This window comes from Streptomyces sp. NPDC026206, assembly GCF_040638465.1.
Lineage (GTDB): Bacteria > Actinomycetota > Actinomycetes > Streptomycetales > Streptomycetaceae > Streptomyces.
On sequence record NZ_JBEZYL010000012.1, the window covers coordinates 112105 to 169614 of the forward strand.

48 protein-coding genes, 1 tRNA gene and 1 pseudogene (2 of these 50 cut by a window edge) are annotated in these 57510 nt (G+C 69.9%); 21 read left to right on the forward strand and 29 right to left on the reverse strand.

Annotated features, from left to right (window positions below; genetic code table 11):
- From gap to AB0F13_RS18720, 8 genes and pseudogenes are all read right to left on the reverse strand, one after another.
- Positions 1-22, reverse strand: partial view of a type I glyceraldehyde-3-phosphate dehydrogenase gene (gene gap / locus AB0F13_RS18685; protein ID WP_362082970.1) — the 5' portion only. Its footprint begins 983 nt before the window's first position; the window shows 22 of its 1005 coding nt (coding positions 1-22); it begins with the start codon at positions 20-22; its stop codon lies off the left edge, out of view.
- 345 nt (positions 23-367) lie between these two features.
- A pseudogene (locus tag AB0F13_RS18690) lies at positions 368-2593 on the reverse strand (M14 family metallopeptidase); the annotation flags it as partial.
- A 172-nt stretch (positions 2594-2765) separates the two neighbouring features.
- The gene (gene whiA / locus AB0F13_RS18695) at positions 2766-3773 is read right to left on the reverse strand and encodes a DNA-binding protein WhiA (protein WP_071964484.1); all 1008 of its coding nucleotides are present in this window, start codon (positions 3771-3773) and stop codon (positions 2766-2768) included.
- Complete coding sequence (gene yvcK / locus AB0F13_RS18700; RefSeq protein ID WP_362082973.1) at positions 3764-4816, reverse strand: uridine diphosphate-N-acetylglucosamine-binding protein YvcK; 1053 nt, start codon at positions 4814-4816, stop codon at positions 3764-3766. The genes whiA and yvcK overlap by 10 nt, the downstream gene beginning before the upstream one ends.
- On the reverse strand, positions 4813-5745 hold the full coding sequence (rapZ, locus tag AB0F13_RS18705) for an RNase adapter RapZ (protein ID WP_362082976.1): 933 nt from the start codon (positions 5743-5745) through the stop codon (positions 4813-4815). The genes yvcK and rapZ overlap by 4 nt, the downstream gene beginning before the upstream one ends.
- Positions 5746-5887: 142 nt before the next feature.
- On the reverse strand, positions 5888-7906 hold the full coding sequence (gene uvrC / locus AB0F13_RS18710; protein WP_362082979.1) for an excinuclease ABC subunit UvrC: 2019 nt from the start codon (positions 7904-7906) through the stop codon (positions 5888-5890).
- Between the two features lie 156 nt (positions 7907-8062).
- Positions 8063-8920, reverse strand: a complete 858-nt coding sequence (locus AB0F13_RS18715) for a hypothetical protein (RefSeq protein WP_362082982.1) — start codon at positions 8918-8920, stop codon at positions 8063-8065.
- 5 nt (positions 8921-8925) lie between these two features.
- Entirely contained in the window at positions 8926-9516 is a 591-nt protein-coding gene (locus AB0F13_RS18720) for a papain-like cysteine protease family protein (RefSeq protein ID WP_362082985.1), read from the reverse strand.
- Positions 9517-9860: 344 nt separating this feature from the next.
- Between AB0F13_RS18720 and AB0F13_RS18725 the strand changes: the two genes are divergently transcribed.
- Entirely contained in the window at positions 9861-10802 is a 942-nt protein-coding gene (locus AB0F13_RS18725; protein WP_362082988.1) for a hypothetical protein, read from the forward strand.
- Positions 10803-10819: 17 nt separating this feature from the next.
- On the opposite strand, the gene AB0F13_RS18730 is transcribed toward AB0F13_RS18725, so the two are convergent.
- Complete coding sequence (locus AB0F13_RS18730; RefSeq protein ID WP_362082991.1) at positions 10820-11254, reverse strand: Rieske (2Fe-2S) protein; 435 nt, start codon at positions 11252-11254, stop codon at positions 10820-10822.
- Positions 11255-11339: 85 nt separating this feature from the next.
- On the opposite strand from AB0F13_RS18730, the gene AB0F13_RS18735 reads away from it, so the two are divergent.
- Positions 11340-12257: a carbohydrate kinase gene (locus AB0F13_RS18735; protein WP_362082994.1), complete on the forward strand. Its 918-nt coding sequence runs from the start codon at positions 11340-11342 to the stop codon at positions 12255-12257.
- Positions 12258-12406: 149 nt separating this feature from the next.
- On the opposite strand, the gene uvrA is transcribed toward AB0F13_RS18735, so the two are convergent.
- Entirely contained in the window at positions 12407-15460 is a 3054-nt protein-coding gene (gene uvrA / locus AB0F13_RS18740; RefSeq protein WP_362082997.1) for an excinuclease ABC subunit UvrA, read from the reverse strand.
- A gap of 210 nt (positions 15461-15670) precedes the next feature.
- On the opposite strand from uvrA, the gene AB0F13_RS18745 reads away from it, so the two are divergent.
- From AB0F13_RS18745 to AB0F13_RS18755, 3 genes are all read left to right on the forward strand, one after another.
- A complete protein-coding gene (locus tag AB0F13_RS18745) occupies positions 15671-16357 on the forward strand; it encodes a maleylpyruvate isomerase family mycothiol-dependent enzyme (protein WP_362083000.1) in 687 nt (228 codons plus the stop codon).
- A gap of 9 nt (positions 16358-16366) precedes the next feature.
- Positions 16367-17023, forward strand: a complete 657-nt coding sequence (locus AB0F13_RS18750; RefSeq protein WP_362083003.1) for an MBL fold metallo-hydrolase — start codon at positions 16367-16369, stop codon at positions 17021-17023.
- 125 nt (positions 17024-17148) lie between these two features.
- Positions 17149-18456, forward strand: coding sequence for an MFS transporter (locus tag AB0F13_RS18755; protein WP_362083006.1), 1308 nt, complete (start codon positions 17149-17151; stop codon positions 18454-18456).
- Positions 18457-18502: 46 nt separating this feature from the next.
- Here the strand turns inward: AB0F13_RS18755 and AB0F13_RS18760 are convergent, their stop codons facing one another.
- The 4 genes from AB0F13_RS18760 to uvrB all read right to left on the reverse strand — a co-directional run bounded on the left by AB0F13_RS18760 (position 18503) and on the right by uvrB (position 24707).
- Positions 18503-19543: a TerC family protein gene (locus AB0F13_RS18760; protein ID WP_362083009.1), complete on the reverse strand. Its 1041-nt coding sequence runs from the start codon at positions 19541-19543 to the stop codon at positions 18503-18505.
- 111 nt (positions 19544-19654) lie between these two features.
- The gene (locus AB0F13_RS18765; protein ID WP_362083011.1) at positions 19655-21634 is read right to left on the reverse strand and encodes a TerD family protein; all 1980 of its coding nucleotides are present in this window, start codon (positions 21632-21634) and stop codon (positions 19655-19657) included.
- Positions 21635-21792: 158 nt separating this feature from the next.
- On the reverse strand, positions 21793-22371 hold the full coding sequence (locus AB0F13_RS18770; protein WP_362083014.1) for a TerD family protein: 579 nt from the start codon (positions 22369-22371) through the stop codon (positions 21793-21795).
- A gap of 197 nt (positions 22372-22568) precedes the next feature.
- Positions 22569-24707 carry an excinuclease ABC subunit UvrB gene (gene uvrB / locus AB0F13_RS18775; protein WP_362083017.1) on the reverse strand — a complete coding sequence of 713 codons (2139 nt, stop codon included), beginning with the start codon at positions 24705-24707 and terminating at the stop codon, positions 22569-22571.
- A 234-nt stretch (positions 24708-24941) separates the two neighbouring features.
- On the opposite strand from uvrB, the gene AB0F13_RS18780 reads away from it, so the two are divergent.
- The 4 genes from AB0F13_RS18780 (at position 24942) to AB0F13_RS18795 (ending at position 28417) form a co-directional block, all read left to right on the forward strand.
- Positions 24942-25928, forward strand: coding sequence for a glycerophosphodiester phosphodiesterase family protein (locus AB0F13_RS18780; RefSeq protein ID WP_362083020.1), 987 nt, complete (start codon positions 24942-24944; stop codon positions 25926-25928).
- Between the two features lie 43 nt (positions 25929-25971).
- The gene (locus AB0F13_RS18785) at positions 25972-26550 is read left to right on the forward strand and encodes a methylated-DNA--[protein]-cysteine S-methyltransferase (RefSeq protein WP_362083022.1); all 579 of its coding nucleotides are present in this window, start codon (positions 25972-25974) and stop codon (positions 26548-26550) included.
- Positions 26551-26661: 111 nt separating this feature from the next.
- Entirely contained in the window at positions 26662-28092 is a 1431-nt protein-coding gene (locus AB0F13_RS18790) for a WGR domain-containing protein (protein WP_362083025.1), read from the forward strand.
- A 52-nt stretch (positions 28093-28144) separates the two neighbouring features.
- Positions 28145-28417, forward strand: coding sequence for a DUF6343 family protein (locus tag AB0F13_RS18795; RefSeq protein WP_362083028.1), 273 nt, complete (start codon positions 28145-28147; stop codon positions 28415-28417).
- A gap of 38 nt (positions 28418-28455) precedes the next feature.
- Here AB0F13_RS18795 and AB0F13_RS18800 read toward each other — a convergent pair whose 3' ends face one another.
- The 8 genes from AB0F13_RS18800 to rpsA all read right to left on the reverse strand — a co-directional run bounded on the left by AB0F13_RS18800 (position 28456) and on the right by rpsA (position 34372).
- The gene (locus AB0F13_RS18800) at positions 28456-28764 is read right to left on the reverse strand and encodes a hypothetical protein (protein ID WP_362083031.1); all 309 of its coding nucleotides are present in this window, start codon (positions 28762-28764) and stop codon (positions 28456-28458) included.
- Between the two features lie 10 nt (positions 28765-28774).
- Positions 28775-29509 (reverse strand): WXG100 family type VII secretion target, encoded by a 735-nt coding sequence (locus AB0F13_RS18805; RefSeq protein ID WP_362083034.1) that lies wholly within the window; start codon positions 29507-29509, stop codon positions 28775-28777.
- A 6-nt stretch (positions 29510-29515) separates the two neighbouring features.
- Positions 29516-29830: a type VII secretion target gene (locus AB0F13_RS18810; RefSeq protein ID WP_362083037.1), complete on the reverse strand. Its 315-nt coding sequence runs from the start codon at positions 29828-29830 to the stop codon at positions 29516-29518.
- Between the two features lie 32 nt (positions 29831-29862).
- Entirely contained in the window at positions 29863-30453 is a 591-nt protein-coding gene (locus AB0F13_RS18815; protein ID WP_362083040.1) for a hypothetical protein, read from the reverse strand.
- 237 nt (positions 30454-30690) lie between these two features.
- Complete coding sequence (locus tag AB0F13_RS18820) at positions 30691-31062, reverse strand: tetratricopeptide repeat protein (protein ID WP_362083043.1); 372 nt, start codon at positions 31060-31062, stop codon at positions 30691-30693.
- Between the two features lie 55 nt (positions 31063-31117).
- A complete protein-coding gene (coaE, locus tag AB0F13_RS18825; RefSeq protein ID WP_362083046.1) occupies positions 31118-31711 on the reverse strand; it encodes a dephospho-CoA kinase in 594 nt (197 codons plus the stop codon).
- Positions 31712-31736: 25 nt separating this feature from the next.
- Complete coding sequence (locus AB0F13_RS18830; protein ID WP_362083049.1) at positions 31737-32681, reverse strand: PAC2 family protein; 945 nt, start codon at positions 32679-32681, stop codon at positions 31737-31739.
- Between the two features lie 185 nt (positions 32682-32866).
- Positions 32867-34372, reverse strand: a complete 1506-nt coding sequence (gene rpsA, locus AB0F13_RS18835) for a 30S ribosomal protein S1 (RefSeq protein ID WP_225660109.1) — start codon at positions 34370-34372, stop codon at positions 32867-32869.
- 474 nt (positions 34373-34846) lie between these two features.
- On the opposite strand from rpsA, the gene AB0F13_RS18840 reads away from it, so the two are divergent.
- Together AB0F13_RS18840 and hrpB are read left to right on the forward strand one after the other, a co-directional pair.
- A complete protein-coding gene (locus AB0F13_RS18840) occupies positions 34847-35650 on the forward strand; it encodes a class I SAM-dependent methyltransferase (protein ID WP_362083052.1) in 804 nt (267 codons plus the stop codon).
- Between the two features lie 45 nt (positions 35651-35695).
- Positions 35696-38380 carry an ATP-dependent helicase HrpB gene (gene hrpB, locus AB0F13_RS18845; RefSeq protein ID WP_362083055.1) on the forward strand — a complete coding sequence of 895 codons (2685 nt, stop codon included), beginning with the start codon at positions 35696-35698 and terminating at the stop codon, positions 38378-38380.
- Positions 38381-38451: 71 nt separating this feature from the next.
- On the opposite strand, the gene AB0F13_RS18850 is transcribed toward hrpB, so the two are convergent.
- The 4 genes from AB0F13_RS18850 to polA form a co-directional block, all read right to left on the reverse strand.
- Complete coding sequence (locus AB0F13_RS18850; protein WP_362083058.1) at positions 38452-38643, reverse strand: hypothetical protein; 192 nt, start codon at positions 38641-38643, stop codon at positions 38452-38454.
- A complete protein-coding gene (locus AB0F13_RS18855; RefSeq protein WP_362083061.1) occupies positions 38640-39662 on the reverse strand; it encodes a DUF3068 domain-containing protein in 1023 nt (340 codons plus the stop codon). Before AB0F13_RS18855 ends, AB0F13_RS18850 begins: the two co-directional genes overlap by 4 nt.
- A 17-nt stretch (positions 39663-39679) precedes the next feature.
- On the reverse strand, positions 39680-39814 hold the full coding sequence (locus AB0F13_RS18860) for an SPW_0924 family protein (RefSeq protein ID WP_362083064.1): 135 nt from the start codon (positions 39812-39814) through the stop codon (positions 39680-39682).
- A gap of 166 nt (positions 39815-39980) precedes the next feature.
- Positions 39981-42638: a DNA polymerase I gene (gene polA, locus AB0F13_RS18865; RefSeq protein WP_362083138.1), complete on the reverse strand. Its 2658-nt coding sequence runs from the start codon at positions 42636-42638 to the stop codon at positions 39981-39983.
- Positions 42639-42851: 213 nt separating this feature from the next.
- On the opposite strand from polA, the gene AB0F13_RS18870 reads away from it, so the two are divergent.
- The 7 genes from AB0F13_RS18870 to AB0F13_RS18900 all read left to right on the forward strand — a co-directional run bounded on the left by AB0F13_RS18870 (position 42852) and on the right by AB0F13_RS18900 (position 51688).
- Complete coding sequence (locus tag AB0F13_RS18870; RefSeq protein WP_362083067.1) at positions 42852-45140, forward strand: FdhF/YdeP family oxidoreductase; 2289 nt, start codon at positions 42852-42854, stop codon at positions 45138-45140.
- Between the two features lie 66 nt (positions 45141-45206).
- Positions 45207-45680 carry a PaaI family thioesterase gene (locus AB0F13_RS18875; protein WP_362083070.1) on the forward strand — a complete coding sequence of 158 codons (474 nt, stop codon included), beginning with the start codon at positions 45207-45209 and terminating at the stop codon, positions 45678-45680.
- A gap of 344 nt (positions 45681-46024) precedes the next feature.
- The gene (locus AB0F13_RS18880) at positions 46025-47242 is read left to right on the forward strand and encodes a branched-chain amino acid ABC transporter substrate-binding protein (protein ID WP_362083073.1); all 1218 of its coding nucleotides are present in this window, start codon (positions 46025-46027) and stop codon (positions 47240-47242) included.
- Between the two features lie 141 nt (positions 47243-47383).
- Positions 47384-48313 (forward strand): branched-chain amino acid ABC transporter permease, encoded by a 930-nt coding sequence (locus tag AB0F13_RS18885; protein ID WP_362083076.1) that lies wholly within the window; start codon positions 47384-47386, stop codon positions 48311-48313.
- A gap of 5 nt (positions 48314-48318) precedes the next feature.
- The gene (locus AB0F13_RS18890) at positions 48319-50097 is read left to right on the forward strand and encodes a branched-chain amino acid ABC transporter permease (protein ID WP_362083141.1); all 1779 of its coding nucleotides are present in this window, start codon (positions 48319-48321) and stop codon (positions 50095-50097) included.
- Between the two features lie 5 nt (positions 50098-50102).
- Complete coding sequence (locus AB0F13_RS18895) at positions 50103-50975, forward strand: ABC transporter ATP-binding protein (RefSeq protein WP_362083079.1); 873 nt, start codon at positions 50103-50105, stop codon at positions 50973-50975.
- On the forward strand, positions 50972-51688 hold the full coding sequence (locus AB0F13_RS18900) for an ABC transporter ATP-binding protein (RefSeq protein WP_362083082.1): 717 nt from the start codon (positions 50972-50974) through the stop codon (positions 51686-51688). Before AB0F13_RS18895 ends, AB0F13_RS18900 begins: the two co-directional genes overlap by 4 nt.
- A 67-nt stretch (positions 51689-51755) precedes the next feature.
- Here AB0F13_RS18900 and AB0F13_RS18905 read toward each other — a convergent pair whose 3' ends face one another.
- Positions 51756-52406 (reverse strand): response regulator, encoded by a 651-nt coding sequence (locus AB0F13_RS18905; RefSeq protein ID WP_362083085.1) that lies wholly within the window; start codon positions 52404-52406, stop codon positions 51756-51758.
- A gap of 96 nt (positions 52407-52502) precedes the next feature.
- On the opposite strand from AB0F13_RS18905, the gene AB0F13_RS18910 reads away from it, so the two are divergent.
- Together AB0F13_RS18910 and AB0F13_RS18915 are read left to right on the forward strand one after the other, a co-directional pair.
- Positions 52503-52577, forward strand: a tRNA-Leu gene (locus AB0F13_RS18910).
- Between the two features lie 119 nt (positions 52578-52696).
- The gene (locus tag AB0F13_RS18915) at positions 52697-53473 is read left to right on the forward strand and encodes a transcriptional regulator (RefSeq protein WP_362083088.1); all 777 of its coding nucleotides are present in this window, start codon (positions 52697-52699) and stop codon (positions 53471-53473) included.
- On the opposite strand, the gene pyk is transcribed toward AB0F13_RS18915, so the two are convergent.
- Together pyk and AB0F13_RS18925 are read right to left on the reverse strand one after the other, a co-directional pair.
- Entirely contained in the window at positions 53474-54913 is a 1440-nt protein-coding gene (pyk, locus tag AB0F13_RS18920; RefSeq protein ID WP_362083091.1) for a pyruvate kinase, read from the reverse strand. It abuts the gene before it with no gap.
- 133 nt (positions 54914-55046) lie between these two features.
- Positions 55047-55751 (reverse strand): SIMPL domain-containing protein, encoded by a 705-nt coding sequence (locus AB0F13_RS18925; RefSeq protein ID WP_362083094.1) that lies wholly within the window; start codon positions 55749-55751, stop codon positions 55047-55049.
- A gap of 144 nt (positions 55752-55895) precedes the next feature.
- On the opposite strand from AB0F13_RS18925, the gene AB0F13_RS18930 reads away from it, so the two are divergent.
- Positions 55896-57510, forward strand: partial view of a 5'-nucleotidase C-terminal domain-containing protein gene (locus AB0F13_RS18930; RefSeq protein ID WP_362083097.1) — the 5' portion only. 191 nt of this gene lie beyond the right edge of the window; only the first 1615 of its 1806 coding nucleotides appear in the window; it begins with the start codon at positions 55896-55898; the stop codon falls past the right edge of the window.

The window sequence follows — 57510 nt, forward strand, 5'->3', positions numbered from 1 at the left end:
TGATGCCTACGCGGATCGTCACGAACCGATCTCCTCGTTGGTGTGCCGGGCTGCCCGGCGGCTGTATGGGATGTCCCCGACCACCACCGACCCTACCTCTAACAAAGGAGGTACGTGACATTGGCGGCGCAGGCCCGCCGCCCTACGGACGACTGGGATCGAACGAGCGGTCGGGGGCCCGAACGAGCGATGACGCCGTCCGGAATGAGGCGGTTCGTCAGCCGCCGACTGCACGCAGTGCGGCACCGATCAGACCGGCGCGTTCCCGGGCGTCCGGGACGTGCTCGAGGCCGAAGCCGAGGAGGACGGTGTCACGCGTAGTGACGGCGGCCGGGCGGCGCTGCGGAGCACTTTCGTCACGCACTGTCACCGAGGCGGTGTACTCGCCGGCGGCCGCACTGCGGAACTGCGGGAAGGTCCCCGGCGGCAACTCCTCGGAGGTGGGCCGGTACGAGCCGGCCTTCTCCAGCGGGGCACCGCCGGCGGCTGCGAGGGCGGCCGTGGTGCCCGTCAGCTCGCCGGCGCCGGTGAAGCGCTGCGGCGCGGGGTGGGCGATCCGGTCGCCGGCGCCCAGGTAGTACTGGCTGAAGTCGTCGGTGTCGGCCGGGCCGACCTTGGAGGAGCCGCCCGCCTGGACCCCGGCTGTGATCAGCTTTCCGCCCTCGTTGACGAAGTCCCGGACAGCCAGCAGCGTGCCGCCGTCGGGCCGTGCGGTGCCGGAGTACCACAGGACGGTGTCGAAGGCGGCGAGGACGCCGAGGGCGTGGGGTGCGCCCTGCCGGGCGACGTCCCAGACGGCGGCCTTGCGGCCGTTGTCGGTGAGGGCCTTGACGTAGGCGTCGGCCTGCCGGGCCGGGCCGCCGCCGCCCTCGTCGGCGATGACCAGGGTGTCGGCGCGGGGGCGCTCGGCGACGGTGTAGGTGAAGGGCTCACTGGCGGTCGCCCTGCCCTCGCCCGTACGGCCGGTGAACCAGACGCTGACCGTGGAGCCGGGCTCGGCTCCCTCGACGGACGCGCGGTACTCGTCGAAGCGGATGTTGTCCTCGCCGCCGTAGCGGTCGCCGCCGTCCCAGGCCTTGAGCGGCCTGCTCTGCGTGCGGCCGCCGTCGACGCGGTAGTTGAGGCGCTTGTCGCGCACGCTCTTGCGGGCGGTGACGGCGACGCTCTGGTCCTTGCCGCGGGCGTAGGAGGTGGTGAAGGCGTGCGGGGTGAGGTCGGGGGCGGCGATGCCGACGGCCGAGGAGGGCCGGTCGGGGTGGCCCGCGGTCTCGGCGACGGAGAGGGCGAAGGGGATGTTCTTCGCGAACTCCTGCTGGATCAGCTTCTCGTCGTCGGGGAAGTTGAAGCCGGACTGGCAGTCGGCCGGATTCCAGCGGTCGTCGGGGTCCAGCCCGGAGACGGTCCGGCAGGTCGACATCTCCGGGGTGAACATCATCGTGCCGTTGGCGTTGGCCGCGTGGCCGTCGGCCTCGCCGTTGGTCGTGTACAGCTCGGAGGAGAGCTGGGGGTGGTAGCCGGGTATCGCGGACTTCTCGGGGGTGCCGGCGAGCGCCTTGTAGAGGACGTCGTCCGGGGTGGGGGTGGCGACCTGCCAGCCGACGCCGTAGAGCAACAGTTCCGCGGCGGAGTGGTAGTTGACGGCGTACGTGAAGTTGTGGCGTTTTTCGAAGGCGTCCAGGGCCTTGGTCTCCGGTTCGGAGGCGGCGCTCGGGCCGCGGTAGGTCTCGGAGCCCGGGCGTGGGGACGAACCCTCGTTGTCATAGCCCCACTTGTAGGCGTAGTTGCGGTTGAGGTCGACGCCGTCGCCGGGGGTGATCTTCCCGTCGCCGTTGTTGTCGCGCAGGTTCTTGCGCCACAGCCGGGTGTCGGGGCCCTGGAAGGTGTAGTCGTAGCCGTCGGGGTTGGCGGAGAGCACGAACCACAGCTCGGTGCTGTCCACGATCCGGGTGATCCGGTCGTCCTTGCCGTAGCGGTCGAGGTAGTGGTGCATCAGCCGCCGGGTCATCTCCGGGGTGATCCACTCGCGGGCGTGCTGGTTGGACATGTAGAGCACGGCGGGCCTGGCGCCGTCGGGGCTCTTCGCGGCGTTCCGGGAGAGCTTGAGGGCGAGGATGTCCTGCCCGCGCACGGTCTTGCCGATGCTGACGACCTTGGTGAGCCCGGGGTGCGTGCGGGCCGTGTCGGTGATCTCCTGCTGGAGACCGTTCCTGCCGCTGTACGGGCGGAAGACGCCATCACCCTGGGCCTTGAGGCCCTCACGGGTGCGCACGGAGATGCGCTTCTCGGTGAGATCCACCCCCTGCCGGCGCAGTTCCTCGGCCTGGGGTGCGGTGAGGTGGAGCTCGACCGGTGCCGTCCGGCCGTCGGTGATGCGCTCGCCCAGTTCATGTCCGTCGACGCCCGCCTTGAGCAGGAGCGGGACCTGGGCGCTGGTGACGTCCGCGGTCCATACGGACATCACGTCGGGTCCGGTGGGGGCCGCCGCGTTGCCGGCGGCCGGCTGCGCCTGGGCGAAGGGTGCCGCGGCGAGCCCGCCGAGTAACAGCGAAGCCACCGCGACGACCGATCGGGCCTTTCTCGCCTTGTGTCTCATGAGCCCCCCTTGCCGTTGTCTGTCACGTCAGTGCACGGACGCCAGGCTCGTGACCCCTTCATGATCATGTCAACGGTGCGTTTTCCGCCCGCGCCGGCACATCGCCCCCCGCCGCCCTTGCGGGCCACGGGGGGCGAACGGGTGCGAACAGACGCCAGAGGACGGCCGCGGACTAACCGACCATGCCCTCGGCCATCTCCTCGGAGAGGTCCGAGAGGTCCGAGAGGTTCGACTCGGTGCCGGGGATGCCCAGGTCCTGGGCGCGCTTGTCGGCCATGGCCAGCAGGCGGCGGATCCGGCCGGCGACGGCGTCCTTGGTCAGCGGCGGGTCGGCGAGGGCGCCGAGCTCCTCCAGGGACGCCTGCTTGTGCTCCATACGCAGCCGCCCGGCGGCGGCCAGGTGCTCGGGCACCTCCTCGCCGAGGATCTCCAGCGCCCGCTGGACGCGCGCGCCCGCGGCGACGGCGGCCCGTGCCGAGCGGCGCAGGTTGGCGTCGTCGAAGTTGGCCAGGCGGTTGGCGGTCGCCCGCACCTCGCGGCGCATCCGCCGCTCCTCCCAGGCCAGTACGGACTCGTGCGCCCCGAGCCGCGTCAACAGCGCGCCGATCGCGTCACCGTCCCGGACGACCACGCGGTCCACGCCGCGCACCTCCCGGGCCTTGGCGGCGATCTGCAGGCGGCGGGCGGCACCGACCAGGGCCAGGGCCGCCTCGGGGCCCGGGCACGTCACTTCCAGGGAGGAGGAACGGCCGGGCTCGGTGAGCGAGCCGTGCGCCAGGAAGGCACCCCGCCAGGCGGCCTCGGCATCACAGGTGGCACCGGAGACGACCTGCGGCGGCAGTCCGCGGATCGGCCGGCCGCGGCCGTCGACCAGTCCGGTCTGGCGCGCCAGCTGGTCACCGCCCGCCACTACCCGCACCACGTACCGGCTGCCGCGGCGCAGCCCGCCGGGGGCCATCACCACCAGGTCGGAGGCGTGCCCGAAGATCTCCAGGATGTCCTTGCGCAGCCGCCGGGCCGCGATGCCCGTGTCCAGCTCCGCCTCGATCACGATGCGCCCGCTGACCAGGTGCAGCCCGCCCGCGAACCGCAGGATCGCCGAGACCTCCGCTTTCCGGCAGCAGGTCCGGGTGACGGGAAGCCGGGAGATTTCGTCCTTCACCGCTGCCGTCATCGCCATGGGCCGATCCTTCCATGCATCCGAAAAATACGGTCGTACGCGGCGGCCAACAGCTCCGGGTCGTGCGTCGGGCAGCCGTCGGGCGAGGCGACCGGCGCCAGCTCGACCGTTGCCCCGAGCCGCTTGGCGGCATCGGTGAGGCTTTCCCGGTCGGGCACGGCGGCCTCGTCGGCCAGCACCACGTCCAGGGCGAGTTTAGGGGCGTGTCGGGCCAAAACCTCCAAATGACGCTGCGGGGAGAAGCCATCGGTTTCCCCGGGCTGTGGTGCGAGATTCAACGACAGCACCCGGCGGGCCTTGGTCTCCTGCAGCGCCTGCAGCAGCTCGGGCACGAGCAGGTGCGGGATGACGGAGGAGAACCAGGAGCCCGGGCCCAGCACCACCCAGTCCGCGTCCAGCACCGCCGCCACGGCCTCGGGCACCGCCGGCGGGTCCTCCGGGACGACGTGCACGGACTGCACCTCGCCCGGGGTGAGCGCCACGGTGGCCTGGCCGCACACGGTGGTGACCGCGTCGGGGGCTGCCGGGTCGTGGCCGCGTACGAGCGCCTGGAGCTCCAGGGGGACCGCCGACATGGGCAGCACCCGGCCATGGGCGCCCAGCAGCTTGCCGACCAGGTCCAGGGCCTGCACATGGTCGCCGAGCTGCTCCCAGAGGGCGACGATCAGGAGGTTGCCCACGGCGTGGCCGTGCAGCTCGCCCCCGCTCTCGAAGCGGTGCTTGATCACACGGGCCCAGGTCTGGCCCCAGTCGTCGTCGCCGCACAGCGCGGCGAGGGCCTTGCGGAGGTCGCCCGGGGGCAGCACGCCCAGCTCGTCGCGGAGCCGGCCGCTGGAGCCGCCGTCGTCGGCGACGGTGACGACCGCCGTCAGGTCCCCGGTGATCCGGCGCAGCGCGGCGAGGGAGGCGGACAGCCCGTGGCCGCCCCCGAGGGCGACGACCTTGGGCTGCGCGCCCCGGTTCACACGGCCGCCGGCGCCGCCGCGCCCGCGGCTGGGGACCAGCGTGCGGACGCGGCGCATCCGGAAGGGGCGGCCGGTCACTCGCGCCCCATGTCCCGGTGGACGACAACGGTCTCGACGCCCTCCGAGGCGAGGCGGTGGGCGAGCTTCTCCGACATGGCGACGGAGCGGTGCTTGCCGCCGGTGCAGCCGACCGCGATCGTCACATAGCGCTTGCCCTCGCGGCGGTAGCCGGCAGCGATGAGCTGGAGGAGCTCGGTGTAGCGGTCGAGGAACTCCTTGGCGCCCGGCTGGTTGAAGACGTAGCCCGACACCTCCTCGTTGAGGCCGGTGAAGGGCCGCAGCTCGGGCACCCAGTGCGGGTTGGGCAGGAAACGGCAGTCCACCACGAGGTCGGCGTCGACGGGCAGGCCGTACTTGTAGCCGAACGACATGACCGTGGCGCGCAGCTCCGGCTCCTCCTCGCCCGCGAACTGGGCGTCCATCTTGGCGCGCAGCTCGTGGACGTTGAGGCTGGAGGTGTCGATGACGAGGTCGGCGTCGCCCCGCAGCTCGCGCAGGAGGTCGCGCTCGGCGGCGATGCCGTCGACGATGCGCCCGGAGCCCTGCAGCGGGTGCGGGCGGCGCACCGACTCGAAGCGGCGCACCAGGGCGTCGTCGGACGCCTCCAGGAAGATCACCCGCCGCTTGACCTTCTTCGCCGCGAGGTCCGCGAGGGACTCGCGGAGGTTGTCGAAGAACCGCCGGCCGCGCACGTCCACGACCACGGCGATGCGGGCCACGTTGCCCTGGGAGCGGGCGCCGAGGTCCACCATGGTGGGGATCAGCGCGGGCGGCAGGTTGTCCACGACGAACCAGCCGAGGTCCTCCAGACACTTGGCGGCGGTGCTGCGCCCCGCCCCGGACATGCCGGAGATGATCACCAGCTCGGGAATGCCGGCCGCCTCGCCGGCCGCGTCCGCCGTCGTGCCCGTACTCACCTTTGCTCCGTCCCGGTCGGTCACGTTCATGCCGTCTTCCCCCGTTCTGCCGGCGCCGCCGACGGCGCCGTCTCCTCTTCCATACTGCGGCTTTCCCGGGCCCACGGCCCGGACCGCGGGCGGCGCCGGTCCCTGCGCCGCCTGCGGGTGCCGTCCTGTGCGGCCAGGTCCATCATTCCTCCGCGTCGTCCATGATCTCGCCCGTCGCCATGTTGACAGCCGGGGCGGGCGGGGCCGCACCGGCGAGCGCCGCGAAGATCGTCTCGGCCGTCTTGCGGCCGATGCCGGGCGTCTCGCAGATCTGCTCGACCGTCGCGGTCCGCAGCCGCTTGACCGAGCCGAAGTGCTTGAGGAGCGCCTGCTTGCGGGTGTCGCCGAGGCCGGGGACCGCGTCGAGCGGGCCGGCCTTCAGCGTCTTGCCGCGCTTGCTGCGCTGGTAGGAGATGGCGAAGCGGTGCGCCTCGTCGCGGACGCGCTGCAGGAGGTAGAGACCTTCGCTGGTGCGCGGCAGGACGACCGGGTCGTCCTCGTCCGGCAGCCAGACCTCTTCGAGCCGCTTGGCGAGGCCGCAGACGGCCACATCGGTGACGCCCAGCTCGTCCAGAGCCCGCTTGGCGGCCGCGACCTGCGGCTTTCCACCATCGACCACGACCAGCTGCGGGGGGTAGGCGAAGCGCTTGGGCCTGTCGTCGCCCTCGGGAGGGACCTCGCCGCCGGTAATCTCCCCGCTGAGGACCTCCCCGCCGGGCATCTCGTCGTCCGGGGCCTCCTCGGTCCACTCCCCCGTCTTCTGCTTCTCGTTCACGTAGCGGCGGAAGCGCCGGCCGACGACCTCGTGCATCGAGCGCACGTCGTCCTGGCCGGCGAAGCCCTTGATCTGGAAGCGGCGGTATTCGCTCTTGCGGGCGAGGCCGTCCTCGAAGACCACCATGGAGGCGACCACGTCCTGCCCCTGGAGGTGGGAGATGTCGAAGCACTCCACGCGCAGCGGAGCCGAGTCCATGCCGAGGGCCTCGCCGATCTCCTCCAGGGCCCTGGAGCGGGTCGTCAGGTCGGAGGCGCGCTTGGTCTTGTGCAGCACGAGCGCCTGCTGGGCGTTGCGCTGGACCGTGGCCATCAGGTCCTTCTTGTCGCCGCGCTGCGGGATGCGCAGGTCGACGCGGGCGCCGCGCCGCTCGGTCAGCCACTGCGTAACGGGCCCGGCCGGCTCCGGCAGGGCGGGGACCAGGACCTCCTTGGGGACCGTGTCGCCGCTCTCCTCGCCGTAGAGCTGCTGCAGGGCGTGCTCGACGAGGCCGGCCGTGTCGACCGCCTCGACCTTGTCGGTGACCCAGCCGCGCTGGCCGCGCACCCGGCCGCCGCGGACATGGAAGATCTGCACGGCGGCTTCGAGTTCGTCCTCGGCGACCGCGATCAGGTCGGCGTCGGTGGCGTCGGCGAGGACGACGGCGTTCTTCTCCATGGCACGTCTGAGCGCCTCTATGTCGTCCCGCAGCCGGGCCGCCTTCTCGTACTCCATCTCCTCGGCGGCATCATGCATCCGCTGTTCCAAACGACGGATGTACGCACCCGTACGCCCGGCCATGAAGTCGCAGAATTCCTCGGCCAGTTCGCGGTGCTCCTGGGGGCTGACGCGGCCGACGCAGGGGGCGGAGCACTTGCCGATGTAGCCGAGCAGGCAGGGGCGGCCGATCTGGGCCGAGCGCTTGAACACACCGGCCGAGCAGGTGCGTACGGGGAACACCCGCAGCATCAGGTCGACGGTCTCGCGGATGGCCCACGCGTGGGCGTACGGGCCGAAGTAGCGCACGCCCTTCTTCTTGGGACCGCGCATGACCTGGACGCGGGGGAACTCCTCGCCCATCGTGACCGCGAGGGAGGGGTAGCTCTTGTCGTCGCGGTACTTCACGTTGAAGCGCGGGTCGTACTCCTTGATCCAGGAGTACTCGAGCTGGAGCGCCTCGACCTCGGTGGAGACCACGGTCCACTCCACGGACGCGGCGGTGGTGACCATCGTGCGCGTGCGCGGGTGCAGACCGGCGAGGTCCTGGAAGTACGAGGAGAGCCTCTGGCGCAGGCTCTTCGCCTTCCCGACGTAGATCACGCGGCCGTGCTCGTCGCGGAATCTGTAGACCCCGGGCGAGTCGGGGATCTGTCCCGGCTTGGGTCGGTAGCTGCTGGGGTCGGCCATGTCACACACCCTACTTGCGGGCAGTGACAATCCGTCGTGCAGCGGCCCGGTGCGGGGCCCGGCGGGCAGGGCACTCCGGCCCCGGCAGCGGTGGCTGCCGGGGCCGGAGCGGGGTGGGGGGTGGGTTCGGGCCGGGCCCTCGCGGGTCCGGTTTCGTCAGCGGCGCCGGAGCCTGCGCACCGCCACGGTTCCCAGGCCGAGGGCCAGGGCAGCCGCACCTGCCGCCGTCACCGGAAGGGCCGCGGCCGGCGATCCGCCGTCGGCCTGCGCCGCCGCGGTCGCCGTCCGGTCCTCGCCGGACTGCGATGCGACGGACTTCTGAGCGCTGTTCTCCTCGAAGCCGCCGGCCGCGCCCTTCTTCGCATAGGCGGAACCGGGCAGCTTGTCACCGTAGGCCTTGTGGACGCGGGTGCGGTACGCGTCGACGGTGGCGCCCTTCTCGCCGATCGCACGGAGGGCGTCCTCGTCGAGCGGCAGGACGCGGTCGCCCCGCTGCACGTACCAGGCGTTGATCTGGGGCTCGCGGAAGACGGTGCCGCCGCTGAGCCTGCGCGCGCCCTCGGACGCGTAGCGTGTCTCGTCGTCACCGGTGGCGATGTTGACGACCTTCCAGTCGTCCCCGGCGCGGGCCGTCCACACCGAGGCCTTCTGCCCGTCGGCGGAGACCGCCGCGCTGGCGAGGAAGTCGAGCGCGGCGATGGGGGCGCCTTCGTCGCCCGCCACGAACTCCGGCGCGAGCGTGTAGACCGGCACGGTCGCGCCCTCGATCCTCGGCCGCGCGTCCGCCTTGGCGACGGCGCCGTCGCGGGCGAAGAAGCGGGAGAGGGTGGTGAGGGTCTCGGGTGCCGTCGCCGCGTCATGGGCCGCGGCGACCCCGGCGGCCGGTGGCGGCGTGGGGGTGGCGGGCGGCGGGGCGGCGTGCGCGAGCGGGGCCAGGCCCAGTACAGCGGCGGTCAGGGCACCCGCTGCGGCCGCGCGGGCCGCGTGGCGCCGGCAGTGTGCACGGTTCGTCATGGCCCTCACGCCCCGATCCGGTAGAGCGAGTGGGTCCAGGCGAACTGGTTGTTGTTGGTGTACCAGCTGTGCGACGCCCAGTTGTAGCGGTTGCTGGAGGGCCATGGGTCGCCCCAGTAGACCGTGCTGCCGGAGTCGTCGTACCCGTAGATGACGTGCATGTGGCCGCCGCCCGACTGCCATCCGATGCGGGTCTCGACGGGACGGCCCGCGTCGATCTCGGCCTTCACGGTCGCGTAGCGCAGCCATCCGCTGACGTACGAACCCTCGTTGATGCCGGCCCAGGCGAGGGCGTTCTGCACATTGCCCAAGGTGGCCTGGTTGTTGGGGCACGTGGTGCCCTGTGTCCGGTTGAACGCGGCGTTGCAGAACTGGTTCTGGCTGTACTTGCGGCCCATCCAGGTGGCGATGGTGTTGCCGGAGGCCGCCCAGCACCAGTTCGTCTGCTGCTGCGCCTGCATGGTGATGTTGAGCTTGTTCGTCGCGCGCACAGCGGTGTGTTCGCCGGTCGCCGCGCTCGCCGTTGTGGGGACGAGGAGCAGGGCGCAGGCGATGAGAGCGGCTATGGGCAGCCGTCTGCCGCGTATGCGGGACATTCCTTTATGTGCCGATGCCGAAGCACAGGTCATGTGGCGTTCCTCCCGTGGCGGGGGGTTGTGGTGGAGGAGCGCATCCGGACGCGTGTTGGGAGCATCGGGTGTTGTCGGTGACCGGTCAACCAGTTTCAATACCGCGTGAGAGCACGGTGTGAACAGATCGGATCGGATGTGAACGGCCGGTGCCCGCCCAGGAGGAAAGCAGCGCTCCTGACCGGCGGGTCCCGTTCCGTCTTTCGTGAACATTCACATGCACACAGGGCTTTACAGGGGCCCTTACGGCGGCGCCGTGCAGGCGTCTGCCGGAGGAGCTTCGCGAAGAAGCCTCACGAAGGAGCGAGCGCATGGCACCCAGCGGCACCCGCGCTGCCGAGGCCGAACTGGCACAGGCACTGCGCACGGGCCCGTTCCACCTGGCGCTGCGCATGGCGCTGTCGGCGCGGGGGCTCGCCCTGCACCGGGTGCAGCACCGGCTGGCGCAGCGCGGCGTGAAGGTCGGTGTGACGAGCCTCAGTTACTGGCAGCGGGGCGCCCGGCGCCCCTGCCGCCCGGAGTCGCTCAGGGCCGTGCGGGTGCTGGAGGACATCCTGGAGCTGCCCGCGCACGCCCTGACCCGGTTACTGCTGGAGCCGGCCGGGCGGCCGACGGCGGAGCGGCCGGCCGCACGCTCGTACCGCTCGCTGGTGGAGGAGTCCCGCGCCCTGGGCCGGCTGCTGGCCGAACTGGAGTCACCGGAGGACGGCGGGCTGCACACCGTCTGCCAGCTCGAGCGGGTGCTGATAGGCGCGCGGCGTGAGCTGCACGCCCGCGACTCGCACCATGTGGTGCGGGCGCACCGCGACGGGGTGGACCGCTACGTGGCCATTCACCACGGCGACGAGGGGTGCGACCCGGGCCGCGTGATCGTGCGGGCCACCGAGAACTGCCGGGTGGGGCGGGTGCGGTGGCACACGGCGGCCGGGGTGCTCGTCGCCGAGCTGCTCTTCGACACGCGGCTGCGCGCCGGGGAGACCCACGTCTTCGGCTACGGCTTCGACGACGGTACGGGCGGTACGAGCGCGGAGTACGTGCGCGGGTTCAGCTTCGCGGGCGGGCAGTACGTGCTGCAGGTGCGCTTCGACGATGCCGCCCTGCCGGTCCGCTGCCGCCGCTTCACCCAGATCTCGGCGGGTGCGCCGCGCTGCGGGCAGCAGGAGCTGACGCTGGCCGGACGGCACCGCGGGGTGCACCTGGTGGAACAGGGGGTGCGGCCGGGGATCCTGGGGATCACCTGGGACTGGTCCTAGCCGCCGGACCGGTGCGATCAGGCGTCCGGGCCCGCGATCAGCTTGCCGCCGTCCGCCTTGACGGGGACGGACGGCAGGGGCGCACCGGCCGGGCCCTGGAGGACCTTGCCGGTGGTGGCGTCGAACGTGCTGCCGTGGCAGGGGCAGCTGACCTTGCCGTCCTCGACCTTGTCGACGACGCAGCCGGCGTGCGTGCACACCGCACTGAACGCCTTGTACTCCCCCGCGGCGGGCTGCGAGACGACCAGCCGCTGCTCGCGGTAGAGCCGGGCGCCGCCGACGGGCACCTCGCCCGCCGCCCCGAGGTCCACCGGTGCGGTGGGGACGGCGGGGCCCTTGGCTCCGCTGCCGCCACCGGAGCACGCGGCGGCGCCGAGCCCGGCGGCACCGGCCAGGGCGGCTCCGCGCAGCACGGTACGGCGGGACGCCGACGAAGCAGAGGGCGTGGCCATGGGGACTCCAACGGGTCAAACGGCAGTGCGACACAGCGACAATACCGGCACCAGTTGCTCCGCTTACTGCCGGAAGGACCCGCCCGTGATCGTCGTCGCCGGAGAAGCCCTGATCGACCTCGTGCCCGACGGCCCCGGGGGCGACGGAGGCCTGCCGGCCCTGCTCCCGCGGTGCGGCGGCGGCCCGTACAACACCGCCCTGGCGCTGGGCCGGCTGGGCACATCCACCGCCTTCTGCTCCCGGGTGTCCTCGGACGGCTTCGGCGAGGCGCTGCTGGGCGGCCTGCGGGTGGCCGGCGTCGATCTCTCGCTGGTGCGGCGCGGCCCGGAGCCGACGACGCTGGCGGTGGCGGCGGTCGGCGCGGACGGCTCGGCGGGCTACGGCTTCTACGCGGGCGGCACCGCCGACCGGCTCTTCGAACTGCCGGCCGCCCTTCCGGACGGGGTGCGGGCGCTGTGCCTGGGCACCTGCTCCCTGGTACTGGAGCCGGGCGCGAGCGCGTACGAGGCGCTGCTGCGCCGCGAGGCCCGGCGCGGGGTGTTCACACTGCTCGACCCCAACATCCGCCCGGGCCTGATCCCCGATGCGAACGCCTACCGCACCCGGTTCCGTTCCTGGCTGCGGGACGTGTCCCTGCTCAAGGTGTCGGTGGAGGACGCCGGGTGGCTGGGCGGCGACGTCGCCGGCTGGCTGGCGGCGGGGCCCGCCGCGGTCGTGGTGACCAGGGGCGGGGAGGGCCTGTCCGTTCACACGCGGGACGGGGCCTGCTTCGCGGTTCCGGCGGTTCCGGTGGAGGTCGTCGACACGATCGGCGCCGGCGATACCGTGAACGCCGCCCTGCTGCACCGCCTGGCGGCCCGCGACGCCCTCTCGCACGAGGCGCTCGCCGCCCTGGACGAGCCCGCCTGGCTCGACGCCCTCACCTTCGCGGCGAGCGCGGCAGCCACGACATGCTCCCGCGCGGGAGCGGAGCCGCCCTTCGCGGCGGAAGTGGGGGCGTAGGACGTGGGTGCGCCCGCCGGGGGTCCGGGGTTCAGTCCCGGTTCCGGGAAGGGGCGGGACTGGGGACTCTTTCCCGCCGCAACGGCGGGGCGCCCGACGGCGGAGCCCGGCGGTGCCGAACCTTCCGCAGCGCCGGGCGCCCAGCCCGCTCAGGCCTTACGAGCCCGCGTCGCCTTCTTCGCGGGCGCCTTCTTCACTGCCGCCGCCTTCTTCGCGGCCGAGGCGGTCTTCTTCGCGACCCCGGCGGTCTTCGTCTTCGCCGAGACCACCTTCTTGGCGGCACCTACCGCCTTTGCGGCGGCAACCGTCTTCTTCGCCGGTGCCCGCTGCGCGGTCGTCCGCGCCGGAGACGAATCACTGACGCGGTCGCCGAGCATGTCGCGGAGGAATTTGCCCGTGTGGCTGGCCCCTACGGACGCGACCTCCTCCGGCGTGCCCTCGGCGACGACGAGACCGCCGCCCGCGCCGCCTTCGGGGCCCATGTCGACGACCCAGTCGGCCGTCTTGATCACATCGAGGTTGTGCTCGATGACGATCACGGTGTTGCCCTTGTCGACCAGACCGGACAGCACGGTGATCAGCTTGCTGATGTCCTCGAAGTGCAGACCCGTCGTGGGCTCGTCCAGCACGTACACCGTCCGCCCCGTCGACCGCTTCTGCAGCTCGCTCGCGAGCTTCACGCGCTGTGCCTCGCCGCCGGAGAGCGTCGGCGCGGACTGCCCGAGCCGGACGTAGCCCAGGCCGACGTCATGGAGGGTGCGCAGGTGCCGCGCGATCGTGGGCACCGCCTCGAAGAAGCCGAGCGCTTCCTCGATGGGCATGTCCAGCACCTCGGCGATGGACTTGCCCTTGTAGTGGACCTCCAGGGTCTCCCGGTTGTAGCGCGCGCCGTGGCAGACCTCGCACGGCACGTACACGTCCGGCAGGAAGTTCATCTCGATCTTGATCGTGCCGTCGCCGGAGCAGTTCTCGCAGCGGCCGCCCTTGACGTTGAAGGAGAAGCGGCCGGGCAGGTAGCCGCGGACCTTCGCCTCCATCGTCTCCGCGAAGAGCTTGCGGACGTGATCGAAGACACCGGTGTACGTGGCCGGGTTGGAGCGCGGCGTACGGCCGATGGGCGACTGGTCGACGTGGACGACCTTGTCGACCAGGTCGTCGCCGTCCACGCGCGTGTGCCGGCCGGGAACCGCCCGCGCGCCGTTCAGCTCACGTGCCAGGTGGGTGTAAAGGATGTCGTTGACCAGCGTCGACTTGCCGGAGCCGGAGACACCGGTGACGGCCGTGAGCACCCCGAGCGGGAAGGACACGTCGATGTCGCGCAGGTTGTTCTCGCGGGCGCCGCGCACCGTCAGCCGTCGTACACCGTCCACGGGGCGGCGGACGTCGGGAGTGGGGATGGACCGCTTGCCGGACAGGTACTGCCCGGTCATCGACGCCTCCGTCCGCAGCAGCTCCTTGAGGGGACCGCTGTGGACGACCTTGCCGCCGTGCTCGCCCGCGCCCGGGCCGATGTCGACGACCCAGTCGGCGACCTTGATGGTGTCCTCGTCGTGCTCGACGACGATCAGGGTGTTGCCCATGTCTCGCAGCCGGACGAGCGTCTCGATGAGGCGGTGGTTGTCGCGCTGGTGCAGGCCGATGGACGGCTCGTCCAGGACGTAGAGCACGCCGACGAGACCGGAGCCGATCTGGGTGGCGAGCCGGATGCGCTGCGCCTCGCCACCGGAGAGGGTGCCCGCGGCGCGGTTGAGCGAGAGGTAGTCCAGGCCGACGTCGACCAGGAACCTCAGGCGCTCGTTGACCTCCTTGAGGACCCGCTCGGCGATCTTCTTCTCGCGGCCGGTGAGCTGCATGTCACGCAGGAAGTCGGCGCACTCGCTGATCGACATCGCGGAGATCTCCGCGATGGAGCGGCCCTGCACGGTGACCGCGAGAACGATCGGCTTGAGCCGCGTGCCCTCACAGGTCGGGCAGGGCACCTCGCGCATGTAGCCCTCGAAGCGCTCACGGCTGGAGTCGCTCTCGGCCTCCGAGTGGCGCCGCTTGACGAACGGGACCGCGCCCTCGAAGGCCGTGGTGTACGCGCGCTCGCGCCCGTAGCGGTTGCGGTAGCGCACCTCGATCTGCGTGCGGTGGCCGTTGAGCAGCGCCTTCTTCGCGCGCTGCGGGAGCCCGGCCCAGGGGATGTCCGTGCGGAAGCCGAGCTCGCCGGCGAGGGCGCCGACCAGACGGTTGAAGTAGTCCTTCGTGTGGCCGTGCGACCAGGGGTTGATCGCACCCTCGTCGAGGGACTTGTCCTCGTCGGGGATGATCAGCTCGGGGTCGACCTCCATGCGGCTGCCGATACCGGTGCAGTCCGGGCAGGCGCCGAAGGGCGAGTTGAAGGAGAAGGAGCGCGGCTCCAGCTCCTCGAAGGACAGATCGTCGTACGGGCAGTACAGGTGCTCGGAGAACATCCGCTCGCGCTCGGGATCGTCCTCGGCGAGGTCCACGAAGTCGAGGATCACCATGCCGCCGGAGAGGCCCAGCGCGGTCTCGACCGAGTCGGTCAGCCGGCGCTTGGCGCTCTCCTTCACGGTGAGGCGGTCGACGACCACCTCGATGGTGTGCTTCTCCTGCTTCTTGAGCTTGGGCGGGTCCGAGAGCTGGATCGTCTCGCCGTCGACCCGGGCGCGGCTGTAGCCCTTGGTCTGCAGGTCGGAGAAGAGGTCGGCGAACTCTCCCTTGCGCTCGCGCGCCAGCGGGGACAGCACCTGGAAGCGGCTGCCCTCCGGCAGCTCCAGGACCCTGTCCACGATGGCCTGCGGCGACTGCCGGGAGATGGGCCGCGCGCACTCGGGGCAGTGCGGCTTGCCGATGCGGGCGAAGAGAAGGCGGAGGTAGTCGTAGACCTCGGTGATGGTGCCGACCGTCGAGCGCGGGTTGCGCGAGGTCGACTTCTGGTCGATGGAGACGGCCGGGGACAGGCCTTCGATGAAGTCCACGTCGGGCTTGTCCATCTGCCCGAGGAATTGCCGTGCGTAGGAGGAGAGCGACTCGACGTAGCGACGCTGCCCCTCGGCGAAGATCGTGTCGAACGCGAGGGAGGACTTGCCCGACCCCGAGAGCCCGGTGAAGACGATGAGGGAGTCGCGCGGGAGGTCGAGCGAGACGTTCTTGAGGTTGTGCTCGCGAGCGCCACGGACGATGAGACGGTCTGCCACGCCGGTCGGCACCTTTCTTGAGAGTCGGCTCTGGGGGAGCTGCGGGGTGCGCCATGCCCCTCGATCCAGAGTACGGGGGGCCACTGACAAGGCGGCGGTCACACGAATGTCGTAAGCGATGCCTCTCCCGACGATATAGCACGCACATTCGATTCACGCTGGGGATCCGACTCCTTCACCCGAAGGAGTGGCCGGACTATCGTCGGCGGCATGATTGATCACGTGCGTGACCTGAACGCGGTACGCGAGGCGACCGACCGGCTGCTCTCCGCGGCCGGCAAGCTGGACAACGCCGCCGTTGCCGAGCCGTCACGGCTCCCCGGCTGGACCCGCGGCCACCTCCTCGCCCACCTGGCCCGCAACGCGGACGCCCTCGTGAACGTGCTGGCGGGCCGCCCCATGTACACCAGCGCCGAGGCGCGCGAGGCCGACATCGAGCGCGACGCCTCTCGGCCGCTGGACGTCCACCTCGGCGATCTGCGCGAGAGCGCCGCCCGCTTCCTGCGCACCGCCGAGGCGCCCGCCGACTGGAACCGCACGATCACCATGCGCAACGGCGTGACCGACGTCGCCGCCCGCGTCCCCTTCCGCCGCCTCATCGAGGTGGAGCTGCACCACGTCGACCTCGGCATCGGCTACGAGCCGGCGGACCTGTCCGCCGAGTTCACCGTGCGGGAGATCGAGTTCCTCGCCGAACGCTTCGCCGGCCACCCCGATGTCCCCGCCCTCCGGCTGACCGCGACCGACGGCGGCCGCTGGAGCACCGGGCGCGCGGAGGGCGAACCCCTCTCCGTCACCGGCACCGCCGCCGGCCTGCTGTGCTGGCTCGCCGGGCGGCAGGACGGCCCGCGACTCGAAACAGGTGGCGCTCCGCTCCCCGTTCTGCCTCCGCTATAGGGTGCTCCCATGACGTACAGCGGAGCGGTAGAGGTCGGCGGACCTGCGGACGTACACGAGTTGGCCGATCTGATGATCTCGAAGGTCGCGGTCGGTCCGATGAACAACAATGCTTATCTGCTGCGTTGCCGCGCGACGGACGAGCAGCTGCTGATCGACGCCGCCGCCGAACCGCACACGCTGCTCGCCCTGATCGGCGACAGCGGCATCGCCTCGGTCGTGACCACCCATCAGCACGCCGATCACTGGGGCGCACTGGGCGAGGTCGTGGCGGCCACCGGCGCCCGTACCTACGCGGGCCGCGAGGACGCCGAGGGCATCCCGGTGGCCACGGACGTGCTCGTCGACGACGGGGACACCATTCGTGTCGGCCGGGTGGAGCTGACGGCCCGCCACCTGGTCGGCCACACGCCGGGCAGCATCGCGCTGGTCTACGACGACCCGCACGGCCACCCGCACGTCTTCACCGGCGACTGCCTCTTCCCCGGCGGCGTCGGCAACACCCACGACGACCCCAAGGCCTTCGCCAGCCTCATCGAGGACGTGGAGACCAAGATCTTCGGCACGCTCCCGGACGAGACCTGGGTCTACCCGGGCCACGGCAACGACACCACGCTGGGCACCGAGCGCCCGCACGTCGCGGAGTGGCGCAAGCGCGGCTGGTGACCTGCCGCCACGACAAGGGGTAGCGCGCCTTCCGCACAGCGGGCGGAAGGCGCGATTCCCTTGCGCCCCCGGCAGCACTTCCGAGCGCCCCGTTTCCTGGGCGCCGCCCGGAAGTTGGGCAGTACATGCATCGTGACCGATCCCCGGCCATGTTCCGTCTGGCGGCCGCATCCATGGCCGGCACCGCCATCGAGTTCTACGACTTCTTCGCCTACGGCACGGCGGCGGCCCTGGTCCTGGGCCCGCTGTTCTTCCCCACCGTCTCCCCCCTCCTCGGCACCCTCGCCGCCTTCGGCACCTTCGGCGTCGGGTTCCTCGCCCGCCCGGTGGGGTCCGTACTCTTCGGCCACATCGGCGACCGGCTCGGCCGCCGCCCGGTGCTCATCTCATCCCTGCTGCTGACGGGCGTCGCGACCGTCGCGGTCGGCCTCGTACCCACCTACCGCGACATCGGCATCGCCGCTCCCGTACTGCTTCTGGTCCTGCGCTTCCTGCAGGGCCTGGGGCTCGGCGGCGAGTGGGGCGGCGCCGTCCTGCTGACCGCCGAGCACGCGCCCGCGCACCGCCGCGTCCTGTGGTCGAGCTTCCCCCAGGCCGGCCCGTCCGTGGGCTTCCTGCTCGCCAACGGCATCACCCTGACGCTGTCGGCCACCCTCACCGAGGCCCAGTTCCTGTCCTGGGGCTGGCGCGTGCCGTTCTGGGCGGCGGGCGTCCTGGCGGCAGTGGGCCTGTTGCTGCGCACCCAGCTCGCCGAGACCCCGGACTTCCGCGAACTGACCGCGAGCGGGACCCGCGCGTCACAGCCCTTCTCCGAGGTCGTACGCGGCCACTGGCGGCTCGTCCTGCTCACGGCCGGCGGACTGTCCGTCGGCTACGCCGTCTTCTACACCGTCACCACCTGGTCCCTGGCCTACGGCACCGAACGGCTCGGAGTCGACCGTACGGTCATGCTCGGCTGCATCATGGTGTCCGTCGCCGCCTCGGGCGCGGTCACCCCGCTGATCGCGATGTTCGGCGACCGCTACGGGCGCCGTCCCCTGTGCCTGGCCGGCTGCACCGCCGTCGCCCTGTGGATGTTTCCGCTGATCGGCCTCCTGCGCACCGGCCGTCCCGCGCTGATGCTGCTGGGCTTCGTCGTCGCGATGCTGTCTTTTTCCACCGCCTTCGGTGTCGTCGGCGCGTACCTCCCCGAGCTGTACGACGCCAGGGTGCGCTGCACGGGCGCGGCCGTCGGGTACAACCTGGCCGGGGTGCTGGGCGGCGCCGTCACCCCGCTGGTCGCGACCGCGACGGCCCGGGGCGACGGGCCGCCCTGGGGCGTCGCCGTCTACCTGACCGGCGTCGCCCTGCTCAGCCTGACCTGCTTCACACTGCTTCCCGAGACCCGCCCCACGACCACCGCGACCACGGCCGCCGACCCGGCCCCCGCCTGACCCTGCGCCCGCCTGCCCTGCGCCCGGCCCCGCAGGTGCCCGGTCGTCAGGCGCGGGCGCTCTCCCGCTCGTCCTTGCCCGCCGCCACCGCACCGGCGGCCTCGGTCGCCGGGCCGGCCGCCGCCTCTGCCGCCTCGGCCCGCGCCAGTCCGGCGGAGGCACGCAGGCTGGTGACGGTGGTGACGACGAGGACCGCGCAGATGACGCCGAGCGAGACCGGGATGCTGATCTCGGGGACGCCGACGCCGTTCTCGTGCAGGGCGTGCAGGACGAGCTTGACGCCGATGAAGCCGAGAATGACCGACAGGCCGTACGAGAGGTGGACCAGCTTCTTCAGCAGGCCGCCTATCAGGAAGTACAGCTGTCGCAGGCCCATGAGTGCGAAGGCGTTGGCGGTGAAGACGATGTACGGGTCCTGGGTGAGGCCGAAGATCGCCGGTATGGAGTCGAGCGCGAACAGCACATCGGTCGTGCCGATCGCCAGCATGACGATCAGCATCGGTGTCATCAGCCGCCTGCCGTTCTCGGCGATGAACAGCTTGGTGCCGTGGTACCGGTCGGTGGAGGGGAAGCGCCGCTCCACCAGCTTCAGGAAGCGGTTCTCCTCGAACTCCTCGTCCTCCTCGTCCGCCCGCGCCTCCTGGATGAGCTTCCACGCCGTCCAGATGAGGAAGGCGCCGAAGATGTAGAAGACCCAGGAGAAGTTGGCGATGATCGCCGCGCCCGCGCCGATGAAGACGGCTCGCAGGACCAGCGCTATGAGCACGCCGACCATGAGAACCCGCTGCTGGTACACCGGCGGCACCGCGAACTTCGCCATGATCAGGACGAAGACGAAGAGGTTGTCGACGCTCAGCGACTTCTCGGTGATGTAGCCCGCGAAGAACTCACCGGCCGGCCCGCCGCCGCCGAAGGCCAGGAGCCCCAGTCCGAAGAGCCCGGCCAGGGCGACCCAGACCACGGTCCAGACGCCGGCCTCCTTGAGGGAGACCTCGTGCGGCTTGCGGCCCCCTATGAAGAAGTCGGCGGCGACGAGGGCACACAGACCGAGGATGGTCAGCGCCCACAGGGTCAGGGAAACGTCCACTGTTCCTCCGGCAGGTCGTACGGCGTACGGCACTTCCCAGAACGGTACAGGAAAACCCAAGGAATAGTAAAGAGAAATCCAAGTCGCCTGGTCAGGGGCTACGTTCCATCGTCAGATGCCGTACGCCCTCCGCGCCTGCCCGACCTGCCACAGCACCTGCCGCACCACATCGCTGCCGACGGGCACCGACGGCGGCTCGTACGTCCAGGCGTGCCCCACCCACGGATCGGCGAGGTGGTCGTCCGGCACCGGCGTGATCCGCAGCAGGGAACGCCACAGCGGGTCCAGGACCGGCCCGTACACCCGCGCATCCTCACGGTCGGCAACCATCAGCAGATGCACGCCAACGGACGGCCCCTCGTCCGCGAGATAGCGCAGCTGCGTGACGGCACGGTCGTCGAAGCCGTGCGGGAAGTCATTGACGATCAGCAACTGCTCGGCGGTGTCGAGATCCGCCGGCAGGGAGTCCAGGGCGCCGCTGCGGACCGCCATCTGCACCAGGTCCACGCGCCGCGTCAGCCGCGCCAGCACCTCGGACACCCCGTGCGCGCCGGGCGCCGGCGGCTCACGGAGCGCTCCGTACTCCAGCAGCGGGGCCAGCGCGGACCCGGCCGCGCCCGCTGGGTCGATGACGTGCACCGAGTAGTCACCGACGGGGTGGACGGCCAGGAGCCGCACCGCGTGCGCGACGGCGCAGTCCATGGCGAGCCTGCGCACCTCGGAGGAGTCCAGCAGGCCGGCCCCGGGACCGCCCTGGGAACGGCCGCTGTCGACCCACAGCCCGCGCTCCAGCGGCAGCCGCACCAGCATGGGGATGCGCAGATCCTTGCGCTCCGGCAGGTGCAGATCCCCCAGTCGCAGCGCCATCGGGGTCTCCAGCGGCACCTGGTAGCCCTGCCAGACGGGGCTGTCCCAGCGCGCGAACGCAGGTGGCAGGGCATGCTCGACGACCTCGGCCTCGGCCACGAGCTGGGCCAGGTCACGGTCGAGCACCGAACGCGCCTGCTCCACCAGCTGCGCCTGCCTGGCCCGTGCCTCCGCCCGGGCCGCGTCGGCGGCCGGGCCGACCCGGGTGCGGGGATCGGAGAGCACCCGGTCCAGTTCCTGCTCCAGACGCGACTCCGCGAAGTCCACCGCGCTGCGGTAGGCGGCGGTTGTCCGGGCCATGTCCTCGAACATGCCCCAGACCTGGTTGTAGAGCCGCTCGTCCATCGTCCAGCCGGTGGCGTCACCCGCCACCGGCCGGGGCGGCCGACCGGGCTCGGCGGCCGGGGCCGCAGGGGCGGGCTCGGGCGGCGTGGAGGTCCGGCGGCCCGGGTGCCGGTAGCTGACCGGACCCTCACCAGCCGACGGCTGCGCCGCACCCGGAGCCGGTACGGATTCGCCCGCTCCGCGCCCCTGTGCGCCGACCGCCGGGTCGTGACCGGCCATGTCGGCCACCGCACGGCCGTCGTCGCTCGCGCCACCGGCCGGGGCGACGCGGCGGGCCGCACTCTCGCCCGCAGCGCGCTGGGCGGGCGGTGCGGAAACCGCCCGGGCCATGCCCTGCGCAACCGCTTCCTCGATGCTCGTCGCCATGCCGTCCGCCCCGGGCAGCCCCTGATCGCGCAGCATCGCGGCCAGGCCGTCGGCGTACCCCTGGCCGACCGCGCGCACCTTCCAGGCGCCCTGCCTGCGGTACAGCTCCAGGGCGACCACCGCCGACTCGGCGTCCAGATCGGTGATGGTGTAGCTGGCGACCTCCGCGCCGTCGGCGCCGGTCACCGCCAGGAACGGCGCCGCCATCGCGCCGAAGCGCGCGGGGCCGTCCGCGCCGGACACCAGGGCGAGCAGCACATTGACCTGGTGGGCGGCCTCCGGCAGGGCGTCCAGATCGACTGCCAGCCGATGCTCGGCAGCGGCCTGCCGTGACACCTCCAGGCCCGGGAGCCGCGGCGAGGCGGGGTGCGCCACCCACTCGGCGCCCGGAACCCTGCCATCCGCGTCAGCGAGCGTCGCGCCCGCCACCACCGGTCGGCCCGCCGAGACCCGGATCTCCAGTCGGGTCCCGGACAGCGGGTGGTTCTGCCCCCGCACCAGCTCGGCCGTCATCGCCGCTTCCCCCTTGTCATGTTGGCTCGCTGTGCCACGGGCCCGGCGGATGCCGCTCCGCCGGGCCCGGCTTCGTACTGCTCTGGGTCCGTACCGCTGTGGAGGCGCCCGGGGTGCCCGGGCGGGCCCGTCCGTTCGACCGGGACGGGCCGCCGCGCCTAGAGGGTGGCCTGGATCTCCGACAGCAGGTCCTGGAAGGTCCGGCCGTTGGCCGGGGTCCCGATGGCCGTCATCTGCCAGCCGTCGCCCACCCGGTGCACCTTCGCCATGATCTGAGCGGTGTACGGGCCGCCGCCGTCCAGGGTGTAGCGCGCCAGCTCCTGGCCGGTGGTCTCGTCGACCAGCCGGCAGAAGGCGTTGCGGACCTCGGCGAAGGTCTGGCCTGTGAAGGAGTTCACCGTGAAGACGATCTGGTTGACGTGCACGGGAACGCGCTGCAGGTCGACGAGGATCGACTCGTCGTCGCTGCCCTGGCCCGCGCCGCCGACCAGGTTGTCGCCGGTGTGGCGCACCGAGCCGTCCTTGCTCACCAGCTGCTGGAAGAAGGCCACGTCGACCGGCTGCTTGTCGGCGAAGAGCACCGCCGAGGCGTCGAGGTCGATTTCCTTCGTCCGCGTCCCGAACAGCCCGCGGCGAGGGGCCGCCTGCCAGCCCAGCCCCATCCGCACCGCGGTCAGGGTGCCCCCGTCGGCCTTCCGGAGGCTGATGCCCTGGCCCTTGGACAAGTTGACCGTCACGCGCAGTCCCTCTCTCGTTCGTTCGTCCCCGTGGCCACGCGTTCGCGCGGCCTCCTTGAAGGACCCTATGCACTGGTGAGGAGCGGGTACTCACCCCAGGGGGGTTTGTGGCGGTCTTGCAACATGCCCCGTACGCCGTCGCGTACGCTGCTCCGTCGCCGACCCGCGCGGAAGGGCGGCCTCCCGCGAGGCCGGGGTCAGGCCAGGCCCGCCTCCCGCATCTGCCGCAGTTCCTTCTTCAGCTCCCCCACCTCGTCGCGCAGCCGTGCCGCGACCTCGAACTGCAGCTCCGCGGCAGCCGCCCGCATACGGTCGGTCATCTCCTCGATGAGCTGAGCAAGTTCGGCGGCGGGCCGGTCCGTGGCCACCACCGCTTCCTTCTTGCCCTTGGCCTTGGCCTTTCCCTTGGCGCCCGCCGCGGAGACCACCGTGGGCACCGGGGCCTTGCCCTTGTCCTTGCCGCTCTGGCGGTAGCCCGAGCCCAGGAGCTCCTGGGTGTCGATCTCCTCGCGGGCGAGCGTGGCGACGATGTCACCGATCTTCTTGCGCAGCGGCTGGGGGTCGATCCCCCGCTCCTTGTTGTAGGCGATCTGCTTCTCGCGGCGTCGGTTGGTCTCCTCGATGGCCTTCTCCATCGCCGGAGTGATCTTGTCGGCGTACATGTGCACCTGGCCGGAGACGTTGCGCGCCGCACGCCCGATGGTCTGGATCAGGGAGGTCCCGGACCGCAGGAAGCCCTCCTTGTCGGCGTCGAGGATGGCCACCAGGGACACCTCGGGAAGGTCGAGGCCCTCGCGGAGCAGGTTGATGCCGACCAGGACGTCGTACTCACCGGCCCGCAGCTCGCGCAGCAGCTCGACACGGCGCAGCGTGTCGACGTCGCTGTGCAGGTAGCGCACCTGGATGCCCAGTTCCAGGAAGTAGTCCGTGAGGTCCTCGGCCATCTTCTTGGTGAGGGTGGTGACCAGGACGCGCTCGTCGCGCTCGGTGCGCGTACGGATCTCGTGCACGAGGTCGTCGATCTGGCCCTCGGTCGGCTTGACGACGACCTCGGGGTCGACCAGGCCGGTGGGACGGATGATCTGCTCCACGAAACCGTCGCCGCGCGAGAGCTCGTACTTGCCGGGCGTCGCGGAGAGGTAGACGGTCTGGTCGATGCGCTCGGTGAACTCCTCCCACTTCAGCGGCCGGTTGTCCATGGCCGACGGCAGGCGGAAGCCGTGCTCGACGAGGGTGCGCTTGCGCGAGGCGTCGCCCTCGTACATGGCGCCGATCTGGGGGACCGTGACGTGCGACTCGTCGATGACGAGGAGGAAGTCCTCGGGGAAGTAGTCGATGAGGGTGTTGGGCGGGGAGCCCGGCTCACGGTCGTCCATGTGGAGCGAGTAGTTCTCGATACCGGAGCAGGAGCCGATCTGGCGCATCATCTCGATGTCGTAGGTGGTCCGCATGCGCAGCCGCTGGGCCTCCAGCAGCTTGCCCTGCTTCTCCATACGGGCGAGGGTCTCCTCCAGCTCGGCCTCGATGCCCGCGATGGCCTTCTCCATCCGCTCGGCACCGGCGATGTAGTGGCTGGCGGGGAAGATGTAGAGCTCCTGGTCGTCGGAGATGACCTCGCCGGTGAGCGGGTGGAGCGTGGACAGCGCCTCGATCTCGTCGCCGAACATCTCGATGCGGACGGCCAGCTCCTCGTAGACCGGGAAGATCTCGATGGTGTCGCCGCGCACGCGGAAGGTGCCCCGGGTGAAGGCCAGGTCGTTGCGCGTGTACTGGATCTCCACGAAGCGGCGCAGGAGCTGGTCCCGGTCGGTCTCCTCGCCCACCTTGAGCGGCACCATGCGGTCCACGTACTCCTGCGGCGTACCCAGGCCGTAGATGCAGGACACCGACGCCACCACCACGACGTCACGCCGGGTGAGCAGCGAGTTCGTCGCCGAGTGGCGCAGCCGCTCGACCTCTTCGTTGATCGAGGAATCCTTCTCGATGTACGTGTCCGACTGCGGGACGTACGCCTCGGGCTGGTAGTAGTCGTAGTACGAGACGAAGTACTCGACGGCGTTGTTGGGCAGGAGCTCGCGGAACTCGTTGGCGAGCTGGGCCGCGAGCGTCTTGTTGGGCGCCATGACGAGCGTCGGCCGCTGAAGCTTCTCGATCATCCACGCCGTGGTCGCCGACTTCCCGGTGCCGGTCGCACCGAGCAGGACGACGTCCTTCTCGCCTGCGCGGATGCGCCGCTCCAGATCGGCGATGGCCGTCGGCTGGTCACCGCTGGGCTGGTAGGAGCTGACGACCTCGAAAGGCGCCACCTTGCGTTCGATCTTGGATACGGGCCGCATGAAACCACCGTACGGCCCACCACTGACAACGGCCTCGTCCCCGGGGTTCCACCCCCGTTTTCCAGGCGAACGGTCGGCGAAAAGGCGGCAAAGGATCCCGTCTGCGGATGCCCCGGTGGTCGCGGTCGCGTAGGGGTATCGTGTACGACTTTCCGTGCACGCCGTACGACTTTCCGTACACGAGGCCCCGGATCGCGAAGGCCGTCCCGGGCCCGGACGCCGCGAGGAGCCCTCATGCGCATCTGCACCGTCTCCGCCGTGACCAGCGCACTTCTCGGACTGTCCCTCACGACGCTCGCCTCCGTGTCCACGGTCGGTCTCGCCGCCGCGCCCGCGCACGCCACGGACGGCCCGGCGGTCCCCGTGGCCATCGGCCACCGGGGGGTCCCGGTCCAGGCGCCGGAGAACACCCTGGCGTCGATCGACAGAGCGGCGAGGCTGGACGTGAAGTGGGTGGAGAACGACGTCCAGCGAACCAAGGACGGCGCCCTGATCGTCATGCACGACACCACCCTGGAGCGCACGACCGACGTCAAGCGGCGGTATCCGCGGCGCGCACCCTGGAAGGTCGCCGACTTCACCCTCGCCGAGATCGAGAAGCTGGACGCCGGCAGGTGGTACAGCCGGCGTTTCGCGGGTGAGCGGGTGCCGACACTGAGCCGCTATCTGCGGCGGGTCGACGACAACCGCCAGAAGCTGCTGCTGGAGGTGAAGGCTCCGGAGCTGTACCCGGGCATCGAGCGGCAGATGGTGGCCGAGCTGCGGCGGGCCGGCTGGCTGGACGGGCGCCACGTCAAGAGCAGGCTGATCGTCCAGAGCTTCAACGCGACGTCCCTGAAGACGCTGCACAAACTTCGCCCGGACATCAAGAAGGGCTTCCTCGGCGCCCCCAAGCCCGCCGAGCTCCGCTCGTACGCCGCCTTCGCCGACCAGATCAATCCGAGCCACAAGAGCGTCACCGCCGCCTGGGTCCGCGCCGTCCACGCGCTCAAGGGCCCGCACGGACGGCGCCTGGAGATCTCGGCGTGGACCGTGGACGACGGCGAGCGGGCGGTCGCCCTCGCCCACATGGGCGTGGACGGCATCATCAGCAACGCTCCGCACGTCGTCGCCGACGCACTGGCCGAGGACGCCGGTGAGTCGTTCCTGTCGGAGCCGTCGGAGCTGGCCGGCTTCCCCGGTCTGTCCGACGCCACCGCAGCACTGGAGTCCGCTCTCTGAACCGCCCGAAGGCACCGGCAGGGGACGCTCTAGGCTGGAGTGCGTGACGGACTCCGAGCGCCCTCTGCCGGCCGGCCCCCGGGTGTGGGCATGGACGACGATCAGCACGCCCGTCGGCCCACTGGGCCTGGCCGCGACCGCGGACGGCCTGCTCAGTGTCGTCTTCCATGCCGAGGACACCGGCGAACGTGCCGCCGGCTCCGTCGACCGCCTGACCCGCCGCCTGGGCTCCGCCCCGGCCGGCCCGCCCTCCGCATGCCACGACGTGCTGGCCGAGGCGACAGCGCAGCTCCAGGCCTACTTCAGTGGCCGCCTGCGGGTCTTCTCCCTCCCTCTCGACTGGTCGCTCACCTCCGGATTCAACCGCCGCACGCTCCACGAGCTCCTCGACCACGTCCCCTACGGCACCCTGGTCGCCTACCAGGACCTGGCCGACCGGGTCGGCGAACCCGGGGCCGCCCGCGCCGTGGGCGTGGCCATGGGCAGCAACCCGCTCCCCGTCGTCGTGCCCTGCCACCGCGTCGTCGAGAGCAACGGCGGCCTGGGCGGCTTCGGCCCCGGTCTGGAGGCCAAGCGCGCCCTGCTGGCGCTCGAAGGTGTCCTTCCGCAACCGCTGTTCTGACGGTGCGGCACCGGCCGCCCGGGCCTCGCCCGCGGTCGATTGTCAGTGGCACGCCCTAGCGTTCCCCTCACTGCGGACCGGTCGTCGCGACCGGCGGGAGAGGGGCTTGCCATGTCGGGGAACACCACGTATCTGGAGCTGTCCCAGGACGGCGCGGGGGCGCACAAGTTCTACGAAGTCACCGTCGACAGCACGACGGTGACGGTGCGGTACGGCCGGATCGGCGCGGCCGGGCAGGTCCAGACGTCCGCCTTCCCGACCGCGGAGAAGGCGCGGGCCGCGGCCGCCAAGAAGGTCGGCGAGAAGGTGCGCAAGGGCTACGCACCCGCCGTGCGCGGCGGCCGGGCGGCCCGCGCGGTGACCCGCCGCCAGGTCACCTCCGCCCCCTCGACCGCCCGGGCCGTGGCCCCGGTGCTGTGGCGCTTCCGCACCGGGGCCGCCGCGTTCGGCATCCACATCGGTGAGGACCGCTGCTGGGTCGGCAACCAGTCCGGCGACGTCTACACCCTCGGGCACAACGGCGAGGTGCTGGCCCGTTACCAGCTGCCGGACGGTGTGAAGTGCCTGGTGGCCGACGACTTCTGGATCTACGCCGGCTGCGACGACGGCACCGTCTACGACCTCTCCTCCAAACTGCCCTTCGCTGCCTACGAGATCGCCTCGGACGTCGACATCTTCTGGCTCGACATCCACGAAGGCGTCCTCAACGTCGCCGACCGCAACGGTGGCCTGACCGTCATCGACCACGAGGACGAATACCAGTGGTCACGCAAGAGCACCGGCACCCACGCCTGGATGGTGCGCCGGGACGAACGCGCCGTGTACCACGGCCACGGGCGCGGAGTGACGGCCTACGCCCAGGACGGCGGCGGCGAGCTGTGGCACAGCCGCACCAGCGGTTCCGTGCTCTTCGGCTGGCAGGAGGACCACTGCGTGTACGCGGGGACCAACCACAACGTCGTCCAGCGCCTGTCCAAGGCCGACGGCGCCATCGAGGCCACGTACCCGTGCGACTCGGCGGTCTACTCCTGCGCCACTGCCCCGGGTGGCCGCTACGTCTTCGCCGGGGACTCCGCCTCCTCCGTCTACTGCTTCGCCGCCGACGGCACCCGCCTGTGGAAGCTCGGCACGGGCGGTGGTTCCGCCCTGTCCATGCAGTACCTCGACGAGAAGCTGTACATGGTCACCACCGACGGCTCCCTGGTGTGCGTCGACGCCACGGAAGCCGCTGTCACCGCCGCCCAGTCCGGCACCGTCCCCGTCCCCCTGGACGTCAAGTCCGCCGCCGCCGTCCCCACCTACGCCCCCTGCGCCACCGTCCGTACGGTCACCTCCGCGCCGCCCTCGGGCATCGTGGTCGAGTGCGTGCAGGAGGCCGGCCGCCTCCGCGTCCACGTCGTTTCCGGCGGCTACGACCCCAGCTGGAACGTCCAGTTCCCCCGCCACATACGCCAGCCCGGCGCCCGCTACGTCGTCGAGGCACTGTCCCCCGCCTCGTCCGGGTTCTACCGCGTCCGCGGCGAGATCCAGCGCCTGCTCTGAGCTGCCGGGACCACCCTGGAGGGTGGATCCTGGTAGGAGGAGATGGTGCGCCATGCGTACGGGCAATGAACCGATGACGGCCCGCAGCCCCCTGCGGCTCCGGTGCGGGCTGGCCGCTTTCGGCCTGGTCTGGGCGATCGCCGGGACCGTCCTCTTCGCAGCCGCCGGGCACCCGGGGTGGGCGATCGCCTGCGGGGTGCTGGCAGCGGTGACGGCCGTCGACCTGGGCGTGGTCATACGGCACATCCGGCAGGGGCCGCACTACCAGCCGGGGCGGGACGTCCCGCCGTATGCGCCGGTCAAGGGCGAGAAACCCGAACGGTAGCCGCGAGTCGCCCCAACCGTAACCCGCCGACAAGCCTTTCAGACCCCCTCCGCGTCGAGAGACCTGCGGGCTTCGGCCAGAGAGCGCTCGCGCTGTTCCTCGGGCATGTCCTCCCACGCCCTGCGCGCCACATGGGCATGCTCACCCAGCGCGTCCGCGTAAGCACCCACCCGCACGGCCTCACGAAGGCCGACCCGGCCGGAGAGGACCTCACGAGCCATCTCCTGAAGGACGTCGCCCGCCCCACCGGCGGCCAGGTGTTGCAGGGCCTTGTGGACGACACGGGCCTGCTCCCGGTCCCGGCCCGGAGCCAGGAATTCTTCGTACCCCACCTCTTGTTCAGGCATGTGCCTCTCCTCAGACCGCCGGGTGGTCATAACTCGCCCGAGGAAGAGGAAAAGCATTGAGTTTCGCCATGACCTCACCTCCGACATGCTCCATGACCCCATAACTGGCGTTCATGGCCAGTTGGGCATAGCTGATGAGCCTGGTCATCCGTTCCCACTCCTTGAGGATGACCTCGGCTTCCATCGCCCCGATCGCGTAGCCCATCGCCGCGGCGCACCCGGTCCAGCCGAAGGCTGCGGAAGCCGCAGCCGAGATGGACATCGTCAGGAGGGCATCAACGATCGCGCTGATGCATCCGCCGATCGCCTGACCTGTCATCGAGACCGACCGCGCGACCGCGCGGTACTCGTCACTCATCGCGTCCAGCGCATCCTGCATTTCCTCGAGATTCTTCCGCAGGGCATCGAAGTAGAGGAGCGCCGCATCTGCTGCGTTGCCGTCCCACGTCACGTCAATGCGTCTGCCGCCGGACTCCATGTTCCGCGCGAGGGCACCGCATGCCTGCCCCATCCGCTGCCATGACTCGGCGCATTTGGCGTAGGTCGCCCAGTCCCCGGCCAGCTGCTCCTGTGTCCATTTGACCGGATCCTTCGGCAGCATCAGCTCGGCCAGCTTGATAAGCCACCCACCTGGGCTGAGGACTTCACAGACCGCATTGATCGGGAGCAGCGGGTCGGCGAACTCGTCCGGCTTCGCAGGCGGAATAAGGTACGTCGTGGGCTGGACCACGTCGGTGAAATCCATGGCCGGTCAGCGCCTCTCCCGCGGGTATCCGGCGTCCAGAACGGCAGCGACTGCATGATCGGTGCGGCGATAGTAGGCAGCAGCGGAACGCAGCTCTTCCGAAGACTCCGTCAGAATTCCGGAGAGACGTTGCAGGGCCTGCAAGACGCCGTTGCGTAAGCCGTCGTGCCCCTCGACCGCGATAGCAAAAAGTCCCATCTGTTCGCCGGAGATGTGCGTGAACTTTCTGGCATAGTTCAACACTTCCCTCGAGTCCTCGGCACCTCTGTAGACCTGCCGCGCGAAATCTTCCAACTGAGCTGAATCAACTCGCAGTTCCATCCGTCCTCCTGGTACGAAAGAATTCCGTTCCATCAATGCGAGACCAGCGCCAGCATCGCGCACAGCACCAGGCCCGCCAGTGCCGACCACATCAGCGACTTGACGTAGACCGCCGCCGACGTCCTCCGCACCAATGACTGGACGACGAGCATTTCCTCGGCTTTCGTCGCATGGATGCCCACCACAATGGTCATCAAGCCGTGGCAGGCCACGAGCGCACCGAAGCAGAAGAGGATCAGCCAGCCCCAGAAAGCGCGCCAGCCGACAAGGTTGTAGCTGTCACCTGCGCGATACACCCGCACACGTTCGCCCGGCACATGTGCGCCGTCGAGTTCGGCGTCATCTCGTACGACCCGCCCCGTCGCCGTTCGGAAGCTCCCGACGCACTCGGTGCCTTTACTCCCGTACCTTCCGCTACCGGGATGCTGCCAGCAACGCTCCACGGTGAGGACGCCCTTGTTCGCCACATGCCCGGCGGCCCTGCTCGCCTGCGAGGCCGAGAAGTACGCACACAGCAGGGCGGCGACCACCCAGCCGACGCCCAGGGCTCGCGCCTTGTACCGGGGCCCCGGCGGGGGCACAAAGGGACTGGGACTGACGCCGAGCAGTTCCGGCATGGCCATGGACGGTCTCCTGGGGCGACTCGATGAGCAAGATCGAGACAGCCACGCTAAGCAGGAACGAGGGGCATGCGCGCACACCACAGTCCGGCGACGACGCCCGGCCAAAAGCCTCCCAGGCCGCGAATCGCCTGCATGCAGCGTTTCTCCAGGGGCGAGTGGGACCGGTGGGCCCCACCTCGGGCACTCACTCGATATGACGAACGGATCAGTCCGTCCGGCGCCGCCGCACGGGACGGTTCAGTCCTTCCGGCCGAACCGCGCCGCCGCCAAGAAGTCCGGGCGCGGGTCCAGGGCCGCGGCCAGGCGGAAGTGGCGCAGGGCCTCGGTGGGCCGGGCGGCACGTTGGAGGGTGCGGGCCAGGGCGAAGTGGGCGAAGGCGTTGTCGGGTTCGCGTTCGAGGACGAGCTGGAATTCGAGCTCGGCCGGACGCAGTTGCGCCGTCGCGAAGAAGGAACGGGCGCGCAGCAGACGGGCCGCGGTGTTCTCGGGATGGGCCGCGATGACCGAGTCGAGCAGCTTGATGGCGCCGCGCGGGTCACCGGCGTTCAGCAACTGCTCCGCTGCCCGGAAGTCGATCACGTGGGTCTCGGGCGTCGTCGGCTCGGACACGTACGTCTCCTTTCACGGCAGGACTCGCTCGCTGCTGCGGGAGAACGCCTGCGCTCTACGGCCTATTCCGCAGCTCTTCCCACACGGCCCTGACCTTGGGTTCCAGCTCCTCCAGCGGGCCGTCGTTATCGACGACCAGGTCGGCGACGGCCAGCCGCTGCTCGCGGGTGGCCTGGGCCGCCATGCGGGCGCGGGCCTCGTCGGGGGTCATGCCGCGCAGGCGGACCAGCCGGTCGAGGCGGGTCCCGGTGGAGGCGTCGACGACGACGACCAGGTCGTACAGGGGTGCGAGCCCGTTCTCGGCGAGCAGGGGGACGTCGTGGACGACGACGGCATCCGCTCCCGCGGCGGACTCCAGTGCGGCGGAGCGGGCGCGGACGAGGGGGTGGACGATGGCATTGAGGGCGGCGAGCCGGGCGGTGTCGGCGAAGACGATCGCGCCGAGCTTCGGGCGGTCGAGTGCGCCGTCGGGGGTGAGCACCCCGGCGCCGAACTCCGCGACCACGGCCGCCAGTCCGGGGGTGCCCGGCTCCACCACTTCCCGCGCGATCCTGTCGGAGTCGATGATCACCGCTCCGTACGAGGCGAAGAGCCGCGACACCTCGCTCTTGCCCGCGCCGATTCCGCCCGTGAGGCCCACCTTCAGCATGGGCCCCACGCTATAGGGCCGGCGGTCAGCGGCTGCCGTCGCCCTCCCTGTCGGCGAGGAAACGCTCGAATTCCGCGCCCAGTTCGTCGGCCGACGGCAGGTCGACGGGCTCGGCGACGAGGCTGCCGCGGGTCTCGGCGCCGGCCATCGCGTCGTACTGGTGCTCAAGCCCCCGTACGAGCGCCACCAGCTCCTCGTCGCCCTCGGCGATCTGGCGCTCGATCTCCTCCTGCGTGCGCAGGGCGTCGGTGCGCAGGGAGTGCGCGGCGTTCGGCAGGACGAGGCCCGTCGCGGCGGTGACCGCCTCCAGTGCCGTCAGCGCCGCGTCCGGGTAGGGCGAGCGGGCGACGTAGTGCGGGACGTGCGCGGCGACGCCCAGGACGTCGTGGCCGGCCTCGGCCAGGCGGTACTCGATGAGCGCCTCGGCGCTGCCGGGCACCTGGGCCTCGTCGAAATAGCTGCGGTGCCCCGGCATGAGGTCCGTGCGGTTGCCGTGCGGGGTGATGCCGACGGGGCGGGTGTGGGGGACGCCCATGGGGATGCCGTGGAAGTTGACGGACAGGCGTACGCCGAGCCGCTCCAGCAGCTGCCGCACCGCGATCGCGAAGCGCTCCCACTCGACGTCCGGCTCGGGGCCGGTGAGCAGGAGGAAGGGCGCGCCCGTCGCGTCCTGCACCAGGTACAGCTCGATCTTCGGCACCTCGTACGCGCTCCAACGGTCGCGCTCGAAGGTCAGCAAGGGCCGACGGGCCCGGTAGTCGATGAGCCGGTCGTGGTCGAAGCGGGCCACGACCTGGTGCGGCAGGCCGTCGAGCAGCCGCTTGACGATCTGGTCGCCCGTATCACCGGCGTCGATGTAGCCGTCGAAGTGGTAGAGCATGACCAGACCGGCCGTGTCCTGGGCCAGGGCCAGGTCGGCCACGGCGAGCCCCTTGGGCTCCCATTCGTACAAACCCTGCGGATCCAACACAGTGACCGTTCCTCCTCATGTTCCGTACCGAAGAACGTCCTTGAAGGGTGCGGTCATTCCCGCTGCGGCCACCGAGAAGATCGCCGGAGCACAACTGGGGCATCAGTGGGGGCATGAGTAAGGCCCGCCCTCCAAGGAGAGCGGGCCTTACATCAGTCAGCTGTCAGCTGCTGCCGGTCAGAGCCTCAGCTCTGGCCGCCGGCGAGCTTCTCGCGGAGCGCGGCGAGCGCCTCGTCCGACGCCAGGGCGCCGGAGTTGTCGGCCGACTCCGAGGAGTACGAACCGCCGGAGACGTTACCGGCACCCGAGGCGGCGGCCGGAGCGGCAGCACCCTCGGCAGCGGCCTGCTCGTCGGCCTCGCGGGACTTGATGACCTGCGCCTGGTGCTGCTCGAAGCGCTGCTGCGCCTCGGCGTACTGGCGCTCCCACTCCTCGCGCTGCTTCTCGTAGCCCTCGAGCCAGTCGTTGGCCTCGGGGTCGAAGCCCTCGGGGTAGATGTAGTTGCCCTGGTCGTCGTAGGACGCGGCCATGCCGTACAGGGTCGGGTCGAACTCGACCACGGACGGGTCGGCACCGAAGGACTCGTTGGCCTGCTTCAGCGAGAGGCTGATGCGGCGGCGCTCGAGGTCGATGTCGATGACCTTGACGAAGATCTCGTCGTTGACCTGGACGACCTGCTCCGGGATCTCCACGTGGCGCTCGGCCAGCTCGGAGATGTGGACCAGGCCCTCGATGCCCTCGTCGACGCGCACGAACGCGCCGAAGGGAACGAGCTTGGTGACCTTACCCGGGACGACCTGACCGATCTGGTGGGTCCGGGCGAACTGCTGCCACGGGTCTTCCTGGGTCGCCTTGAGCGACAGGGAGACGCGCTCGCGGTCCATGTCGACGTCGAGAACCTCGACGGTGACTTCCTGGCCGACCTCGACAACCTCGGAGGGGTGGTCGATGTGCTTCCAGGAGAGCTCGGAGACGTGGACGAGACCGTCGACGCCGCCGAGGTCCACGAACGCACCGAAGTTGACGATCGAGGAGACGACGCCGGAGCGGACCTGGCCCTTCTGCAGGGTCGTGAGGAAGGTCTGGCGGACCTCGCTCTGGGTCTGCTCCAGCCAGGCACGGCGGGACAGGACCACGTTGTTGCGGTTCTTGTCCAGCTCGATGATCTTGGCCTCGAGCTCCTTGCCCACGTAGGGCTGGAGGTCGCGAACGCGGCGCATCTCGACCAGCGAGGCCGGGAGGAAGCCACGGAGGCCGATGTCGAGGATGAGACCACCCTTGACGACCTCGATGACGGTACCGGTGACGATCCCGTCCTCTTCCTTGATCTTCTCGATCGTGCCCCAGGCACGCTCGTACTGAGCGCGCTTCTTGGACAGGATGAGACGACCTTCCTTGTCCTCCTTCTGGAGAACCAGGGCCTCGATCTCGTCGCCGACCTTGACGACCTCGTTCGGGTCGACGTCGTGCTTGATCGAAAGCTCGCGGGAAGGGATGACGCCTTCGGTCTTGTAACCGATGTCGAGCAGGACCTCGTCCCGGTCGACCTTCACGATGACGCCGTCGACGATGTCGCCGTCGTTGAAGTACTTGATCGTCTCGTCGATCGCGGCGAGGAAGGCTTCCTCGTTACCGATGTCGTTGACCGCAACCTGCGGAGTGGTGGCGGTGGTCTCGGTGCTGCTCGTCATGTGGGAAAGGGCTCCGGTACGGACAGTGAGTCGTAGGTACTGCTACGCCGAGAGCCCGTATCGCACCGCCGAAGCCGGACAGCCTTGGAGGTGCACATTCCGGGGGCTTCGGACGAATCCGAGGACTCCGGGAACACCTCGACAACCGAGGGGACATACAACAAGTGCGAGCGCGGCCTGCTCTGTCTGAGGCGCGCAGGCCCGCAGCGCAACTTGTAGCATACGGGGGCAGCCGGACACGGTCAATGCGCGAAGGCGCACACCCGGGATGAAACACCCGAAATCCGGCACAACTCAGGTTGTGCGAGGCCACGAGGGCCCCGCGGCACCCCGTAGCGTCACGCTCGGGCCACCGAAAGCTCCCTCGCGAAGTCCTCACCGGGCACCGTGGCGCCCCGCGCCGGCGGCGACCTGAAATGATCAAGAGCTGCACACCGCAGCACCACTGCCGAGGCCAAGGGCGCGACCGTCGAGATGACCCAAGAATACGAGCCGGAAGCGACCCGCCGTGAGAGCGGCGACGCGGAGAGCAGCCGGGCCAGCCGTGGCTGGTGGGACCGCAACGCCGACGAGTACCAGAACGAGCACGGCGGCTTCCTCGGCGACGACCGCTTCGTCTGGGGTCCGGAGGGCCTGGATGAGGCGGAGGCCGCGCTGCTGGGCCCGGCGAGCGGCCTGAAGGGCCTGACCGTCCTGGAGATCGGCGCGGGCGCCGCCCAGTGCTCGCGCTGGCTGGCCGCCCAGGGCGCCCGGCCCGTGGCCCTGGACCTCTCCCACCGGCAGCTGCAGCACGCGCTGCGCATCGGCGGGGACTTCCCGCTGGTGGAGGCGGACGCCTGTGCGCTGCCCTTCGGGGACGGCTCCTTCGACCTGGTCTGCTCCGCCTACGGAGCGGTGCCCTTCGTCGCCGACCCCGTACAGCTGATGCGCGAGGTACATAGGGTGCTGCGCCCCGGTGGCCGCTGGGTCTTCAGCGTCACGCACCCCATCCGCTGGGCGTTCGCCGACGAGCCCGGGCCGGAGGGCCTTTCCGTCGCCGCCTCCTATTTCGACCGCACCCCTTATGTGGAGCAGGACGAGGCGGGCCGCGCGGTCTACGTGGAGCACCACCGGACGCTCGGCGACCGGGTGCGCGACGTCGTGGCGGCCGGCTTCCGGCTGACCGACCTGGTCGAGCCGGAGTGGCCGGACTGGAACCACCAGGAGTGGGGCGGCTGGTCCCCGCTGCGCGGCAACCTGATCCCCGGCACCGCGATCTTCGTATGCGAGCGTGACTGACCCTCTCCTCGCGGGGCCGCGCCCGGCCTCGGCGAGACTGGTCCCGTGATCCGTACCGACGCCCTCGAACAACTGCCTGTACGCACCGCGCTGCCCGCGCTGACCCGCGCGCTGGACGAGCACGGCGCGGCGGTCCTGTGCGCTCCCCCCGGCACGGGCAAGACGACTCTGGTTCCCCTGGTCCTCGCCGGGCTGGTGGCGGGCGGCGGCCAGGGCGCCACCGGGTCCGTACGCCGCGTCGTGGTCGCCGAGCCGCGCCGGATCGCAGCGCGGGCCGCGGCACGACGCATGGCGTGGCTGCTCGGCCAGGACGTGGGCGGTGCGGCCGGCACGGTGGGCTTCACCGTGCGCGGCGAGCGGCGGGCAGGGCCCGCGACCGTCGTCGAAGTGGTGACGACCGGTGTACTGCTGCAACGCCTCCAGCGCGATCCGGAGCTGGCCGGAGTCGACGCCGTCGTGCTGGACGAGTGCCACGAGCGGCATCTGGACGCCGACACGGCCGCGGCGTTCCTGCTGGACGTGCGGGCCGCCCTCCGCCCGGAGCTGCGCCTGGTCGCGGCCTCCGCCACCACGGACGCCGAGGGCTGGGCACGGCTGCTGGGAGGGGTGCCCGTCGTCGAGGCGCGAGGCGTCTCGCACCCGGTGGAGGTGGTGTGGGCGCCGCCGGAGCGAGCGGTGCGGCCGCCGCACGGAATGCGTGTGGACCCCGTGCTCCTGGACCATGTGGCGGCCGTGGTGCGGCGGGCGCTGCGCGAGCGGGACGGGGACGTGCTGTGCTTCCTTCCCGGCGTCGGCGAGATCGGCCGGGTCGCGGGCCTGCTGGGCGGCCCCCGGTCGCTGGACGGCGCGGAGGTGCTGCAGGTCCACGGGCGCGCCCCGGCCGCCGTGCAGGACGCGGTGCTGGCGGGCGGCTCCGCGGGGCGCCGGGTGGTGCTGGCGACCTCGGTGGCGGAGTCCAGTCTGACCGTGCCGGGCGTACGGATCGTGGTGGACGCCGGCCTGGCCCGGGAGCCGCGCATGGACCATGCCCGGGGGCTCAGCGCGCTCACGACCGTACGGGCGTCCCGGGCCGCCGCCCGGCAGCGCGCGGGCCGCGCGGGCCGCGAGGCGCCGGGAGCGGTGTACCGCTGCTGGGCGGAGGCCGACGAGGCGCGGCTGCCGGCGTTCCCGGCGGCGGAGATCACGGTCGCGGACCTCACCGCGTTCGCCCTGCAGACGGCCTGCTGGGGTGACCCCGACGCCTCGGGGCTCGCGCTGTTGGACCCGCCGCCGGCCGGCGCGCTGACCGCGGCCCGCGCGGTGCTCGCGGCCACCGGCGCGACCGGCCCGGACGGCCGCCCCACCGACCGGGGCCGGCGGATGGCCCGGCTGGGGGTGCACCCGCGCCTCGCACGCGCCCTTCTGGACGGCGCTGGGGAGGTCGGCGCGCGCCGGGCGGCGGAGGTGGTGGCGCTGCTCAGCGAGGAACCGCCCCGGGAGTACGGCGATGATCTGGCCGCCGCCTGGCGTACGGCGCGGCGCGGCGGCGACGCCTACGCCGCCCGCTGGCGCACGGAGGCCCGCCGACTGGAGAACGCGGCCCGCACCGCCCTGGCCGGCGGGGCGGACGAGGGGGCGGCGCCCCGGGGCGGTGAGGCTTCCGGGCCCGCGTCCTGGCAAGAGCGCGCACCCCGCGACGAGCGAAGGCGCGGGGGCGCGCACGACGATGTGAGCGGCGCGTCGGGCGAGCGGGAGGCTGCCGCGCACCCCGATGACGCCGTTGCCGGCCTGATCGCCGCGCTGGCGTTTCCCGAGCGGGTGGCGCGGGCGCGGGACGAGGGCTCGTTCCTGATGGTGTCGGGGACGGGGGCGGAGCTGGGGGAAGGTTCGCGGCTGCGCAGTGCGCGGTGGCTCGCGGTGGCCGTCGCCGACCGGCCCGTCGCGGCCGCGTCGGCGCGGGTGCGGCTTGGCGCGGTGATCGACGAGGGTACGGCCCGGGCGGCGGCCGGGGCGCTGTTGACCGAGGGCGAGGAGGTGCACTGGTCGCAGGAGCGCGGGGATGTCGTGGCGCGGCGGGTGGCGCGGCTGGGCGCGGTGGAGCTGGCCACGAGCGCGTTGACCTCGCCGGATCGCGGGCTCGTACGCGCGGCTCTGGTGGAGGGTTTGCGGCGCGAGGGAGCGGGACTGCTGCGCTGGGGCGCGGAGGCGGAGTGCCTGCGGCAGCGGCTGGCGTTCCTGCACCGGGAGCTGGGTGCGCCGTGGCCGGACGTGTCGGACGCGGCGTTGCTGGCGCGTGCGGACGAGTGGCTGGGCCTGGAGCTGGACCGGGCGCGCAGGCGCGTCGACCTGGAGCGGGTGGACGCGGGCAAGGCGCTGGAGCGGCTGCTGCCGTGGGCGAGCGGGGACGCCGCGCGGCTGGAGGAGCTGGCGCCGGAGCGCATCGAGGTGCCGAGCGGCTCGCGGATCCGGGTGGACTACGGCGGTGAGCAGCCCGTCCTGGCTGTCAAGCTGCAGGAGCTCTTCGGTCTGCGGCAGACGCCCCGCCTCGCGGGCGGCCGCGTCCCCGTGCTCGTCCATCTTCTGTCGCCGGCGGGCAGGCCGGCGGCCGTCACGGCGGATCTGGCGTCGTTCTGGCAGGAGGGCTACCGCTCCGTACGGGCCGACTTGCGCGGCCGGTATCCCCGGCACCCCTGGCCGGAGGACCCGTCCACGGCCGTGGCGACGCGCCGCACCAACGCGCGCCGCCCGTAGGACACGCCCGGCGCGCCGCCCGCCGTCCGGGGGCTCGCCGTGCCGGGGGAGGTGATCGCCGTGTCAGGGGATCAGGGCAGGTAGCGCTCGACCGCCGCGGCCCCCTTCTCCTCCATGAGGCGCTTGGCGCGCTCGATCCGTTCCGGTGTCACGTCTCGGCCGGAGGCCATGACCAGGTCTTCGGGGTCGTAGGGCCGCTCGCTGCCGGTGTACAGCCGGCGCGGCCGGGACGTGGTGGACTCGTCCTCGGGACTCTCCTTCACGGCGAGCCTCCTCTGCTCAGCGCCCCCTCGTCGGGGGTCGGCCGTTCGGGTTTCCCTCCATCGTGTGCCACTTCGGCAGCGGGCGCACGACGATCTCGCGCTTCGAGGGCGAGGGAGAGGGCCAGCAGCGCACCGCCGAGGGACAGCAAGCCCCAGGGCAGATAGGCGGTGAGCAGGAGGACCAGCTGTCGTTGCGACTTCACCATTGCGACCGTGTCGTCGACGTAGTCGGGCCGCATCTTCACATGGCCGGCGAAGGCGGGGATCGGTTTCTTCTCCGGGTGGCCCGTCCAGCGCATCTCCTCGCGGTGGACCTCTTCGCCGTTGACGGGCGCGCCGGTGGTGGGGTCGACCCAGAACATGCGCCGGGTGGAGTACCAGCGCTCCAGGCCGAGCTGCCGGACGGTGTCGGGGGTGATACCGAGCGGCAGCGTGCGGGGCAGGGGGACCTCGGTCCAGGGGATCGTCTGCTCGAAGTAGTAGACGTCCAGGCCGTGGAAGGTGCGGGTGCCCTTGTAGTGGATGGGCGCGGAGGTGCGGGTCATCAGGTCGAAGTAGCGGTAGTCGCGTTTTTCGACGAGGAAGGGCCACTTGTACTGGATGCCGTCGCGGCGCACCGGGGTGCCGTCGACGTGTTCGCCGCCGGCGTGGACGGGCTGCTGGCTGTGGGCGTCGAAGACGTAGCGCTCGGGTATGCGGGAGACCATCGCGCCGTCGGGTCCGGCGGCGTAGGAGAGGGTGTCCCAGACGACGACGTCACGGCCGGTGGCGGCCTTGACTTTCCGTGCCTCTTCCACGTTGCCCTTGAGGGTCTGCACCATCGTGAGGCGCGGGACCTGCCGGGGCTGGAGCGTGCTGTAGTCGATGAGGGTGGCGTCCTTCGCCTCCAGTACGACCGTCTGGTAGCGGCCGGCCGGGACCTTGGCCAGCCGGGGGAAGGCGTACCAGCGCAATAGGGGGGACAGGGCGGTGAAGAACACCGCGAGGCACAGCAGCACCAGGCTCGCTCTGCGGCGCATTACGGGGCCCGGCCCGCTCAGGGGTGGGCGGGGGCGGAGGAGAGCAGGGGCTCGGGCGAGGTCTCGCCTTCGGGCGGGCCGATGGCCGTGACGGCGAGGACAAGGGTGAGGGCGGCGGCCAGTCCGATGGCCGCGGCGGCCAGTGCGCGCATGCGAAGCCTCCCGGCAGGGTTCCCCTTACCTGACGAGGCGTCAGGGGTGGGCACGGTAGCAACGCACGCCGCAGATGAGAACCACACCGGCCCTTCTCCCCCCTCCGGGCAGGAAAGGGAGACAAGGGCCGGATGCGACAAGAGGTGCCTACGAGATCCGCGGGCGTCAGTGCGCGGCGGACTCCCAGTCCCTGCCCACACCCACCGACACATCCAGCGGGGCACGCAACGACACGGCCCCCGCCATCTCCCGGCGGACCAGCGCCTCGACCTTCTCGCGCTCACCCGGCGAGATCTCCAGCACGATTTCGTCGTGCACCTGCAACAGCATCCGGGACGTGAGCGTCTCGGCCGCCAGAGCCTCACCCACCCGCAGCATCGCGATCTTGACGATGTCGGCCGCGGTGCCCTGGATCGGGGCGTTCAACGCCATCCGCTCGGCCATCTCACGGCGCTGACGGTTGTCACTGTTCAGATCGGGAAGGTAACGGCGACGGCCGAGCATCGTCTCGGTGTAGCCCGTGGCACGGGCCTCCTCGACGGCACGCTGCAGATAGTCGCGCACCCCGCCGAACCGCTCGAAGAACGTGTCCATCAGGCGGCGCGCCTCGTCGGGCGCGATGTTCAGCTGCTGCGAGAGACCGAACGCCGACAGACCGTAGGCCAGACCGTAGGACATGGCCTTGATCTTGCGGCGCATCTCCGGGTCGACCTCGCTCTTGGCGACGCCGAACACCTGGGAGGCAACGGTGGTGTGCAGGTCCTCACCCGAAGCGAACGCCTCGATCAGGCCCTCGTCCTCCGACAGATGAGCCATGACGCGCAGCTCGATCTGGCTGTAGTCGGCGGTCATCAGGGACTCGAAGCCCTCACCGACGACGAAGCCGCGCCGGATCGCCCGGCCCTCGTCCGTACGCACCGGGATGTTCTGCAGATTCGGATCGGTGGACGACAGCCGGCCCGTGGCGGCCACCGTCTGGTTGAAGGTGGTGTGGATCCGGCCGTCGGGAGCGATGGCCTTGATCAGGCCCTCGACCGTGGAACGCAGCTTGGACTGCTCACGGTGCCGCAGCATGATCACCGGGAGCTCGTTCTCCGTCTGCGCCGCGAGCCAGGCCAGAGCGTCGGCGTCCGTGGTGTACCCGGTCTTGGTCTTCTTCGTCCTCGGCAGGCCCAGCTCCCCGAAGAGAACCTCCTGCAGCTGCTTGGGCGAACCCAGGTTGAACTCGCGGCCCGCCGCCGCATGCGCCTCCAGCACCGCCTGCTGCACCGCGGCCGCGAACTGCTGCTCCATCCGCTCCAGCCAGCCCCTGTCGGCAGCGATACCCGCCCGCTCCAGGTCCGCCAGCATCGCACTGGTCGGCAGCTCCACGTCCGTCAGCAGCTCCGCCGCACCCACGTCCTTGAGCCGGCCGGTGAACGCGCCGCCCAGGTCGAGCACCGTACGGGCCCGGCCCATGAGGGCGTCCGCCTCGGCCTGTTCGTCGGCACCGAAGGCCAGCTGGCCGTCGCCCGCGGCCGCCGCCGCCAGCTCACGGCCCAGGTACTCCACCGACAGCGCGTCGAGAGCGAAGGAACGCCGGCCGGGCTTGACCAGATACGCCGCCAGGGCGGTGTCCATGCTCACGCCCTCGACCGACCAGCCGTGCTCGGCGAAGACCCGCATCACGGACTTCGCGTCATGCATCACCTTGATCCGCTCAGCGTCCGCGCTCCACGCGGCGAACGCCCGCTCGTCGGCCTCGTCCAGCTCGGCGGGGTCGAACCACACGGCCGGACCCTCGCCCGTCGCCAGCGCGATCTCGCTCACCCGGCCACTGCCCAGCGACCAGCTGTCCACCATGGCCACGCCCAGCGGGCCGGTGCCGTGCCCGGCCAGCCACGGCGCCAGCTCACCCGCACCCAGCACCACACCCTCGACCTCGGCGCCCGCCTCAGGAGCGGCCTCCTCGGCGGACTCCCCACCGGGGTCGGCGGCCAGCAGCCGGTCCCGCAGACCGACGTTACGGATCTCCAGCCGCTCCAGGAACGACACCAGCTCCAGCCGGTCGTACGCCTCACGGACCAGACCCTCAGGGCCCGTGGACAGCTCGACGTCACGCACCATCTCGGTCAGCCGGCGGTTGAGCTTCACCGCCTCCAGGTGCTCCCGCAGATTCTGCCCGGCCTTGCCCTTGACCTCTTCCACCCGCTCGACCAGCTCCGCGAACGAACCGAACTGATTGATCCACTTCGCGGCGGTCTTCTCCCCCACCCCAGGGATGCCCGGCAGATTGTCCGACGGGTCGCCGCGCAGCGCCGCGAAGTCCGGGTACTGCTGCGGCGACAGACCGTACTTCTCCACGACCTTCTCCGGAGTGAAGCGCGTCAGCTCCGAGACGCCCTTCGTCGGATACAGCACCGTGACCGAGTCGCTCACCAGCTGGAACGAGTCACGGTCACCCGTGACGATCGACACCTCGAAGCCCGCCGCCTCGGCCTGCGTGGCGAGCGTGGCGATCACGTCATCGGCCTCGAAACCGTCCACCGCGAACCGCGGCACACTCATCGTGTCGAGCATCTCGCCGATCAGCGCGACCTGCCCCTTGAACTCGTCCGGGGTCTTCGAACGCGTCGCCTTGTACTCCGGGAACTCCTCCGAGCGCCACGTCTTGCGCGAGACGTCGAACGCCACCGCGAAGTGCGTGGGCTGCTCGTCACGCAACGTGTTGGCCAGCATCGACGCGAAGCCGTACACCGCGTTCGTCGGCTGACCACCCGACGTGGTGAAGTTCTCCGCGGGCAGAGCGAAGAACGCCCGGTACGCCATGGAGTGCCCGTCCATCAACAGCAGACGGGGCCGGCCTCCCTCCGCTGCTGCCTCGGTGCCGGTCGGTTCGCTCGTCTTCGATGCCTTTGCTGCCACATCCCCGATCCTGCCACGGCCCACTGACAATCCCGGCCACGGAACCCTCGGCCCCCGCTGTCGGACCCCCATGACAGGATCGGCACCGTACGCACACACCCGCGTACCACCGACCGCTCAAGGGGGAGCGAGATGGCAGGCAAGCCGCCCACCGGCGATCCCGTACAGGACGCACCCGACGTCACCGCCCCGCAGCACGCCGCCGCCGGGCTGCCCGCCATCGCCCACACCCTGCGCATCGCGCAAGAACAGATGGGCGTACGCCGCACGGCACTCACCCTCCTCAAGGTCAACCAGAAGAACGGCTTCGACTGCCCCGGCTGCGCCTGGCCCGAGCCGGAAAAGCGCCACACCGCCGAATTCTGCGAGAACGGCGCCAAGGCCGTCGCCGAGGAAGCCACCCTGCGCCGCGTCACCCCCGCCTTCTTCGCCGAGCACCCCGTCACCGGCCTCGCCGGCCGCAGCGGCTACTGGCTCGGCCAGCAGGGCCGGCTCACCCAGCCCATGTACCTGGCCGAAGGCGCCGAGCACTACGAGCCGGTGACCTGGGAGCGGGCCTTCGACATCATCGCCGAGGAACTGACCGCCCTCGCCTCCCCCGACGAAGCCGTCTTCTACACCTCCGGGCGCACCAGCAACGAAGCCGCCTTCCTCTACCAGCTCTTCGCCCGCGAGTTCGGCACCAACAACCTGCCCGACTGCTCCAACATGTGCCACGAGTCCTCCGGCTCCGCACTCACCGAGACCATCGGCATCGGCAAGGGCAGCGTCCTGCTGGAAGACCTCCACAAAGCCGACCTGATCATCGTCGCGGGCCAGAACCCCGGCACCAACCACCCCCGCATGCTCAGCGCCCTGGAAAAGGCCAAGCACGGCGGCGCGAAGATCATCACCGTCAACCCGCTGCCCGAAGCGGGCATGGAACGCTTCAAGAACCCGCAGAACGCCCGCGGACTCGCCGGCGGCGGCACCGCCCTCACCGACCTCTTCCTGCAGATCCGCCTCGGCGGCGACCAGGCCCTCTTCCGCCTCCTCAACAAACTCGTCCTCGAGACAGAAGGCGCCGTCGACACCGCGTTCGTCCACGAGCACACCCACGGCTTCGAGGACTTCGAACGCGCCGCCCGCGCCGCCGACTGGGACCGGACACTGCAGGCCACCGGCCTACGGCGCGAAGAGATCGAAACCGCCCTGCGCATGGTCCTCGCCTCCGAGCGCACCGTCGTGTGCTGGGCCATGGGCCTCACCCAGCACAAACACGCCGTACCCACCATCAGGGAAGTGGTCAACTTCCTGCTCCTGCGCGGCAACATCGGCCGCCCCGGCGCCGGTGTCTGCCCCGTACGCGGCCACAGCAACGTCCAGGGCGACCGCACCATGGGCATCTTCGAACGCCCCGCCCCCGCCTTCCTCGACGCCCTGGAAAAAGAGTTCGGCTTCACCCCGCCCCGCCACCACGGCCTCGACGTCGTACGCGCCATCCGCGCCCTGCGCGACGGACACGCCAAGGTCTTCTTCGCCATGGGCGGCAACTTCGTCTCCGCCACCCCCGACACCGACGTCACCGAAGCCGCCGTCCGCCGCGCCCGCCTGACCGTCCACGTCTCCACCAAGCTCAACCGCTCACACGTGATCACCGGCGCACGGGCCCTGATCCTGCCCACCCTCGGCCGCACCGAACGCGACCGGCAGCACAGCGGCGAGCAGTTCGTCACCGTCGAGGACTCCATGGGCATGGTCCACGCCTCACGCGGCCGCCTGCAGCCCGCGAGCCCCCACCTGCTGTCCGAACCGGCCATCGTCTGCCGCCTGGCCCGCCGCGTACTCGGCACAGCCGGCAGCACACCCTGGGAAGAGTTCGAAAAGGACTACGCGACCATCCGCGACCGCATCGCCCGCGTCATCCCCGGCTTCGAGGACTTCAACACCCGCGTCGCCCGCCCCGGCGGCTTCACTCTCCCCCACGCCCCCCGCGACAGCCGCACCTTCCCCACCTCCACCGGCAAGGCCAACTTCACCGCCGCCGACGTCGAACACCCCCACGTGCCGGAAGGCCGGCTGCTGCTGCAGACCCTGCGCTCCCACGACCAGTACAACACCACCATCTACGGCCTCGACGACCGCTACCGCGGCATCAAGAACGGCCGCCGCGTCGTCCTCGTCCACCCCGACGACGCCCGCACACACGGCCTCGACGACGGCTCCTACGCCGACCTCGTCAGCGAATGGACCGACGGCAGCGAACGCCGCGCCCCCGGCTTCCGCGTCGTCCACTACCCCACCGCACGCGGCTGCGCCGCCGCCTACTACCCCGAGACCAACGTCCTGGTCCCCCTGGACCACACGGCCGACACCAGCAACACCCCGGCCAGCAAGTCCATCGTCATCCGGATCGAGCCCAGGACCGATCAGGACAGTTGACGCCGGGACGTTCAACCGAAAAAACTTCGCCACACAACGACCAAGGGTGATCGGAGCACACGAAGCATGGGCGAGCAGAGCAAGACCACGTTCCCGCAGGACATCCTCGACCAGTGGGCCGACAGCGGGCTCGACCTCACCGCCCTCTTCTCCGCCGGACACCTCGGCGAACGCATGAGCGTCCACATCGTCGAGGCCTCCCCGGAACGCGTCGTCGGCACCATGCCCGTCGAAGGCAACACCCAGCCCTACGGACTGCTCCACGGCGGCGCCTCCGCCGTCCTCGCCGAAACCCTCGGCTCCGTCGGAGCGATGCTCCACGGCGGCCCCGGCCACATCGCCGTGGGCGTCGACCTCAACTGCACCCACCACCGCGGAGTCCGCGCCGGACTGGTCACCGGCACCGCCACGCCCGTCCACCGCGGACGCACCACCGCCACCTACGAGATCGTCGTCACCGACGAACAGGACAAGCGCGTGTGCTCCGCCCGCCTCACCTGCCTCATCCGCGCGGCCGCCGACAGCACTTCCGCCGCCTGAGAAAACCGCCCCACCACCAGGTCTGCGCCGCCCCGGGACTTCCCGCAGGGCGGCGCAGGCCTACTCAGCGCGACCTATAGGGTCAACTCTGTTAAACAAACGCCCCCTGAGTGACCTACGTCATAACAAGACAGTCACATCATGGCCTGCACCTCTGCCCCGCAGTGCCGCACACCCCTAGAGTCACGGCCATTCACCACCCCGCCGGGCGGTTCGCACTCGCTCTCCGCGACTCTCTCGAATTCCCCGTTCCGCCTTGCCCTTCCTCCCCGCCCGGCGGGCGATACGGCACCTCCGCAGCGAGGGCCTCGCCAGGGAAAGGAAGCACCGTGCGACACCATTCCTTGCTCATCCTCACCACCGCGGTCACCGCAGGAGCCCTCACCCTCAGTGCCTGCGGGTCGCGCGACAACGACGCAGGCGCAGGCAACGGCGAAGACAAGAAGACCACCGTCACCATCGGCCTCGACGCCCCCCTGACCGGCGACCTCTCCGCACTCGGCCAAGGCATCAAAAACTCCGCCCACCTCGCGATAACCAACGCCAACAAAACCAAAGAAGTCCCCGGCATAACCTTCGAACTCACCCCCCTGGACGACCAGGCCCAACCCACCTCCGGCCAGCAGAACGCCACCAAACTCGCCGGCGACAAAAAAGTCCTCGGCATCGTCGGACCACTCAACTCCAGTGTCGCCCAGTCCATGCAACAAGTCGCCCAGGCCAACAACGTCGCCCTTATATCCCCCGCCAACACCACACCCGACCTCACCCAGGGCAAGGACTGGAAACAGAACAACCGCAAGCGCCAGTTCACCACCTACTTCCGCACCGCCACCACCGATGAGGTCCAAGGCGCCTTCGGCGGCCAATACGCCTACGAACAAATCAAAGCAAAAACCGTCTACGTCATCGACGACCAGAAAACCTACGGCACCGGCCTCGCCGCCGCCTTCTCCGCAAAATTCACCTCACTCGGCGGCAAAGTCACCGGCACCGAACACGTCAACCCCGAGGACCGCGACTTCAAAGCCATCGTCTCCAAAGTCAAGAGCGCCAACCCCGACCTCGTCTTCTACGGCGGCGAATACCCCGCCGCCGCCCCCCTCAGCCAACAGCTCAAGGACGGCGGCGTAAAAGTCCCACTCATGGGCGGCGACGGCATGTACAGCGCCGACTACATCACCCTCAACAAGAAATCCGCCGACGACTACGCCACCTCCGTCGGCAAGCCCGTCGAACAACTCGACTCCGCCAAAAAATTCATCGCCGACTACAAGGCCGCCGGCTACAAGGACCGCTACGAGGCCTACGGCGGCTCCACCTACGACGCCACCTGGGCCATCATCCAGGCCGTCAAGGCAACCGTCGCCGCGAACGGCGGCAAACTCCCCGACAACGCCCGCGCCAAAATCGTCGAAGCCCTCAACAAGGTCACATTCGACGGCGTCACCGGCCCCGTCTCCTTCGACCAGTACGGCGACACCACCAACACCATGATCACCGCCTACCAGGTCGACTCAGCAGCATGGAAAGCCCGCCACAGCGCCGAATACAAGCGCTGACCCCAGCGCCCACGCGCCCCCGCACACGCACACGCGCCCCCGCACACGGCGCCCACCCACGGCCGGGCCGTACGACACCACCCACCCCGCACGGCCCGCGCCGACCGCCCGTACCCCTTCCCATCCCACGGAGGCCCGGCGGTGCACGAACTGCCGCAACAGCTGGCCAACGGACTCATCCTCGGCGCGATGTACGGACTCATCGCGATCGGCTACACGATGGTCTACGGCATCGTCCAGCTCATCAACTTCGCCCACGGCGAGATCTTCATGGTCGGCGGCTTCGGCGCACTGACCGCCCACCTCATCCTCCCCGACGGCACCGGCCTGCTCCTCGCCCTCCCCATCATGATCCTCAGCGGCATCCTCGCCGCCGTCGCCGTCGCCACCGCCGCCGAACGCTTCGCCTACCGCCCCCTGCGCGGCGCCCCCCGCCTCGCCCCCCTCATCACCGCCATCGGCCTGTCCATCGCCCTCCAGCAAGCCATCTGGAAGTGGTACCCCGACGCCAAAAAAGCCCGCGTCTTCCCCCAATTCAAAGGCGAATCCCTCGACATACTCGGCGCCACCGTCCAACGAGGAGAAATCTTCCTCCTCATCGCCGCACCCCTGTGCATGATCACCCTCGGCCTCTTCGTCGCCAAAACCCGCACCGGCCGCGGCATGCAAGCCACCGCACAGGACCCCGACACCGCCAAACTCATGGGCATCAACACCGACCGCATCATCGTCATCGCCTTCGCCATCGGCGCCGCCTTCGCCGCCATCGCCGCCGTCGCCCACGGCCTCAAATACGGCCAAGTCGACTTCCGCATGGGCTTCATCACGGGCCTCAAAGCCTTCACCGCCGCCGTCCTCGGCGGCATCGGCAACATCTACGGCGCCATGCTCGGCGGCGTCGTCCTCGGCGTCGCAGAAGCCCTCGCCACCGGCTACATCGAGGAGATCCCCGGCATGACCCAATTCGGCGGCGGCTCCTGGAAGGACGTCTGGGCCTTCGTCCTCCTCATCCTCGTCCTCCTGCTCCGACCACAAGGCCTCCTCGGCGAACGCGTCGCGGACCGGGCGTGATCACCATGACCGACACCACCCACACCACCCAGCCACACCGCCCCCTCATACCCCTCCCCACCCGCAGCGCCCGCCTCACCACCATCACCGGCGCCACCCTCACCATCATCTCCACCTTCCTCGCCTGGACCTGGACCACCAAATTCCCCGGCAACCTCACCGTCAACGGCTACCCAGGCGGCCTCCAAACCCTCACCCTCACCGGCGCCGCCCTCACCCTCCTCTACGCCCTCGCCGGACACCCCACCCGCGGCCTCCGCTGGCTCACCCCCGCCGGATCCACCGCACCCACCACCCTCCTCGCCCTCGCCACCCTCACCACCACCTGGTACACCCTCGGCGCCATCACCACCGACCTCGGCGGCCTCGCCAACCTCGAACCCGGCGGCTTCATCGCCGCAACCACCACCCTCATCACCCTCACCGGCGCCCTCGCCCTACCCCCCGACCAGCCCTACGACGACCACGACGGCACCCGCCCACCCACCACCTGGCGCCGCCTACGCCACACCCTCACCACCGGCCGCCCACCCCGCGCCAAAACGATCCCCACCTGGGCCGAAATCCTCATCATCGCCGCCGCCTTCGCCCTCGGCCTCTACCTCTTCAGCTACGGCATCGACACCGAATACGGCGAACTCTTCGTCGGCTTCCTCCTCCTCACCGGCATCAGCCTCGCCGCACTCAGCCGCGCCGGACTCACCACCCGCCTCAGCACCCTCACCGCCAAAAACCGCAACACCACCCTCACCGCAGCCTTCATCGCCGCCGCCTGCTTCCCCCTCACCCAAACCAACGACGCCTACACCAACCTCGCCACCAGCATCCTCATCTTCGCCACCGTCGCCCTCGGCCTCAACGTCGTCGTCGGCCTCGCCGGACTCCTCGACCTCGGCTACGTCGCCTTCCTCGGCGTCGGCGCCTACGCCGCCGCCCTCGTCTCCGGCTCCCCCGAATCCGCCATCGGCGTCCACTTCCCCTTCTGGGCAGCCATCCTCACCGGCATCGGCGCATCCCTCGTCTTCGGCGTCCTCATCGGCGCCCCCACCCTGCGACTACGCGGCGACTACCTCGCCATCGTCACCCTCGGCTTCGGCGAAATCTTCCGCATCACCATGCTCAACCTCAACGGAAAAACCGGCCCCGACATCACCAACGGCGCCATGGGAATCCCCAACATCCCCGAACTCAACATCCTCGGCTTCGACTTCGGAAAAACCCACCACATCCTCGGCACCCCCATCGGCCGATTCGGCAACTACTACCTCCTCATGCTCCTCGCCACCATCGTCGTCGTCCTCGTCTTCCGCCGCGCCACCGAATCCCGCATCGGCCGCGCCTGGATCGCCATACGCGAAGACGAAACCGCCGCCACCGCCATGGGCATCAACGCCTTCCGCCTCAAACTCCTCGCCTTCGCCCTCGGCGCCGCCCTCGCCGGACTCGCCGGCACCATCCAGGCCCACGTCATCACCACCGCCACCCCCGACCAATACCAATTCGCCGGCACCGTCCCCCCCAACTCCGCATTCCTCCTCGCCGCCGTCATCCTCGGCGGCATGGGCACCATCACCGGACCCATCGTCGGAGCAGCCCTGCTCTACCTCATCCCAAGCAAAATGGACTTCATGCAGGACTACCAACTCCTGCTCTTCGGCCTCGCCCTCATCCTCCTCATGCGCTTCCGCCCCGAAGGCCTAGTCGCCGACCGCAGAAAACAACTCGAATTCCACGAGGACGCCGTCCCGGCCGACGGCGCGCCCCTCACCAAGGCGGAGGCGTAACCACCATGACGACCACCGCCACACCCACCACCCCGCCCACCGCCCCCGTCCTCACCGCCACCGGCGTCACCATGCGCTTCGGCGGACTCACCGCCGTACACACCGTCGACCTCACCGTCGGCCACCGCGAAATCGTCGGCCTCATCGGCCCCAACGGAGCCGGGAAAACAACCTTCTTCAACTGCCTCACCGGCCTCTACACACCCACCGAAGGCACCGTCACCTACAAAGGAAACACCCTTCCACCCAAACCCCACCTCGTCACCCAAGCAGGCATCGCCCGCACCTTCCAGAACATCCGCCTCTTCCCCAACATGACCGTCCTCGAAAACGTCCTCGTCGGCCGCCACACCCGCACCAAAGAAGGCCTCTTCTCCGCCCTCCTCCGCGGCCCCGCATTCCACCGCGCCGAAAAAGCCTCAGAACAACGCGCCATGGAACTCCTCACCTTCACCGACCTCGCCCACAAACGCGACCACCTCGCCCGCAACCTCCCCTACGGCGAACAACGCAAGCTCGAAATCGCCCGCGCCCTCGCCAGCGACCCCGGACTCCTCCTCCTCGACGAACCCACCGCCGGCATGAACCCCCAGGAAACCCGCGCCACCGAAACACTCGTCCGCGCCATCCGCACACAAGGAACCGCCGTCCTCGTCATCGAGCACGACATGCGCTTCATCTTCAACCTCTGCGACCGCGTCGCCGTCCTCGTACAAGGCCAAAAACTCACCGAAGGCACACCCGACACCGTCCAGGCCGACGAACGCGTCATCGCCGCCTACCTCGGCACACCCTTCGAAGGCGAACCCGGCGAAGAAGAAATCGCCGAAATCGAAGCGGCAGAAGCAGCCGCCGAAACGGAGGGAGAGGAACGATGACCGCCCTCCTCGAAGTCGAAAACCTCCACGTCGCCTACGGCAAAATCGAAGCCGTCAAAGGAATCTCCTTCACCGTCCACGCCGGACAGGTCGTCACCCTCATCGGCACCAACGGCGCCGGCAAGACCACCACCCTGCGCACCCTCTCCGGCCTCCTCACCCCCACCACCGGCACCATCCGCTTCGACGGCCACTCCCTCGCCGGCACCCCCGCCCACGAAATCGTCGCCCGCGGCCTCGCCCACTCCCCCGAAGGCCGCCACATCTTCCCCCGCCTCACCATCGCCGAAAACCTCCAGCTCGGCGCCTTCCTCCGCAAGGACACAGACGGCATCACACGCGACATCCAGCGCGCCTACGACCTCTTCCCCATCCTCGGCGAACGAGCCGGCCAAAAAGCAGGCACCCTCTCCGGCGGCGAACAACAGATGCTCGCCATGGGCCGCGCCCTCATGTCCCGCCCCAAACTCCTCATGCTCGACGAACCCTCCATGGGCCTCTCCCCGATCATGATGCGGAAGATCATGCAAACCATCGCCGAACTCAAGGCCTCCGGCACCACCATCCTGCTCGTCGAACAGAACGCCCAAGCCGCCCTCACCCTCGCCGACCACGGCCACGTCATGGAGATCGGCAAGATCGTCCTGTCGGGGACGGGGACGGACCTTCTCCACGACGAATCCGTACGCAAGGCCTACCTCGGCGAGGACTGACCCAGGAGACGAAGAAGGGGCCCGCGTCCACACGGACACGGGCCCCATCCAGCAAGAACTGCTGCCGCTACTGCTCCTTCGACGCCTTCTTCTCCTTGGCGTCCTCGATGACCGCCTCCGCCACCTGCTGCATCGACAGCCGACGATCCATCGACGTCTTCTGGATCCACCGGAACGCCGCCGGCTCGGACAGCCCGTACTGCGTCTGCAGCACACTCTTCGCCCGGTCCACCAGCTTCCGCGTCTCCAGCCGCTGGGAGAGGTCCGCGACCTCCTGCTCCAGCGCCTTCAGCTCCGTGAACCGGGACACGGCCATCTCGATGGCCGGGACGACATCGCTCTTGCTGAACGGCTTCACCAGGTAGGCCATGGCCCCGGCGTCACGGGCCCGCTCCACGAGGTCGCGCTGCGAGAACGCGGTCAGCATCAGGACGGGCGCGATCGACTCGGCCGCGATCCGCTCTGCGGCGGAGATCCCGTCCAGGACCGGCATCTTCACATCCAGGATCACCAGATCCGGCTTGTGCTCCCGCGCCAGCGCGACGGCCGTCTCACCGTCGCCCGCCTCGCCCACGACGGAGTAGCCCTCTTCTTCGAGCATCTCTTTGAGGTCGAGACGGATCAGGGCCTCGTCCTCGGCGATCACGACACGGGTGATGTGCGGAGGGGTGTGCTGCGGCTCGTCGTCGACGGGCGGCTGGGGCTCGGCGGCGGTCACGTGTCTCCTCGTTAGGGCAGGTGCTGCTGCACGAGCCTACCTACGTCATGTAGTTTTGAGCACCGAGGGGGTATACACTTCCCTTGGATTGCAAGGGCCCCGGTAGCCCAACTGGTTAGAGGCAATGGATTCAAAACCCATCCAGTGTCGGTTCGAATCCGACCCGGGGTACTTTACCTTCATTTCGAAGGTCGACTGAAACTCCCAATCATTGGGGATCTTCACTCGCCGCGGTGAACATGGCTTCGAATCGGCCCGCGACCGCATAGATCCCGCCAGACTCGCTTCTCGTGTACGACTTCGAGACACGCAAGCATGCTCTTGCTCTCGTCAGCCAAGGCGACAGCCTCAACTCCGTAAGCAAGCAGACCGGCATATCCCGGCACGCGATCCGCTCATGGCAAACCAGGGTCGAGCCCCTCCCCCGTGCAACCACGGAGTGCGCACGTTGCTGCTCCGCACCCCATCAGCCGACGGAGTCAGCCGCGTACGTCTACCTGCTCGGCCTCTACCTGGGCGACGGCCACATCATCCACTACCGCAAGCACCGGTCACCGAGCCTCTCCATCGCATGCGGCGACAAGTGGCCGGGGCTGATCGAAGCCGCAGCAAAGGCCATCCGGACCGTCTTTCCCGACAACAAGGTCTGCCGAGTGCGCAGCACCGGTTGCACCTACGTGAAGATGTACTCGAAACACCTTCCGTGCCTCTTTCCTCAGCACGGCCCAGGCAGGAAGCATGAGCGCCCCATCACGCTTGAGCCGTGGCAGCAGGAGTTGGTGGACACCCACCCATGGGAGTTCATCCGCGGGCTCATCCACTCCGACGGCTCTCGCATCACCAACTGGACCACCCGCGTCGTCAACGGCGAGGTCAAGCGCTACGAGTACCCTCGCTACTTCTTCACCAACACGTCCAAGGACATCCTGAAGCTCTTCACCGACACGCTCGACAAGGTCGGCGTCGAGTGGAAAACCACCTACCAGAGCCGAAGAGCCCAGAACATCTCCGTCGCCCGCCGCGCCTCCGTCGCCCTCATGGACACCCACATCGGCCCGAAGTACTAGCTACCGCTCCTTCGGCGAATCGTCCTCCCCGATGTGGTGCACCCGCACCAGGTTGGTCGTCCCCGCCACCCCCGGCGGGGACCCGGCCGTGATGATGACCATGTCGCCCTTGCGGCATCGTCCGATCCGCAACAGGTACTCGTCGACCTGGTCGACCATCTCGTCCGTCGTCTGGACCATCGGCCCCAGGAACGTCTCCACTCCCCACGTGAGGTTGAGCTGCGACCGGGTCTCCGGCTCGGGCGTGAATGCCAGCAGTGGGATGGGTGACCGATAGCGCGAGAGCCTTCGTACCGTGTCGCCGGATTGGGTGAAGGCGACGAGGAACTTGGCGCCGAGGAAGTCGCCCATTTCGGCTGCGGCGCGGGCGACTGCTCCGCCCTGGGTGCGGGGCTTGCTGCGTTCGGTCAGTGGGGGCAGGCCCTTGGCGAGGACGTCTTCCTCTGCTGCCGCCACGATGCGGCCCATGGTCCTGACCGTTTCGACGGGGTACGTGCCGACGCTGGTCTCGCCGCTGAGCATGACAGCGTCGGTGCCGTCGATGACGGCGTTGGCGACGTCGGAGGCCTCGGCGCGGGTGGGGCGGGAGGCGTCGATCATGGAGTCGAGCATCTGGGTGGCGACGATGACCGGCTTGGCGTTGCGCTTGGCGAGCTTGATCGCTCGTTTTTGGACGATGGGGACCGTTTCGAGTGGCATTTCGACGCCGAGGTCGCCGCGGGCGACCATGATGCCGTCGAAGGCGGCGACGATGCCGTCGAGGTTCTCGACGGCCTGGGGCTTTTCGATCTTGGCGATGACGGGGAGGCGGCGGCCTTCCTCGTCCATGACGCGGTGGACGTCGTCGATGTCGTGTGCGCTGCGGACGAAGGAGAGGGCGATGATGTCGGCGCCGGTGGTGAGGGCCCAGCGGAGGTCTTCGACGTCTTTTTCGGAGAGGGCGGGGACGGAGACGGCGACGCCGGGGAGGTTGAGGCCTTTGTGGTCGGAGACCATGCCGCCTTCGAGGACGAGGGTCTTGACGTGGGGGCCGTCGACTTCGGTGACTTCGAGGGTGACGCGGCCGTCGTCGACGAGGATGCGTTCGCCTTTGGTGACGTCGGTGGCGAGGCCGTCGTAGGTGGTGCCGCAGATGTGGCGGTCGCCTTCGGTCTCTTCGACGGTGATGGTGAATTCGTCGCCGCGTTCAAGGAGTACGGGGCCTTCGTGGAAGCGGCCGAGGCGGATCTTCGGGCCTTGAAGGTCGGCGAGGATGCCGATGTTGCGGCCGGTTTCCTCTGCGGCCTTGCGTACCCGCTGGTACCGAGCCTCGTGTTCGACGTAGGTGCCGTGGCTGAGGTTGAAGCGGGCTACGTCCATGCCGGCTTCGACGAGTGCCTTGATCTGCTCGTACGAGTCGGTGGCGGGGCCCAGGGTGCAGACGATTTTCGCTCGGCGCATGGCACGACCTTATGACCTACTGGTGGGTAGAGAATTGACCCCTCGCAACTACTCAACGTCCTTTACGAGAAAGGTTGTTGACACCTTGTGAAATGTGCAGCGAGCCGCTCCGATGAGCATCTCGCAGGTCACCTCACAGCACCGGGCGGGTCATTGTGAAGCGTGCGTTGACGTGGGCGTAGACGGTCTGGCGCTGGGGTTCGAGGTCGAGTGCGGGGGTGGGTGCGGGGGCACCGCCGTATCCGGCGGTGCGCATCATGCCGCCGGGGGCTGCCGGTGGGTAGCCGGGGAGGCCGGTGTTCTCGGCTCCGGTGTCGGCGAGTTCGACGACGGCGGTGAGTTCGGCGCCGAGTGCTTCGGCGTATTCGCGGGCGCGTTGGACGGCTTCGTGTACGGCTTGGCGGCGGGCTTCGCGGTGGGCGGGTGAGTCGGGGCGCAGGGCCCACCAGGGGCCGTCGATGCGGGTGAGGTCGTGTTCGGCGAGTCGGGTGGCGAGTTCGCCGAGGGTGGTGAAGTCGGCGAGGGTTGCGGTGAGGTGGACGGTGCCGTGGTAGGCGCGGATGCGTTCGTGGCGTCCTTTGTCGGTGAGTTGTGGGGTGATGGTGAAGTTTCCGGTCTCGAGTTTTTCGACGGTGTCGCCGTAGGACTTGAGGAGGTCGAGGACTTGGTTGTTGCGGCGGGTGAGGTCTTCGAGGGTGTTGCGGCGGTCGGTGCCGCGGGCGTTGACGGTGATGCCGAGGTGGGCGATTTCGGGGTCGACTTCGAGGCGGGCTTCTCCGCGGACGGCGATGCGGGGGGTGTCGGGGGTTCCGTAGGGCAGGGGTGTTGGTGTGGTCATGGGTTCAGCGTGTCAGGTGACCGGGGGTTGTGGTGGGGTCCGGGGTGACGCATTCGCAACCTTGTGAGGGTGTTGGGGGGTGTGGTTGCTGGGCCAGAATCTACGCGCGTTGGTTCTGCATGATGAATGGGGAGAACAGAACATATGCCGCTCAACCGTAGGAATTTTCTGGGGCGTACCGCTGCGACGGGTGCGGGTGTGGCGCTGGTGGGTGCTGTGAGTGCGGCGCCGGCGGAGGCGGCGGAGGCGGAGTCTGCCGGGGGCCGGAAGAAGCGGTACTCGTTCACCGTGATGGGCACCACGGATCTGCACGGCAACGTTTTCAACTGGGATTATTTCACCGATGCGGAGTTCGATGACAAGGCGCACAATGATGTGGGTCTTGCCAAGATTTCGACTCTGGTGAATCAGGTGCGTGCCGAGAAGGGTCGGCGCAATACTCTGCTGATCGATGCGGGTGACACGATTCAGGGTACCCAGTTGTCGTACTACTACGCGAAGGTCGATCCGATCACGGGTGCGAACGGTCCGGTGCATCCGATGGCGCAGGCGATGAACGCGATCGGGTATGACGCCGCCGCTCTGGGCAATCATGAGTTCAACTATGGTATTCCGACGCTGCGGAAGTTCCAGGAGCAGTGTCGTTTTCCCATTCTGGGGGCGAATGCCCTGGATGCGAAGACGTTGCGTCCGGCTTTTCCGCCCTACGTGATGAAGAGGGTGTGTACGCCGCACGGTCGTGATGTGCGGGTGGCGGTTCTGGGGCTGACCAACCCTGGTATCGCGATCTGGGACAAGGCGAATGTGCAGGGGAGGATGGTTTTCCCGGGCCTGGAGGAGCAGGCTGCGAAGTGGGTGCCGAAGCTGCGTTCGCTGGGTGCGGACGTGGTGATCGTGTCGGCGCACTCGGGTTCGAGTGGTACGTCGTCGTACGGTGATCAGTTGCCGTACGTCGAGAATGCGGCGGCTCTGGTGGCCGAGCAGGTGCCGGGTATCGATGCGATTCTCGTGGGTCATGCGCACACGGAGATTCCCGAGTACCGGGTGGCGAACAAGAAGACGGGCAAGCAGGTGGTGTTGTCCGAGCCGTTGAAGTGGGGGCAGCGGCTGACGTTGTTCGACTTCGATCTGGTGTGGGAGCGGGGTTGCTGGCAGGTCGAGTCGGTGTCGGCGAAGGTGCTGAACTCGAACACGGTTGTCGAGGACCGCGGGATCACGGGTCTGTTGAGCGATGAGCACCGCAAGGTGGTGGCGTATGTGAATCAGGTGATCGGTACGTCGTCGGCGGCGATGAGTGCGGCGGAGGCGTCGTACAAGGACACTCCGATCATTGATTTCATCAATCATGTTCAGGTGGAGACGGTCCGGGGGGCGCTCGCGGGTACCGCGTATGCCTCCCTTCCTGTTCTTTCTCAGGCGTCGTGTTTCTCCCGTACGGCTGCTGTTCCTGCGGGGAAGGTGACGATACGGGAGGTGGCGGGTCTGTATCCGTTCGAGAATACGCTGGAGGCACGGCTGCTGACGGGTGCGCAGCTGCGTGCTTATCTTGAGTTCTCGGCGCGCTATTACGTGCAGACGCCGTCCGGTGTGCCGGTGGATCCGGCGAAGCTGACGAACGCGGAGGGTGTTCCGGACTACAACTACGACGTCGTGAGCGGCTTGTCGTACGAGATCGATGTGGCGAAGGCGCCGGGTTCGCGGGTTGTGAACCTGTCGTTCGGCGGGAAGCCGCTGGTTGATTCGGCGGAGTTCGTTCTGG

Coding starts and splice junctions, on each gene's coding strand:
- whiA (WP_071964484.1), bottom strand. CDS start 3,773: ATGGCGATGACGGCAGCGGTGAAGGACGAAATCTCCCGGCTTCCCGTC.
- rapZ (WP_362082976.1), bottom strand. CDS start 5,745: ATGAACGTGACCGACCGGGACGGAGCAAAGGTGAGTACGGGCACGACG.
- uvrC (WP_362082979.1), bottom strand. CDS start 7,906: ATGGCCGACCCCAGCAGCTACCGACCCAAGCCGGGACAGATCCCCGAC.
- AB0F13_RS18715 (WP_362082982.1), bottom strand. CDS start 8,920: ATGACGAACCGTGCACACTGCCGGCGCCACGCGGCCCGCGCGGCCGCA.
- AB0F13_RS18720 (WP_362082985.1), bottom strand. CDS start 9,516: ATGTCCCGCATACGCGGCAGACGGCTGCCCATAGCCGCTCTCATCGCC.
- AB0F13_RS18725 (WP_362082988.1), top strand. CDS start 9,861: ATGGCACCCAGCGGCACCCGCGCTGCCGAGGCCGAACTGGCACAGGCA.
- AB0F13_RS18730 (WP_362082991.1), bottom strand. CDS start 11,254: ATGGCCACGCCCTCTGCTTCGTCGGCGTCCCGCCGTACCGTGCTGCGC.
- AB0F13_RS18745 (WP_362083000.1), top strand. CDS start 15,671: ATGATTGATCACGTGCGTGACCTGAACGCGGTACGCGAGGCGACCGAC.
- AB0F13_RS18750 (WP_362083003.1), top strand. CDS start 16,367: ATGACGTACAGCGGAGCGGTAGAGGTCGGCGGACCTGCGGACGTACAC.
- AB0F13_RS18755 (WP_362083006.1), top strand. CDS start 17,149: ATGCATCGTGACCGATCCCCGGCCATGTTCCGTCTGGCGGCCGCATCC.
- AB0F13_RS18765 (WP_362083011.1), bottom strand. CDS start 21,634: ATGACGGCCGAGCTGGTGCGGGGGCAGAACCACCCGCTGTCCGGGACC.
- uvrB (WP_362083017.1), bottom strand. CDS start 24,707: ATGCGGCCCGTATCCAAGATCGAACGCAAGGTGGCGCCTTTCGAGGTC.
- AB0F13_RS18780 (WP_362083020.1), top strand. CDS start 24,942: ATGCGCATCTGCACCGTCTCCGCCGTGACCAGCGCACTTCTCGGACTG.
- AB0F13_RS18790 (WP_362083025.1), top strand. CDS start 26,662: ATGTCGGGGAACACCACGTATCTGGAGCTGTCCCAGGACGGCGCGGGG.
- AB0F13_RS18795 (WP_362083028.1), top strand. CDS start 28,145: ATGCGTACGGGCAATGAACCGATGACGGCCCGCAGCCCCCTGCGGCTC.
- AB0F13_RS18800 (WP_362083031.1), bottom strand. CDS start 28,764: ATGCCTGAACAAGAGGTGGGGTACGAAGAATTCCTGGCTCCGGGCCGG.
- AB0F13_RS18805 (WP_362083034.1), bottom strand. CDS start 29,509: ATGGATTTCACCGACGTGGTCCAGCCCACGACGTACCTTATTCCGCCT.
- AB0F13_RS18810 (WP_362083037.1), bottom strand. CDS start 29,830: ATGGAACTGCGAGTTGATTCAGCTCAGTTGGAAGATTTCGCGCGGCAG.
- AB0F13_RS18815 (WP_362083040.1), bottom strand. CDS start 30,453: ATGGCCATGCCGGAACTGCTCGGCGTCAGTCCCAGTCCCTTTGTGCCC.
- coaE (WP_362083046.1), bottom strand. CDS start 31,711: ATGCTGAAGGTGGGCCTCACGGGCGGAATCGGCGCGGGCAAGAGCGAG.
- rpsA (WP_225660109.1), bottom strand. CDS start 34,372: ATGACGAGCAGCACCGAGACCACCGCCACCACTCCGCAGGTTGCGGTC.
- AB0F13_RS18840 (WP_362083052.1), top strand. CDS start 34,847: ATGACCCAAGAATACGAGCCGGAAGCGACCCGCCGTGAGAGCGGCGAC.
- AB0F13_RS18855 (WP_362083061.1), bottom strand. CDS start 39,662: ATGCGCCGCAGAGCGAGCCTGGTGCTGCTGTGCCTCGCGGTGTTCTTC.
- AB0F13_RS18860 (WP_362083064.1), bottom strand. CDS start 39,814: ATGCGCGCACTGGCCGCCGCGGCCATCGGACTGGCCGCCGCCCTCACC.
- polA (WP_362083138.1), bottom strand. CDS start 42,638: ATGGACGGGCACTCCATGGCGTACCGGGCGTTCTTCGCTCTGCCCGCG.
- AB0F13_RS18870 (WP_362083067.1), top strand. CDS start 42,852: ATGGCAGGCAAGCCGCCCACCGGCGATCCCGTACAGGACGCACCCGAC.
- AB0F13_RS18875 (WP_362083070.1), top strand. CDS start 45,207: ATGGGCGAGCAGAGCAAGACCACGTTCCCGCAGGACATCCTCGACCAG.
- AB0F13_RS18890 (WP_362083141.1), top strand. CDS start 48,319: ATGACCGACACCACCCACACCACCCAGCCACACCGCCCCCTCATACCC.
- AB0F13_RS18895 (WP_362083079.1), top strand. CDS start 50,103: ATGACGACCACCGCCACACCCACCACCCCGCCCACCGCCCCCGTCCTC.
- AB0F13_RS18900 (WP_362083082.1), top strand. CDS start 50,972: ATGACCGCCCTCCTCGAAGTCGAAAACCTCCACGTCGCCTACGGCAAA.
- pyk (WP_362083091.1), bottom strand. CDS start 54,913: ATGCGCCGAGCGAAAATCGTCTGCACCCTGGGCCCCGCCACCGACTCG.
- AB0F13_RS18925 (WP_362083094.1), bottom strand. CDS start 55,751: ATGACCACACCAACACCCCTGCCCTACGGAACCCCCGACACCCCCCGC.